Raw genomic sequence first — 57,671 nt, 5'->3', positions numbered from 1 at the left:
TAGGCTGCCTTGCCGATCATATGCCCTGATATGGGAGCTGTAAGCAGGATAAAAATGCATACAGTAAAAGCCTTTACTCCCATAGGTGTATAACCTTCCTGGATGATAATGCTCAGCAGGACTCCGAGAGCACCCAGAGTTGCAACCTTGGTTGTTGCGTGCAACCTGTTATATACATCAGGCAAACGCAGCAGGCCGAGCATTCCCAGACAGAGGAATATGAGCCCTACCACAAGGAGAATTATACTTATAATGTCCAGTACAGTGGAAATCATTGCCATTACAGCACCTCTCCCGTATCAAGATACTTTGCTACTATTACCGTTCCCACGAAGGAGATAATTGAAAGCAGCATGGCTACATCCATGAGGTAGATAGAACTCCCCTGGAAAGCGTAGAGTGCAAATATCATTGCAAGAACGTTCCCCACGGCATCTGATGCCGCAATCCTGTCAGGAAGGGTCGGACCATACAGAACTCTGTACGTGCTCGGCACCAGGGCGACTACCATAACGACCAGTGCCAGGAAATTTGCCTGTTCCAGTGTAATCATTCGAATGCCTCCAGTACATAGTGCTCAAGGTCGTCCCTTATGGAGTCACGAACGCCCTGTGGATCGGTTGCATCGATAGAGTGCACATAGAGGACAGACTTATCGTCCGAAATGTCAACGGTCAGGGTTCCGGGTGTAAGGGTAATGGTGTTGGCAATACCCGTAATTCCGATGTTGGTTTTCGTTCGGATAGGAACCGCAATGATTCCGGGTTTGATATCTATCTTGGGTTTGATGACGATCTTTGCGACTACTATGTTGGCCTTTATGATCTCCTTGATCAGAACGTAAAAATACATAAGTTTCTTCGGAATCTTTGAAATCCAGTCTCCAGTGGGGTGTACCACCTCATCCAGCCTGTACAGCTCGCTGAAGGGAGCTACTACTACGACTCCGAAGATGAGACCAAGAAGCACACTTCCAAGGGTTATTTGCCCACTAACAAGGCACCAAATTACCGGAAGTGCCATATAAGTGATTGTGCGACGCTTCATCTGATCACCCTCACTATTACCGCATCAATATAAGGCTGCGGATCAATTATCTGGTTTGCAATGGTCTGTGAGAACTCTACAACAGGTTGGGGGTACAGTCCGACAATCAGCACAATCGCTGCCAGTATCATGATTGGAACTACAATCAGAGGGGACAGTTTGTGGTGAGAATATTCGCCATGCTGTGGGTCCCTTTCTCCCCAGAATATGAGCATCCAGCCTCTGAACATGTAGAAGAGAGTAAAGATTGCAAAGACCAGAGCTATCCCTATGGGCAGGTAGAACTGCGCCCTAAGACCTGCATCAAAGAGCATGAACTTGGCGATGAATCCTCCCATTGGGGGCACTCCGCCAATGGACATGGCTCCCACAAGGAAAGCAACACCCATCATAGGAGCTGTGTTGATCATGCCTCCCATCTGGCGCATATCCCTTGTATCGGCAGTGTGGATGATTCCACCCGAGGTAAGGAATAACATGCTCTTGGCAAGTGCATGGTTTATCATGTAGACCACGGATGCGCCAAGGAGTAGAGTTGCAGCCGCAGTCTCCCCGGCCACGTTTGCCATTGCTGCCATCCCAAAGCCCAGGAAGATGTATCCTATCTGGGACACACTGGAATAAGCCAGCATGCGTTTTACATCCGACTGCCCTACTGCCGAGGTTGCTCCAAGGGCCAGGGTGACCAGAGCCGTGAAGAGAATGACTGGCCCGTACACTGCCTGGAAAGGAGCAAAAACCATAAAGAGAACCCTGAGTATACCGTAAGCTCCGATTTTTATGATCACACCACTTAGCATTGCACTGATCGGGGACGGAGCTGTGGGGTGTACATCCGGAAGCCAGTAGTGCAGAGGAAACATTGCTGCCTTACCACCAAATACAATGATAAAGAGCAGACCCACCGCATACAGGTGCCATGGCACAGCCCCTGTCTCAGCAAGCAACCTGATCTTAAGGGTAATGTCTGCCATGTTCAGGGAACCGATGGATGCATACAGCGACGTGACTGCTATCAGCATCACATTACCACCGAGAATGTTCAGAACCAGGTACTTCATTGTGGCTTCCATCTTGTCCGAAATCTTCGTAACCTTTGAGGTTTCGTTTGCAACTATCAGAGCTGCCGAGGAAAGCAGCATTATTTCGAAGAAGACGAACATATTGAAGATGTCACCTGTCAGGAAGATCCCGTTGATACCTGCAAGCATCAGGTTGTAAAGGGTGTGGTAGGTCTGGTTCAGGGAGTGGTCTTCTATGTAATCATAGGAGTAAATTAAGCCCAAAAAGCCAATTAAGCCGTTCAGGAGAACCAGCCCTGCACTCAACAGATCGGCTACAAGTACAATCCCGTACTTTCCGAATTCTCCTACATCATATGCAATAATTCCGTTGTTCCAGACTGTTATGATCAGGAGCACGCTTAAGCACAATATGACAAAGCCGACTACGATGTCTATTGCCTTTTGCAGCCCGGGATTACCCTTGGTCAGGATTGTGACCGGAGCCATCAGCAGGGGGATAGCAATCAGGAGCATCGGCAGATTATCCATTAAAAAGCTCATTCTCGAAGCCTCCTGAGTTCCTGGACATCAATAGTACCATACTCCTCATTGACGCGGTAGCAAAGAGTCAATACGAATGCGGTGGTTGCAAGCCCGATCACAATTGCCGTGAGCACGAGAGCCTGCACAAGAGGGTCCACGAATTCTGTATACGGATTGGTTGTTATCGGCCCGAGAATTCCAGCTGTCAGGTTATCATTATAGATAAGCCCCTGGCCAAGACCTTCTAAAGCCTGTTCGTGTTCCAGAATCGGCACAAGGGTACCTTCGGTGAAAACTCCGCCTCCAACGATATACAGGTTAATGGCATGGGAAATTATACCGAAACCGATGATAACTTTCATCATGTCCCTGCGAAGGACCAGGAAAGTTCCGATCCCGAAGAGCAGAGCGATTGTAAGCTCAAGGAAAAAATTATTCATGTTCTCCCTCCGGGGCTTTGTCGGTTCCTAACTTAGTTGCAATAAACAGCAGGCCTCCGACCACTACGAAGTACACACCAAGGTCAAAGAACATCGACGAGACCAGTTCAAGCTCAAACAGGTGCATACCTCCTATTTCTACGGGAATGAAATCAAAGGCGCTTCTGAAGTATTTGTGGCCTGCAAATAATGGAGACCAGGCAGTTATACTTGCGAACAGGAGCCCGTATCCAAACCACATATGCCAGTCCGGGTTCCAGATTTTCTTGATTGCATCATACCCGTATGCGACGTAGATAAGTCCAATTCCGGCTGCACACAGCACACCGCCGATGAAACCTCCACCCGGCCTGTTACCTCCTATAAGCAGAAGATCGATCGAATAAAGCATATCGATCATCAAACAGACCTTCGCGATTGTTTTGGTAATTACTGTGGTATCGGCCATTATTCCTTACCTCCCTTCGCCTTTTTTGCTCTGCTCAGGATAAGGCTGTACACCCCAAGGGCTGCCAGGGAAAGGACTGAAATTTCTCCGATGGTATCATACCCTCTGAAGTCCACGACTATCACGTTAACTACGTTAAGTCCGCCGGTCATTGCCAGAGCCTTCTCCATGAAGTAGTAATTGAAGGTCTCGAACGGGGCAAGTACCCCCAGATTTGCATTTAACATTACGGCAAGGACTCCAAATGAAACAACGCCTGAGATTAGCAGGTTCACCAGAACCTTACCTGCAGGCATGGGTTCATTGAATTTCTGTGGAATCTTCATGACTACCAGGATGAAGATAATGGTGGACAATGTTTCTACGCAGACCTGGGTCATTGCAAGGTCAGGAGCTTTGAGGTATATGTAAAGCAGGGATACCAGGAAACCAAGCTCGGAGAGGGATATAACCGCAGGCAGGTATTTCGGGAGAAGCGCAGCACCAAGCGCTGCCAGAATCATCAGAGAGTAAAGTACGATTTCATAAGGCTGAGCATCGTAGATTATCCCTGCAGGCAGAAGGTCGCCAATACCTATACCCAGGTTTATACCAAACATATAAACCGGCCAGAATATCAGGAAAATCATGAAGAGCAGTGTCATCTTGACATACACTCCAATGGGTCCTGGCTGGGTTATAGCCGCGAACTTGTGGGTGATCCCCCTTGCGTTGTTTACTATTGCATCATACCAGTAGTTCACACTGATCCAGGGAAGCTTGTCGTTGAAGCTGTTCTGCCAGGCAGCAATTGCGTCATAGAACTTGTAGAGTACAAGACCGATGGCAAAGGTTGCTATCGTCATCAAAAGCGGTGTAGTAACCCCATGCCATAGTGCTACATGCAGGTGGTCCGCATCCGGGACAAGGCCACTGTAGGCAGGCTGAATCAGGGTGCTGATCGGGAAAGTGGGGTAAAGTCCGAAGAAGATGATCAGACATGCCAGGAAAACCGCCGGAGCCAGCATGACCCAGGGAGCATCATGAATGTGGTGAGGGACATCATGGTCGTGAGTCCTCGGTCCGAGGAAAATCCCGTCTACCAGCTTGATGGAGTACATAAGGGTGAACACGCCACCGGCCACTGCAACAGCGGGGAAGACAATAGCCCAGGGGCCTCCATAGGTTTCTGAGACCAGTTCTCCGATTTCAAGAGATGTCTCGTAGAACATTTCCTTGCTGAGGAAACCATTGAGAGGAGGAACACCAGCCATCGAAGCTGCTGCAATTACTGCAACGATAAAGGTCTTTGGCATCTCCTTACGCAAACCACCCAGTTTTCTTATATCTCGAGTCGTCGCCTCGTGAGCCACAATACCTGCAACAAGGAAGAGGGTAGCCTTGAAGGTGGAGTGGTTCAGCAGGTGGAAGGTTGCTGCAGCAAAGCCCAGTCCCGGATGTTCGGCAGTACTGTATCCGTACATGGTCATCAGGTACGCCAGCTGGCTGATCGTAGAATAAGCCAGGATAGCTTTGATGTCTGTCTGCCGGAACGCCATGAAACCTGCCATCACCATGGTGATCATTCCTGTCCCTGAAACAAGGATTAACCATTCGGGAGTTCCCGAAAGGATGGGGTGCATCCTTGCAACCAGGTAGACACCGGCCTTGACCATTGTAGCCGAGTGCAGGAAGGCGCTTACAGGGGTCGGAGCTTCCATTGCGTTGGGCAGCCATATGTAGAACGGACCCTGAGCGGATTTGGAAGCAGCTCCCAGGAAGATCAACACAAGGACTGCAACATAAAGCGAGCTTCCGTGGAGTGTTGCAAGGAGTTCGGAGCTCTGAGCGACTTCAGAGATTCCATAGGTACCTGTGACAACTCTGAGCATCAGGAAGCCTGCGAACATGAAAAGTCCGCCACCGGCAGTTATCAGAAAAGCTTTGGTTGCGCCGTATACGGATTCCGGTCTTTCTCTCCAGTATCCGATAAGCATAAAAGATGTTATACTGGTCAGTTCCCAGAAAATAAACATCTGGATCGTATTATCTGTATAGGCAATGCCCAGCATTGCACCCATGAAGAGCAGAAGCCACTGGTAGTACCTTGGCAGGTCTTCCTTTGTGGACATGTAACCGTTTGAATAGGACATGATGATAACACCAACGCCTGAAACGATCAGTGCCAGGAGTACGGCCATACCGTCTCCGTAAAAGTCCAGGGATAGACCAGCTGCCGGCAACCATGTAAACGAACCCTTCACAGGAGTGCCTGCCATAGTGTACGGGATTATCTGGGCATTCAACACAAAGCACGTAAATGCGATAAGTGCCGAAATCCAGCCAATCCTCTGTTTGAATACACTATATAATACAGGTAATGTCCATGCGAGTATAAATGGTAAAAAGACAGCTATTACTATTGCATTAAATGGATCCATGAATCATCAACCCAACCTCTTTTTGGTTATTAATAGTGAATAATAGTCAGGTTCAAAAGTTTCAATCCAGAATTCAATCCACATGGGAAATAAAGATATAATGTAATCTTATAATTTCCTCGCGTATACTCTTTTGTCATATAGTAAAAATGTTTCGGTTTTTACTGGACGCATCTTCAGTATCAAGCAAACCCTTTTGCGTCTAAAATTGCATGCGAAATCTTCCCAGATTAGTCTCTGATTACAGTAAATACCTCCCTTTCAAAACTGCAGATTTTTACTTGATTTAAATCACATCCCACCTTTCTCATTGGAATTTTAGCTTTTCTCTATTCTTAACGCTACCGATTTTGTCCTTACAGGGGTTTAATGAAACGTATGGCAGTATTTTAATCATAGCTAATAAATACAAAGATCAAAAACCGATAGCATCAGGTTTACTAGTTTCCATGTGGATTCCCAAATATTTGAAGATTTCCAAAAAACACTATCAAGAAAAATAGCAATTTCGAGAAAAAAAATATGAAAATAAAGGTCAGAGAAAAGTTTTTTACCGTAATGAGTAGCAATTTAATCGAAATAGTTGATTAAATTAATTAAGAAGTTATCCCCCCTATCAGTACAATTTATTTGTACCATTAAAACTGTGGATCAAGAAGTTTAGTTTGGGAAAGCAACAGAGAATGATTCATTAGTGAGTTTATTTGAATTAATTCTATTTTAAAATATATATGATTGCATATCAAAAAATTAAAACTTTGGTATAAAATGAATTAAATAGATAAAAAAGAGAAATATGCTCCTTGAAAGTAAAAAAAATCAAAGTAGAAATAAACCCGAAAGAAAGTTTTTCGTCAAAAAAAAGAAATTCTGGACAAAAAAAGTTCACAAAAAGGAAAAGAGTATATTTAACATAATTCTTCGAAACCTTCCGTTTTTAAACTGTGAGAGAAAAATATTCAAGAAATATTTTCAGGAATTGAGTTCTCGATAAAAGAATGAAAATTGAAAAGCTATCGGAGCACATTAAAACACCAGACCCCCCGTAAAAGGAAGACTAACCCAAAATTGCTTTTGTTGAGTTAAAAAGGTACAGGGTTGAACACAAAAACCCGTAAAAATGTCAGTAATCTGCAAAATGTCAGTAACCTGCAATGTCAGTAACCTGCAAAATGTCAGTAAATACAAGTTTGTTGATAAAAAAGTTCGGAATTATTTTCTCTTCTGTAATAGAGAAGAAAAACAATATAATTCTTCCATATAGCTGGTTCTGCACCCAGCATATTTGTCAGGGTTCAGGCTTTTGCTTCCTGTCCCTCCCCCTGAAACACGGTCCTCTATCTGTTCGGTTAAGTTAATTGATCTCTATTTCTACAGGGCTCTCTTCAGGACAGCGCCTGAAGGTAACCTCAAGCACTCCATTTTTGTAATTTGCTTTTGCGCTTTTCGGGTCCACCCGGACAGGGAGATCCACGTCTTCCGTATATTCGGAAAACCCGAGGACTTTTATTTCAAGGTGCTGACCTGTAGCATGCAGCAGGAGATCTTCCTTTTCAATCTCCGGGAACTCTGCAAGTACGTGCACCATATCCTCATTTTCAAAGATGTCAATTAAGGGTTCTTTTGTTTCTGAGGGAAAGAAGTTCTCTTCTTTTTGAGGGTATTCCGGAATGTTTCCGAATTCCCGGAGTTCTGGGTCCTCCCCCGGGCGGTGAATGATAGAAAATCCGTAAACAAAGGGAACGGACTCTCCCATCTCTTCCAGGAGGGCTTCGATCATTTCTTCCAGGTTGTCAAAAAGTTCAGATCCGAAATCTTCAAAGAAATCCTTTCTTTTTCTTATGCCCACCATTATTACCTCTTATTTTCCTCACGCTCCCGAAGATCAGTCGATATCGATTGAAGTTCGAGAACTTGACTCCAGCCTCTGAAAGGTGACTTCCAGAACACCGTTTTTATATGTGGCTTTCGCGCTCTGAGGGTCTACCTTTACTGGCAGTTCAACACGTTCGGAATATTTTGGATTCCCATCTAATGTTTCGATGTCAAGTATTAAATCAGTTGCGTTCAGTTGAATATTTTCTTTCTCGATGCCCGGCATCTCGGCAATCACATGGATCTTTTCCTCGGTTTCCAGTACATCAATAAGGGGTTTTCTTATGTCAAGATAACGTTTTTCTCCGGTTTCCGTCTGCTCAAACATCGGGATATTCCCGAATTCCCGGATTTCAGGATCTTCTCCGGGACGCTGGGTTACGGAAAAACCGTACACAAAGGGATGTTGCCCGAAGTTATCCATGCTCATGCCCATATCACTGCTAAGGCGCTCGAACATTTCTTCCATATCCTTCAGGGGATCAATTCCGAATATTTCATCGAAAAAACTTTTTTTTCTCCTGTCTCTGTCCATCTCATCACATCATTATTAAGTTATGCGTCTTGAGTTTCTTAAGTGAGTGCTACTCAGGTGAGTACTGCTCAGATCAGTAAGGCTATTAATTTAAGTGGGAATTTTTTCACAAAAATTAAAAAGGCCGGAATTTACCGGCATTTCAGGCAAAGCCTCATTCAGCTTTCGGAAAAACCGGGATTTCTTTTCCTGGAACTTCTTTTCCCTCTTTTTCCTTTTCCTCCTCTTTTGCTTCGGCAGATTCTTCCTCAAACTCGGTTGCATACCTGGCAAAGAGTTCGGCACTCTTTTCATAGGCTCTAAGAGTTTCTCTGGACGTCGTGGGCTTTACACGGCGAATTGCCCTTTCGAAGTGCTTTTTTGAAAGGCGAACATCTCCGGCCCTTTCCTGAACGCTCTTCCGGTCAGTGCCCGGAGTAACTATTTCCCTGAGGGCTAGCATTGCCGCTTCCCTGCAGATGCCTTCGATATCCGCACCCACATACCCTTCGGTCATTTCAGCAAGTTCGGAGAGTTTTACATCTTCTGAAAGGGGTTTTCCTTTTGTGTGGATCTCAAAGATCTTCTCCCTGCCTTCTTTTCCGGGAGGCTTGATGTAAATGAGCCTGTCAAAGCGCCCGGGTCTGAGGAGGGCAGGGTCTACCATATCCGGCCGGTTTGTAGCAGCAACTATGATCACGTCCTTGAGTTCCTCTACCCCGTCAAGTTCTGTCAGGATCTGGCTTACCACCCTTTCGGAGACGTGGGTGTCGGAAACAGAGCTTCTTTCAGGAGCAATGGAGTCGATTTCATCAAAGAAAACTACAGTCGGTGCAGCTTGCTTTGCTTTCCTGAATGTCTCCCTGATTGCACGCTCGGATTCACCCACATATTTACTGAGAAGTTCGGGTCCCTTTATACTTATAAAGTTGGCTTCACTCTCACTTGCAACAGCTTTTGCAAGCAGAGTCTTCCCCGTACCCGGGGGTCCGAAGAGCAGTACACCTCTCGGAGGCTTTATACTGACTACTTTGAACATTTCGGGATATTTGAGAGGCCATTCCACGGACTCGATAAGCTCCTGTTTTGCTTTTTCAAGTCCGCCGATATCGTCCCAGCCCACATGCGGAACTTCGACATAGACTTCTCTCATGGCTGAAGGCTCAATATTCTTCAGGGCTTCTCTGAAGTCTTCCTTCGTAACCACCAGATTGTCAATGATTTCCTGTGGGATCTCCTCTTCGATATCGATTTCAGGGGTGATCCTTCTGAGGGCATGCATCGCAGCTTCCTTACAGAGAGAGGACAGGTCAGCTCCCACAAAACCATGGGTCACATCCGCGATCTCGCCAAGGCTCACTTCATCTTCAAGAGGCATGCCTCTGGTGTGGATCAGGAGGATCTGTCTCCTGCCGTTCCGGTCAGGAATTCCGATTTCAATTTCCCTGTCAAACCTTCCGCCGCGGCGAAGAGCCTCGTCAATGGAATTCGGGCGGTTTGTGGCAGCTATGACAACGACTTCACCCCTGGACTTGAGCCCGTCCATCAGGGAGAGGAGCTGGGCTACCACCCTTCTTTCCATTTCTCCGGTGACTTCACCGCGTTTGGGAGCAATGGAGTCAATTTCGTCTATGAAGATGATGGAAGGTGCATCTTTCTCAGCTTCTTCGAAGATCTCCCGGAGCTTCTGTTCACTTTCTCCGTAATATTTGGAAACGATTTCAGGGCCGCTGATTGTGATGAAATTGGCATCGGTCTCGCTTGCGACCGCCTTTGCAATCATGGTCTTACCCGTTCCCGGCGGCCCGTGAAGCAGAACCCCTTTAGGAGGCTCGATTCCCAACTTCTGGAAGAGTTCAGGGTGTCTCATTGGCAACTCGATCATTTCCCTGACGAGCTGGAGTTCACGCCTGAGCCCCCCGATGTCCTCATACGAGATCCCTTCCGGAGTCTTGATTTCTTCGATTGATTTTTCCTTGATAACAATTTCAGTGTCTTTGGTGACAACGACCGGCCCTGCAGGCCTTGTGGATGCCACAACGAAAGTCAGGGGATTATTTACGGTTTCAACCCTGATCTGCTGACCTTTGTTCAGAGGTCTGCCCTCAATTATCCTCAGGATGTAATGGGCTCCGCCCACAAGTCTGACAGGCTGGGATGGAGCAAGTGTGACCCTTTGCGCATGTTTTGCCTGGACCTTCTGGATAGTAACTCTGTCATCAATTCCGACCTTTGCATTGCTGCGCAGATTTCCGTCTATTCTGATCCTGTTCTCCTGCCCGCGCTCGACGTTAGGCCAGACAATTGCATAAGTCTTGGATCTGCCTGAGATTTCGATAATATCTCCGCTCACAAGACCCATTTCCTGCATCAGACGGGTATCAATTCTTGCAATTCCTCTGCCCACATCTTTATGATAAGCCTCAGCTACTCTCAGATTCATTTCTTCAGTCATTTATTTTCAACCCCGGTCTCACATATTCTCCAGTACTGCTGGTTATTTTTAATTGTGTATTCAACAAAACCCCTTTCTGCAAGGTCCATAAGGTTAGAGGTTATAATGCTCGGGTGAAGGCGCAGGTTATAACAGAGGACAGCTGCTGTAGCTTCGTTTTTCAGAAGTTCGAACAGGAGCTCGCATTCTACAGGGTTTCTGGCAACCTCTTCGATCGAGTCCAGACATCTGTCCATCAGTTCCGTATATTCAACCTGTAGTTGTTTCTGCATCTGCACAAGTTCTTCCTGCCTCGCTTTAAGTTCCTGGAGCCTGTTGCTCAGTTTCAGGAAGAAGCAGGAGGATTCATCTCTGGCAGCAGTTTCTTTTTTTTCGACAGCAGATCTTTCCCCTTTTTTCTCCCTGTCAAAATTAATGTCCTGAAGGGACATCGTATAGGAATAAGGCGATACTGCCACCTCAAGTCTCATGTTATTTGCAATATTGAAGTACTTGCGCCTCTGCTCATCCACACTGCACTCAATCAGCCCTGCCTGTTCTAACAGGCTCAGATGACTGATAATCGCCTTTGGTCCTACCCCCAGCCTGCCTGAAATTTCACTGACATAGCAGGGGCGATTTGCAAGAAGCTGAATTATCTTCCTGCGGTTTTCATTCCCCAGGATGTCAAGTAGTTTTGCTGGGTCCATGTTTTTCCCCTCTGGTAATTATTGAAATTTTATGGTGTATATTGGCGATAAGTTTTGAATTTCGTATTTTATATATTTTTGCAAGAGTTATTATAATATATACATTAATATATTTGACATGGGTTTAATAGCGGCTCAGGTTCTTTCTACGGTTTGTTTGAAGTGTTTCTCCCCTAAGATCCGAATCTCAAGTAAGAGATTTCAAGAACCTGTATAGCAGGAGTTACAGGAAGTCCCTGCCCGAAATCCCCTGACCAGATGCTAACTATTGCGCGTATGTAATAGTTAGTAACCATTAGTTAGCAATAATAATATATAAAGTTTGCTGATGATATCAGTTTGCGTGAAAAATGCTGAAAAAGAAAAAGGAAAAGATGAGGGCAAAAAGATGAAGACAAAAGACGAGGACAAAAAGATGAAAACAAAAGACGAAGACAAAAAGACCACAATAAGCAAATAACGTAAGAAACTGATTTAAACTGTAACGGATACTGGACGGAGGATTCGGTTGGATCTAAACCTATACATGAAAGTCAAAATGTATCTATTCATTGGATTCTTTTTTCTGGCACTTGCGGGTCCAGCATCGGCAGATACCATTACAGTGAACAATGGCGGGGAAGGAGATTACGAATCAATACGGAAAGCAATAAATAATGCAAATCCCGGAGACACGATTCTAGTTTATCCCGGCACTTATAAAGAGAATCTTGTCGTCGATAGGGAGTTAAGAATCATATCAAACTCCGGAAGTCCGGAAGATACCATCGTCCTGGCTGCCACTCAAAAAGAGCATGTTTTCAAAGTTGCTTCGGATAACGTAACAATTAGAGGATTTGAAATAAAAGATGCCTCGGGAACTCCGGGGAACTATAAATATGGGATTTATCTTGAGGAGACAAAGAACTGCATAATTGATAATAACTACATCTCAAACAACAGGGAAGGCATTCTCTTAATCGATTCCAGCAATAACACCCTTATCAATAACAAGCTTCCGAAGAACAATGATGCCGGGATTATACTCAGATCTTCGGACCACAACACGATAATGAGCAATAATTTATCAGGCAATATCGCAGGAATCGTCATAATTTATTCTTCCTACGATAACAGGGTAGATGGAAACACAGTCTTCGAAAACACAATAGGCATTGAAGTCCAGGGAAATAACAATACGATAAGGAACAATACCATATTGAATAACGATAAATACGGAATAGGTATCGAATCCTCCGATGACAATGCAATAAGCAGTAACATAGTAAATTCGAATAAAAGAAACGGAATCGAAATTGGATTTTCGAAGAACAATACCCTGAGAAACAATACTATAAACTTTAATGGAATGGATGGAGTCTTTTTACTTTACTCAAACAACAACACATTAAACGACAATAATGCTTCGAATAACGCAAACCACGGGATCAGCCTGATGGACTGTGACTATAATCTTCTCCATAACAACGTTGTAAACCTGAATAATGCAAACGGGATTCAGCTCCGGAACAAAGGAACCGAAATAGACGATGACGCTATTTTTGAATGGGGAGGCTCAGGTGATAATATCCTGAGCAACAACACCGTCTCAAGTAACACTGCTTACGGCATCTATATCGGTATTTCAGGCGACAACAACACACTGAAAAATAATTCTGTGTGTTCAAACGGAAAATACGGGATTTTTCTTGCGGAAGCCAGCCGCAATAATGAGCTTGAAGGTAATAGAATGGATTCAAATCTGCTGGGGGAAGTTCTGGTCAGTTCCGACGAGACTCTCATAGGCTCCAGCGAACTCAGCACACCTGAAATCAGTTCACAGGAAATGGGAAAGGGTCCGGGGACGCGGTCAAGAAGGATGCCGTTCATCGGCTGTTTTATGACAGTAGCTATTGCTGGGATAGCAACAATAATCGTGCAAAGAAAACAGGAATAAGATCCCCCTGATCCGAAAAACAAGATATAATGGATATAAAGTACTAGATATGCTTACTATAAGGTCATTAAAATGCTCTGATCAGCAAAACCTCATCCCCGTAATTTGAGGTTTCAACCTTGATTTCCCAGGCAGGGTAATATGTGGTCTGACCTTCATATCTGTAAGGATAAGTATCAAAACCGTTGAAATAAACAAATTTGACGTCAGTGATCCTGGTCCTCCCCAGGGAAAACATCGGCAGATTGCCTTTCTGAGTGACGAAGTTCCTGTTTCTTACCTGCTGGATTATGTATTTGCCGGGGTCATTGAAATCCACTGTTTGGAAACTTATTATTTGCAGGGGTTCCGGGTCTGCAGCACTTGAGGTTAAGTTAAATCCGCTTTCTGTAATCTCATTATCCGAGACAAGGAAATATATTTCCCCGGGGAGTCCGGTATTATTAGACCCTTCATTATAAGACTTGCTGGAGTTAATGAAACTGACATTAAAGGCGTTTGAGGAAGATTTCCCCTGATATAACGGAAGCTGATTTACGGGTATTGAGGGAATATCAGCGTTAAGAGTTACTCTTTGATTCGTAAGAGTGCTCCATACCTGTACGGTCCTCCCGTGGGGCATATCCTCTTTCATGGGAGGATAATAATTAAAAGTCTCATAGAATAGAGGAAGGGCATAATATAATACTGCCAGAGCAATAACGACTCCAATTACACTTTTTGATTTTTCCTGCATATGTATTAACCTCCCTCAGGTAGATTCAATCCCGGCCGCCAGCGGATACTCCGGGTGGTCGATGAGGTAGATATGCAGTTTTTCAGAGGAGTCGGACTCGGAAACATGGTCAGCCCTTACTTCCTGTTCGAAGGCAAAATTGCTGTCCAGAGTAATCTCATATCTGTAAATTCCAGGCTCCACACCAAGCTCAGGAGAAGAGATTTCCGTACCCGGACTCAAAGAATAGGTCTCGTGGAATATTGACTCATTATAGAAGTCAAGGATTTCAATACCGATTTCATGCGTTTCATTATCGTCATTTATAAAGAAGAACTGCAAAGGACCTGAAGAAAATTCCTGATCTAATTTCTCTTCAGTACCTTTGCTATATTTACACACAAGATGAACGACTTTTCCATCGTACTTCTCGTCCATAGCCATAATTCCATAGGAAAGTGTGCAAAAGTCTACGTTAATCCAGCCGTTAATTGTGTCGTTACCTACCGCAAAAACTGCGCTGCTTTGCGGCTCTCCGATAATGTATCCAGCATAAATCGTCTGGGAGTTGAGAGTTCTGGTCTCTTTCAGCTTCAGCTCGAAATGCTGCCCCATCAGGCTTAGATCCGAAGTTCCGTTTGAAGCAGCTTCCCTGAACTTTTGAGTGTTTGCAGTTACGGTTTCAAACTCCTTGCAGGTCTCTGGAATCTCTAAAGAACATCTTTCGGACTCTATTTCTTCAAATATACAGTACTCATCGACCTCACCATCCTCAATTTCTAAAAAACTTCCTGCTGAACCGGAGATGAAAATGAGCCTCAGAGGATTCAATGAACGCACCAACCTCTCCCGATCTTTTTTCCAGTCCATTACAAATACGGTATGAACAGTTTTTCCATTATATTTCTCAGAGGTTACCGCAATATTGTACATCAGGTCTTCAAATTCCACGGAGCCGCTAAATAGTTCTCCGCATACATAGAAAGTTGCCCTACTGTCAGGTATTCCTTTAACGTACCCCGAATAACGATAAGATTTCCCTCCATTAAGTCTGGAAATATCCTCGATTTCTATTTCAAAATCTTTCTCTAGTAACCTGAGATGCACATTCCCATTTGTAGCGGCATTCTCGAATTCCTGAACATCTATTGTAACTGTTTCAAACCCGTCCCAGTACCCCTGGGACTCAAATGAACTATCCTGAACCTCAACCTTCTGAATGATATTATTTCCAGGGATTCCTGAAATTGCCCTGAAGGAACTGTCATCATAAGCAATTTCATTAAGCTGTGTTCCAGAATCTTCGGAAGTTTCAGCTTTGCTATTGCCGTCAGCTAAAACAAGAAATGCTGGAAAAGCAGCCAGAGCCAGGAAGGCTGCAAGTACTATTATTGTACTATTTACTTTCATTCGAATCCCCCAACCCGGAGAAGACAAATAACGAACTCTCCAACCAAATATAAATCTGCACTCTTCCTAGAAGAACTTTGTTCTTTTATTTCAATCTTTTGTACATTGACACTATAACGTAAATAAAAAAAATAAGAACTTCACAAGAAAAGAAAAACAATTATAGAAAGTTATACTGAAAAATGGGAAGTTGTACTGAAAAAGTATATAATGAAGGACAGTTAAAGAGCCCCGAAGCCGGATTTAAAATAGGAAACCTGACAAAAAAAGTAAAAATATGAATTATTTCTGTTTTTTTGGCTTAGATTTTTCTTTTTGTCTTTCCTTCTGCTGGTTAAAAACAGAGGGCAAATGGAGTGCATATGAACCTTCCTCTCTGATTGCCATAACAAGTTCTTTTCGCTCTAAAAGGGAATCCAGATTAAGTTCATAAGAGCCGGGACCGAGAATCCTCACAGATTCCACTCTCTCTTCATCAGTTTTGCTTTCATTTTCTGATTGCTGCTCCCCGTTTTCTTCTCCTGATGCGAGGGCCTCATCAATATTCCTGACAACCTCATCAAGAGAGGCTTCTAGATCCAGTTTTTGTTCTTCAAGAGCAGGCCGTCCCTGGTTTTCCAAACCTTCTGGCTCTTTTTTCACATAGAGGAACTTATTCCAGCCGCAGTTGGGGCAGCCGCTAAGGATTACAGAATCCCCGTCTTCAAAAATAGTTCCGCATCTGGTACATCTATGGGGCATGAGTTCACCGGTAATCAATAATAAGACTTAATTGCTGCAAGTTTTATGATCGTACAGTAATAGCTCGATCGGATATATTGGATTAAATTGATTTTCAAATGGGCAATTTAAAAGGTATCTTAATAGACGATGAGATTTTCTCTTACAGGATTGACACCTTATTGGATTGACACATTATGGGATTGAACTTATATTAGTATACGTTAAATGGTATCTTAAATAAATACCTTTAATAAATATGTATATTTGTATTTACAGTTTTTTTTATTTAGTAACTTTAACGAAAGATTCGCCTTCAACTTCAGGGCTTTTCACCCTTTCAGGGCTTTTCACCCTTACCGGCTGCAAACCTCCGCCTTCGGAAGAAAGAATGTTCTCAATTCTCTTTTTCTGGCTTTTCCGGTTCTCCAATAACCCTGATATGCAAACTGCTGATACGGACTGCTGGCAAAACCTGCTTCCGGGATTGACGGAGACGTCCTTCCATGCAGGGACGAGACCTGTAGAGACACAAACACGCAATAAATTTATAGAAGCTTCCAGCGCTTCTTCCCGTCAACAACCTGAGAACTGGTTCTACGGGTTCGATCCATCTCTTCCAGAACTTCCGGAAGCCTGCCTGGCTGGGTAATTTCAAAAACTACCGGGTCAAGGGCATGGTTTACATAAAGACTATGTTTAAGATCTTCAAGGCTCCAGAGTTTTTCAGGATCCTTTCTCATGTTCTTTGCCAGAATACTTATCATGTCTTCCATAAAATTCCAGGGGTAGACAATCCATGCCCAGTCTTCAAGCCGCTCTCCCACATAATCAGGGTCAATTTTCGAGCTTCCCAGGTATTGTAAGGAAGCGGTTCGGACTTCTCTGGGGTTCCTGTCTTCTACGTAAGCTTTAGCACTGATCATACTTCCCCCTGTATCCACAATATCATCTACGATAAGCACTTTTTTGCCTTTGATTACATCGGCTGGGAGAGGGTATCGGATATAGGGCTCACCGGTGTCGATAGCTGCAGTTCCTGTGTAATGCTCGATTTTAAGGCTTGATAGGTCATCAAGCCCCAGGAAATCGCACAGCACGCGTCCTGCAAACCAGCCTCCTCTGGCAAGCGCGATAATAACGTCCGGTTCATACTCCGAGTTTTTGATGTCTCTTGAAATGTTTCGGCACAGGTTGTAAATGTAATCCCAGTTCGTAAGCACACATCTAAACGATTTTATGTAAAACCCTCCAGGATCCGAAGCCTGTTGCATTGGTCATGAGATTTCTTGTTTCAGGAGCCCTCAGGTCAGAGCCCCACCTTCGAGAATATATAATTCAGACCATAACTTTAAGTTTTCTTATCTTGTAAAAAAATAGTTCAGAAAAAGACTAAAAAAGAAATGCTTCAAAAACAAATTTAAAAACACTACAGGCGTAATTAGACGCGGTTAAAATACTATTTCAAAAGGTCTTTAAATTAAAGGCCTTCTATCACTGTTCCCGAAAAATAAAGGGTTCAGAAGAGCTTTCAAAAAGCAGGAAGAACCTAAAATAAGTTTCCCGTAGAAAATTGAGTCTTGAAAGTGAGAACAATGGATAAAATGCTGACAGACCTGCTCTTTATGTCTCAGAAAAGAAAGGATCTTTTGATCCTTCTCAAAGACGGTGGGAAGACAATAGAAGAAATTACTGATATTCTTAATGTTACCCCTACAGGGATGCTCCCTCAAATCAAAAAATTAAAGGAGGAGTCTCTGGTTTTGCAGGATGAGAGGGAATACAGGCTTACCCCTCTGGCAGAAATTCTTGTTGAAAAAATGCAACCTTTGCTCGACATTCTTGAAGTTATCGAGGAACATAAAGATTTCTGGCAGGAGCGGGATCTGAGCGGTTTATCTCCAGCCTTTCTTGAAAGGCTTAACGAATTAAAACCGTATTCTCTTGTAAAACCCGACACCGATAAATTTTTCGAGACTCACCCAGTGTTTCTGGAAAATATGGAAAAATCAAAAAATATACTTTCTCTGTATTCGATATTCCATCCGGTATTTCCGGAGACGTTTCTGAGGACTGGGGATAAAGATGCCGAAATTACCCTTATAGTAACAAAAAGAATTCATGAAAGACTGAAAAACGACTTTGAAAAAGAACTGAAACTTTACCTGAAACAGGAGAAGAAACGGCTTTTTGTTTGCGACGACGAAGTAAAAATAGCCATGCTGACAAAAACCGAACATTTCATGATAGCTGATTTCCTTACATGGAAAGGAGCCTATGACCAGGAGAGTATCGTAAGTTTTGAACCTGCTCCTATGAAATGGGCTGAAGACCTCATTCTCTATTATAAAGAACAGGCTCAGGAAATTAAGGGATAAATCATGGCAAAGAAGTTATCAAGAGAAGGTTTCATCTCAACATGAATTATTCCGTCTCTGCAAGCTAAGAAATATCCCGATTTTTCTTTGTAGAGGTTTCCGACTTTATATCCGGAAGTACTGCATTTTTTGTAATCAAGAATCCTGACACTGAACACCAGCCTGTACAGACTGCTTTTCTTCAACAGGGTGGGATGATACTTCGGAGTCCCGTTTAAAAAGTGAAAGACCCTCTCGACACCCCAGTCTTCCCACTTTATCAGCTTATTATATTCTTCGGGTTTGATTTTTCTGGCCCTCGGCGTAGGAGCGGAAATTGGCTGCTTTTTAAGCCCAACACTCCCATTTTCAAGAGCCTTCATTGTCTCACTGAGCAGTTTAATCCCTGCGTAGGCTAATTTTTGACCGGTTGCTTCAAGTTTCTCCCCAGGGCTTATAAAGACACGTTCCTGGCAGATGATATCCCCTGTATCTTCCCCCTTATCCACGTAGTGCAGGGTAACCCCGAGATCAAGTCTATAATCATAATACTCCCAGAACAGCGGATTCGGTCCCCTGTACTCCGGAAGGTACGAATAATGAATGTTAACAGTACCGTATAAAGGAATGTTGAAGATATTTTCTTTCAACAGGTGAGACATCGAAAATACAACGATAAGATCAGGTTCCACACGCCGGACCCATTTTTCCAGATCCTTACTGTCCCCTTTTCTGAGATAATAATAAGGAATCTGCATTTTTCTGGAAAAAAGTTTTAAGCTTACAGGATTTGAGGTAAGCGAATAGTGAATACTGGTCAGAAACCTTCCTGCTGCTTTGAGAAATTTATTTGGCTCGTTTGCCGGGGCACAATCAACAATTCCCACAACTTTGTGTTTTGATTCTATAATTGCCTGCAGAACTTGCGGGATACCCTGGGTGATGACCACAACCCTCAATCAAATCCCACCCGAGATTTCAACTGACACCGGATAAAAGTAGAACCCACTACAGATACTTCTTTAAACTCTTCTTTCAACCTGCACTTTGCACCGATTTTAGCTATTTTTTGCGAGCTCAAATTGAAAGTCTCCCTGAGTGCCAGTTCCACATATTATTTAGATTCTGTTTGAACAAATAATTCATTTTAAAGCCCGGGGATGTGGTTCATACAATATTAAAATATTAAGAATTAACGCTGTTAAACCGAGTTTCGAAATTTTCCTGTTTATTCAAAAAGATTTACAGAATTGAATCCAGAACTGAAATATTTTTTTATACAAGATGGAAAATTGAATTTAATTTTTTAACTTCACCGATTGTTGTCGTTTATGAATATCTAAAGATTATTCGTTATTAGAATAGCTCCAGAGCTATTTATACTGGAAGAAGCGAGTATTTAAACATATGTATGAACGTCCAGAAATAAATGATGTAATCAGATAATTATTGAGCAAAGTTGAAAATAAATGTTGTCTAAAATTTTTGAATTGAAGAATCATTTTTAATTAAAACAGAGAAAAATCAAATTGCGTGCGGCCACCCCACCCTAAAGGATGGGTATGCTTCGGGCCGCACGCCCGGTTACTCAGAAAGATTTACAGTGTTCTTTAACAAGGTTTCCTTGATCCAAGTTATTGAAACTCTGCTATAGAGACCCTGTTCGATTTCCGATCATTTTACAAAGAAGCAACGATGAAGATATTTAAATCGAAAACAAAAAGAGGCGAGGGTTCACTTCATCCCCGACCTGAAGGGCGGGGTATTCGTGACCCTCCGCGCTCCCTTTGTAATAAACTTATTGTTAAAGCTACGGACAAAATCGAAGCTTTAGCAAAGGATAAATTCGAACAGGCTTATCCTTCCATATATAAATCCGAAGAAGCGAGATGGAGACAGATGAAAAGCAAAGCAAATAACGGTTCTTTGAGAACTCTGAAACTGGTGGCAATCCTGCTCGTGCTCTTTACAATTACTCTTTCCGGCTGTGTTGACAACGGACAGAACAATACGGATAACCAGACAGAAAGTCCAGCAAACGAGAGCCAGAATACCAACACTGAAGAATACATATATGGTGTGGCAAATGTTGAAAATATCGACATTCTGATTCTGGAATCTTTCCCCGTGCAGATACACGTGATAGCAGAAGGTTACCTGCCTGACGGGTGCACTGAGATTGATGAGATAAAGACTGAAACGGAAGGAAATACCTTCAACATCAGTATTACGACGAAGCGCCCGAAAGAAGCAATCTGTACCCAGGCTATAGAGAGCTTTACGGAAACGATCCCTCTTGAAGTCCAGGGTCTCAGCGCCGGAAATTATACCGTAAACGTCAACGGAGTAAACGGATCGTTCGAACTTGCAGTTGATAACACCTTAGATGAAATTCCCAACGCCGTGCCGCCGGAACAGCAGGTAATAACCGAAGCTAGCAATGGAACAACTATAAGCCTCAAAGAAGGAGAAACTTTTTACCTGAGACTTAAAGAAAACCCTACCACGGGCTATTCCTGGGAACTTAACCTGAGCCAGGGACTCAGTCTGGTTTCGGGCAATTACTATCCGCCGGAGTCCGAAGAAAGTGAACAACCTCTCCTTGGTGCCGGAGGAGTTCGTCTCTGGGAAATTAAAGCCGATTCCGAGGGAAACCAGCTGGTAACAGCGATATATAAAAGATCCTGGGAAAACGAAACTGGCACTGAAGATGAATTTACACTTAATGTTGAAGTGGCCTGAACCGAATTTCCGCTTTTCATGCCTCACTTCCCTTTTTTACATTCTCTCAAATAAGAGAGCAAGGGGCATGAAAATTTTAATTCCTGCCAGAGACAACCTATTTTCCAGCGGGTTCACGGAATCCCGAGAGCCTGTTTTAAATCTTTGAGACAATTATCGCAGATATGCGACGTGCCTATCTGGGTACACCCGAGTATATTTACATCTTCCTTGTGTTCTTTTTCTTCCGGGCTTCCGGGATAGCTTTCGCAGTAAATTCCACATTTCACTTCACAGTAAGTTCCGCAGAAGAGACATTTTGTCATAATATTATTTAGGGTTTCAGATATAATATATTCCCTCGCTCGAGTTGCACCAGCAGAGTTGCGGCTCTGCAGTGCGCTGTCCTTCCCGAATTTCGCTTAGGGAGAACGAGGTCTGTTTCGGCAGAGTTGCGGCTCTGCAGTACGCTGCCCTTTTCGCTTCGCTCAAGAGGGCTAATTTTGGGATATAGTAGTGAGCTGCGCTCAAGCAGACTAATTTGTAGGTAAAAATCGGGAGCTTCGCTTAAGAGGACTAACTTAAAAACGACGGAAAAATAGAGAGACGCAGGAGAGCGGTCTTTCCCACAACGAAGAAGAGAAAAGCCAGAAAGTAAAAATGGGATAAATCTGCGGGGATGCGATAAAAGCAGAATTAAATATACGTGAAAAAAACTCTTTTTAAGTCTCTTTCCCTTTAATCAGGGATCGCCGGGAGACTTGAAGAGATAGGAGAAGAAACCTGAGAAAATTATAAGGAAGTTGAGGAGTTCTTCTGGTAAGAGTTTAACTTTCTTAATGCCGGAGAAGAGAGAGCCGAGCGAAAAGTATATAAACTATCGTTAGTATGTTCTGATAGCTGTCCCTGGCAAAGTGGCCTGATCAATAAAACACTGTAGCGGGGTGGGGTAGCCAGGAGATCCCGACGGGCTCATAACCCGTAGACCGATGGTTCGAATCCATCCCCCGCTATAAAAAACTTTTTTCAGATCAGTTCCCTTTACCAGCCTATTCAATCTATTAACATTGTAGCGGGGTGGGGTAGCCAGGAGATCCCGACGGGCTCATAACCCGTAGACCGATGGTTCGAATCCATCCCCCGCTATAAAAGATCTTTTAGAGATTGGTGCCCTTTCCGCACCGGACAATTTGTATTATCTCGGGTTTTGATCGTACCTCTATTCTTTCGTACCTCTATTTTTTATATCCGGGCACCCATTAATATCCAGAAAACTCAAATCCTACCTAAACAACTTAAATCCTACTTAAACAACTCAAATCCTATCTGAACAACTCAAATCCTACCTGAATCCTGTCTAACCTCAATCCTATCCAAATTATCTTATACATTCGATCATACCTTTTTCAAGCATCAGAAGCTCAAAGGCTTATTAAGTAAAGATCGCTTTCTTATACAGGGTTAAAACAAATTCAAAAAAGATCACCTTCTTATATAAAGAAAAAATAAGAGCGAAAAAAAGCAACCTCTTGCACAGCTAATAAACGGAACTTAAACTCTTTGGAATTTAATATTCTTTTATCCATCCTCAAAATTAAGCAGGACGATTCTTATATGGTAATGGAAAAACTAGGAGACTCCTTACAGGGGGCACTCAAGAAACTGATCGGCGCGGGAAGAATTGATGAGCGTACGGTCAATGAAGTAGTAAAGGACATTCAGAGGGCTTTGCTCCAGGCCGATGTTAACGTAAAACTTGTCATGGGGATGTCCCAGAGAATCAAAGAGCGTGCACTGAAAGAAGATCCTCCTGCGGGCATGAATCCGAGGGAGCATGTAATCCGCATTGTGTATCAGGAATTAATGGATATCATCGGGAAAGGAGCCGAGATCCAGCTCAAACCTCAGACTATCATGATGGTCGGACTGCAGGGAAGCGGAAAAACCACAAGTGCTGCAAAACTTGCCCGGTATTTCCAGAGAAAAGGGCTTAAAGCAGGCGTTGTTGCCGCAGATACCTTCAGGCCCGGAGCTTACCACCAGCTCAAGACTCTCTCTGAAAAACTAAATGTGGGTTTTTACGGAGAAGAAGGAAATCCCGATGCTGTCGAGATTACCAGACACGGGCTTAAAGCGCTTGAGAAATACGATATAAAAATAGTGGATACTGCAGGCAGGCATGCCCTTGAAGCCGACCTGATAGAAGAAATGGAAAGGATCCATGCTGTTGCAAAACCCGATCACAAGTTCATGGTTCTGGATGCAGGCATAGGGCAGCAGGCAAGCCAGCAGGCACATGCTTTTAACGACTCTGTGGGGATCACAGGAGTTATCATCACAAAACTGGACGGGACAGCAAAAGGTGGTGGAGCCCTTTCAGCCGTTTCCGAAACGAAGGCTCCGATAGCTTTTATCGGAGTTGGGGAAACCCCGGAAGACTTTGAAAAGTTCGAAGCTGACAGGTTTATCTCAAGGCTGCTCGGGATGGGAGACCTCAAGAGCCTGATGGAAAAGGCAGAGGAGAGCCTGAGTGAAGAAGACGTAAATGTCGAAGCCCTGATGCAGGGACGTTTCACCCTTAAGGACATGTACAAGCAGCTCGAAGCAATGAACAAGATGGGGCCTCTGAAGCAGATCATGTCCATGCTCCCGATGGGCATGGGAGGAATGGGAGGCACGAAGTTCTCGGATGAAATGTTCCAGGCTACCAGTGACAAAATGAAAAACTACAAAGTCATCATGGACTCGATGACAGAAGAGGAAATGACAGACCCCAAGCTCATAGGTGGTTCAAGGATTAAGAGGATCTCAAGGGGTTCGGGCTGCAGCCCCGAAGAAGTAAGAGAGCTTCTGAAGTACCATAAAACCATGCAGACAGCTCTGAAAGGCTTCAGAGGCGGAAAATTCAATATTCAGAAAATGATGAAGAAGAAAATGGGGATGTAATAATCCCCAGGTTCTCTTTTCTATCGTTTTTAGAACCTGTTTTAATGATCAATGACCAGATCAATACTTGTCACAGACCTCAAAGAAGTTCGTCAACAGCTCTTCTCCCTTCTTTGTGTGGGAAACCTCAGGATGCCACTGAACGCCATAAATCGGTTTTGTAGGATGGCGCATGGCTTCGATCTCGCAGATATCTGAGCGGGCAAGATGGATAAAACCTTCAGGAAGAATAGCAACCTCATCGGCATGGGAAGCCCACACGGTTGTTTTTGGGCCAAGGCCCCTGAGTATGTCGTCTTCTTCGATGACCTCGATTTCAATCTCGGCATACCCGCCTTTTTTCCCTGCATGGACGTGTCCCCCGTAAGCAAGGGCAATTGCCTGATGTCCGAGGCAGATTCCCAGAATAGGGATATCGATTTCCCGGACATAGTCAAAACAGAGGCCTGCCCTTTCCATCTCCGGGCCTCCGCTCAGGATCAGGCCGTCAGGCTCTTCTGCCAGAATGTCCTCTATAGGGGTTACATTAGGAATAATTTTTGAATCCATGTCAAGGTCCCGGACGGCCCTGTGGATAAGGTGGCAAAATTGTCCGTAATTATTTACAACAAGGATTTTTAATTCTCTCATAGTTCCTTCCGTTCCTGTTTATAGATGTGAAATGCTTCTTAGCTGCAAACTTATTCTATTAGCTCATGTTATCCTATTTTAATTCTTGTATCTCTCCGGTTTTGCTTCACTTCTTTCTTACGCTTCAAATCCGCTATTCCCGGACTTATTGATGTGCCCATGTAGCTGCCTCAAAAAATAGGTTATGTGTCAGGGCAACAATCCCAAAATTGGGATCATGAATGCCCATCGAACCACAACTGTCAAAAAAGAGAAACCTTTAAGAACTGAACATTATAGTACATAGATGTACATATTAGTTCAACGTTTACCTGCTAGTCCGTAATTACTACCTAAATCCGTAGTAGCTCGAAAAAAGAGCCCGGATCAGGGCTTGGATAAGTTTAAATATAAGTTGCATGCTAGTATGTGACACACTAGCACACCAGAGAAGATCATAATACAATTAATAAAAATCACTGATGGAGTAAACCAATTCAGAATTTAGGGGAACCACGATGTCAGAAATTGGAAAGAAAATACGTATAGAAAGGCTGATGAATCGGGAAAGCAGAAACATGGTCATCATTCCTATGGACCATGGGATCTCCGACGGACCTATTGAAGGGCTTATCAACATTACCGACACAGTTAATAGGGTTGCCGAAGGAGGAGCAAACGCAGTTCTCATGCAGAAAGGCATGGTCAAGTACGGACACAGAGGATACGGCCATGATATAGGGCTTATTGTGCATATCAGTGCCTCTTCCGTTCTGAGCCCTGACCCCAATGCCAAGGTGCAGGTCTGTACCGTTGAAGAAGTGATAAAAATGGGAGCTGATGCAGTTTCCATGCACATCAATGTTGGTTCCAATACGGAAGCCGACCAGCTCGAAATGCTCGGAAAAATCTCCAGGGACTGTACGGAATGGGGAATGCCTCTTCTTGCCATGATGTACCCCAGAGGCAAAAAGATCACAAACCCCCACGACCCTGTTAATGTGGCACATGCTGCAAGGATTGGAGCCGAACTCGGAGCTGACGTTGTAAAAACCGTCTACACCGGAGATCCTGACAGTTTCAGAGACGTGGTAAGGGGGTGCCCCGTACCTGTAGTAATTGCAGGCGGGCCGAAAACCTCAACCGACCGGGAACTTCTTGAAATGATTGACGGGGCAATGGAAGCCGGAGCAAGAGGAGCTGCAATTGGAAGAAACGTATTCCAGCACCGGGACCCTGTAAGGCTGACCCGGGCTATCTGCGAAATCGTGCACCACAGAAGACCTGTGGAAGAAGCTCTGGAGCAGTTAAAATAACAGGAATATTGAAAGCAAAACTAAGCCCTAAGTAAAAAAACAAAAAACGAAAAATACCGGATTAAAGATCGGAGTAAAATACAGAATTTACGAACGGGGTTGAAAGCCTTTGAAAAAGAAAAGCGTCTGGATAAAAGCCGATGAAGGCGGATGGGAAGAACAGAAAGATAGGATCACGACAGGCCTGGAATCCGGAGCCGACTGTGTACTTGTAAACCCGGGAGACGTGGGAAAGGTCCGGGAACTGGGAAACATTACAGTAGCAGCCTTTGCCCGTGACAACAAGTCCGGAGCTGACATCGTGGTCGTGGGAAAGAGAGGGGAAGGTGACGGGACAAAACCCCTGCCCCAGGAAATTCCGGGTTCTTTTGATATAAACGCAGCAACCCTGCTCATGGATAAAGGTGTAACCGTAGGCGGATATGTCATCATAAAGGACAAACACTACGAACGCTTCGCAGCCGAAATGGGAAAAATCTGCGATTATCTGCTGGTTACAGGCACCGACTGGAAAGTCATCCCTCTCGAGAACCTGATAGCTGACCTCCAGCGCCAGAAAGTAAAGATTATTTTCGGAGTAAAAAGCGCAGAAGAAGCAAGACTCGCCTTCCAGACCCTTGAAACGGGAGCTGACGGAGTCCTTCTTGACAGCGGAAATCCCCAGGAAATAAAAGATACGATCAAGGCTGCAAGAGAACTGGAAAGCGAAAGTGCCGAACTTGAAGCTGCTGTTGTAACCAGGGTAGAGCCCCTCGGAATGGGAGACCGGGTCTGCGTGGACACATGCAACCTCATGCAGCGCGGAGAAGGCATGCTCATAGGTTCGCAGGCAAGCGGGATGTTCCTGGTAAACTCGGAATCCGATGACAGCCCTTACGTGGCAGCCCGCCCCTTCAGAGTAAATGCAGGTGCGGTTCACTCTTACATCAAAATAGGGGATAAAACCCGCTATCTTTCGGAACTCCGGGCCGGAGATGCTGTAACTATTGTAGACTCGAAAGGAAAACAGCGGGAAGGCATAGTTGGGAGAGTCAAGATCGAAAGCCGCCCTCTCATGCTGATAGAAGCAAAAGTCAGAGACAGGACTTTAACCGCAATCCTGCAAAACGCCGAAACCATCAAACTTGTCGGAAAAGACGGAAACCCGATCTCGGTTGCAAAACTCAAGAAAGGAGATGAGGTCCTGGTCCGCCTCGAGGAAGGAGCCAGGCATTTCGGCAAAAAAATTGAAGAAACGATTATAGAGAAGTGAACCTGAGAGAACTGAGTAACAGCCTATTCGTGACCAGATCCGTAATCAGATCCGTAATCAGATCCGTAATCAGATCCAATAAAATCCATAGACAGGTTCATAGCCAGATTCCTTGACCCCCGGAGCGACCAATGACACAAATAGGCCCCTTTGACCTTGAAAAAAAAGCTGCAGTTGTTGCAGTAATCCTTGAAAAGCCCCTTGAAACTTCAAAAAAGGCAGTTGAAAAAGGGGCTGATATCCTTGAAATCCGGCTGGATTTGCTGGGGATCAGGGACCCGGAGAGAGCTGCAGGAATAATAAGGGAAATAAAATCCGAAACCGGGATTCCAGTACTCGTTACCAACCGTTCCGGGGAAGAAGGAGGAAAATGGGAAGGCAAAGAGGAAGACAGAACAGGGCTTCTGGCAGCCCTCCTTTCCCTTGAAGATGGGCCTGATGCTGTTGATATAGAACTCTCTGCCAGCAGGGAAGAACGAGATAAAGTTATAAGAGCGGCTAAAGATCACGGAAAGACCGCAATCGTTTCTTCCCACGACTTTTCAAAAACTCCTTCTCCACAGGAAATGAAAGCAACTCTTACAGAAATGTTTCTTGCAGGGGCAGATATCGCCAAACTTGCAGTGATGCCCCGGTCAATGGAAGACGTTCTTAACCTGCTGAGAGTTACGCTGGACTTCAAAAATGCAGAAAAAGCCGTATGCACCATTGCGATGGGCAGGTCAGGAAAACACACGAGAGTTGTTGCCCCTCTTTATGGTTCTGTCCTGACATACGCATCGGTGGAAAGCGATGCAGCCGCGGCCCCGGGCCAGCTTCCGGTAGACGAAGTAAAGAAGATAATGGAAATGTTAAAATGAAGCGAGTTTTTGGCGTATTTGGAGACCCTATAGGTCATTCCCTCTCCCCTGCCATGCATAATGCAGCGTTTTCAGCCCTTGGCATGGACTGCGTTTATCATGCTTTCAGAGTCAGGCCGGAAAAACTGGGAAAAGCAATCCTCGGAGCCGAAGCCATGGGATTCGGAGGGCTTAACCTGACAGTCCCGTTAAAAGAAGAAGCTCTGAAACTGGATTTCATCAGGCCTGACTCCCTTGCCGAGAGAATCGGAGCAGTAAATACCGTAGTTTTCAAAGAAACAGGAGAAATCCGGGGATACAATACCGACGGACTCGGAGCAAGGCAAGCTCTTCTCGATGCTGCAGTGGAAATAAGGGGGTCTAAAGTGGTGGTCGCAGGGGCAGGAGGAGCAGCAAGGGCTGTTGCTTTCCAGCTTGCAGCCGACGGTGCCGAGATTACCGTAATAAACCGGACCGAAGAAAGGGCAGTTGAACTTGCAAAAGATGTCGCAGCTGCGTCCCTCCCGGGAAAAATAAGCGGGACCGGGCTTTCAGGGCTAAAAGAACTGCTGCGGGATGCAGATATCCTGATCAATACCACAACTCTCGGAATGCACCCGAACACGGGGGCAACGATTGCGACAGCAGAAGAACTTCACAGCGGCCTTGCTGTTTTTGATATCGTCTATAACCCGCTTGAGACCAAGCTGTTAAGAGAAGCAAAGGCTGCTGGGGCAAAAACCGTAAGTGGGGTTTTAATGCTAGTCTACCAGGGGGCAGAAGCTTTCAGACTCTGGACAGGAGTCGAACCTCCGGCCGAACTCATGAAAAAAACCGTCCTGGAGGCTCTGCAGGCTTGAACCCGGACCCTGAGAAAACGAGCTCCGGAAAAACGAAGGTTTTGATCCTTGGCGGAACCGGAGAGATGGGGCAGTGGTTCACTCGTTTTTTTAAAGAAAGGGGTTATAAGGTTACGGTCTGGGGAAAAGGGGGCAAGGTGGAAGTCGCCAGGAAACTGAATGTGCCCTTTGCTTCGGAACTTGACGCAGCCATCCCTGAAAACGATATAGTAATAGTATCCGTTCCGATCAACGTAACGGAAGAGACCATTGCAGAAGTCGCCCCGAAGATGAAAGCAGGGAGCCTCCTCATGGATTTTACCTCCACCAAGGTAAAGCCTGTTGAAGCCATGCAGAGGTTTGCACCTGCCGGGGTTGAGATTCTCGGAACGCACCCCATGTTCGGGCCCACGATTCCCACCATCAGGGGACAAACGGTAATCCTTGTCCCGGTAAAGGAGCGCTCGGAAAAATGGTTTCCGGTAATCAGGCAGCTTTTTGAGGAAGGCGGAGCCCACGTTGAAATCACGACCGCAGCCGAACACGACAGGCTGGTCTCGGTAGTACAGGGGCTGACGCATTTTGCTTATATCTCAATAGGGACGACCATTGACAGGCTTGATTTCGACATCAAGAAATCCAGGAAATTCGTAAGTCCGGTCTACAGTATAATGCTTGACTTTGTGGGCAGGATCCTGGGCCAGAACCCCTACCTCTACGCCCTGATCCAGATGGAAAACCCTGGCGTTCCGGAGGTTCATGAGGCATTTATAAAGGAATGTGAGGAACTCTCCGGTCTTGTGCGGGCTCATGACGAGGAGGGTTTTGTCAGGAAAATGAAAGCTGCCGCCCGAAAATACGGCGATACGGCCCATGCCCTGAGAAGGTCGGATAAGCTGATTAATTCCAGAATAGCCGAGTACGAGGCACTCCTGAACTCTGTCGGAAAAGTCCGCGGCTTTTCCCACGTTTATTCCGGAAGGATTCACGTCGGTACACTGGAAAAGGTCGGCCCGAATGAGGTAATTCTTACAAAACTCGCCTCAAAAGGCACCGCCCCTCATATAAAGAACAAATTCATAAAACTCAAGCTTGAAAACCTCCGCCTCCTTTCGGAATCCGAGTTGAGGGAGTGGAGAAAGGAAAACCTGATGCATTCGGTCAGGGATATTTCAGTCCTGATCCCTGAAGGTGCCGATCCCGAAGTAGTCCTCGGAGCAGTAAAAACAAACAAACATCTTGTAGCCTGTCAAATCAGTGACATCTACGATGGGACTGAGGGAACAGAAGCCAAAAATGAAATAAGAGAGACAGGAAGACTCGGCGTGACTTACAGAATAACTATTTTTGGGGACTACAACGCCGATTCTATCGAAACTGAGGTGACAAACCTTCTCTGCGGGCTTGGGTGCCGGGTAAGGGAGAAAAACCTGAAGCTGACGGAATGAATGAACCTTTTCCTTGGGTCGGGCATTATAAGCAGAGAAACCGATATAAACAATAACTAAATAAATACAAAGCATAATGTCCCGGGTCAAATGGAAAATTTCTCTTTTATTTGCACTTATCACTCTTTCAATATTTTTCTCACTTATTTTAAGCGGTGATAAGTTTGTGGAAAACAGTGGAAATACAACAAACTCCACTGTTGCGACCGGAGTTTCAAGCGAAAATCAGATCATAAATCTCATAAATAAGCTGGAAACCGGTGACCGTGAAACAGGATTAAATGCTGCAGCCGAACTTGGGGAACTCGGAGGGCCTGCAGCAGATGCCCTTCTTGAAAAGATTGAGGAAGGAAATTCGAGTTCGGGGGAAATAAACAATTATATGCTTCTCGCACTTCTTGAAACCGGAGATGAAAGAGCAGAAACCATTCTTTCAGAAAACCTTGAAAGAAAAGGAGCTTCTGGTAAGGCTTCAGCCGAAGGTACGGTCGATGGGCAGGAGGAAGTTCCGGAAGACGTTCTCCAGGCTATAGAAGCAAAAGACATAGCCATGAGACAGTCTCTTGCAAAGTCCCTTAATATGGAATACGACAATGAAACAGATGTTCTTGAAGAAGCCCTCAAGGCCGAAGAACAGAATTCTACTCTCTATACTTCCTTTGCACTTTCAAATTTCGAATCCGAAGAGACCGGAAACGAAACCGAAACACTTCTTCAAGCCCTTAAAAGTGAAAATGGGTACGTGAGAGTTTCAGCTGCAATGGCTCTCGGACAAAAAGGAGAAAAGGCTGCAATAGATCCCTTAATGGTGATCCTGCTTCGAGATTACCCCCTTGCAAAATACAGTGCAGTTATGGCACTCGGGGAAATCGGAGATGAAAGAGCGGCTGATACCCTGATGACAGAAATGAAAAATAATGAGAAAGATTACATCAGGAGCAGCGCTGCAGTCGCCCTCGGGAAAATAGGGACAGAAGAAGCCGTACCTTATCTTATCGAGAGGCTGAGAGATACAAAAGCTGCTGTAAGGAGTAACGCAGCCCTCACACTTGGTAGAATGGGAGACGAATCCGCGGTGGAACCCCTTATAGACGTACTGGAAAGCGGAAAGGAAGCCGAAGGCAGAAGAAAAGACAACGTTAATACAAATGCAGATGTCCGAAAAAGCGTTGTCCTTGCCCTTGGAGGAATAGGGGACGACGAGGCTACGGAAGCATTAATCGGCGTACTGAAAGATGATGAGGAAGCTCTTGAAGTCAGGATAGCTGCAACCTCAGCTCTCGGAAATACAGGAAACCCTGAAGCTGTAGATACCCTTAGAACGATACTTGACAACCAGAGCATGAATATGGGCATCAGAAACGGAGCCCTCCTTGCCCTTGGCAAAACCAAAAACCAGGAATCTGCAGAGTTTTTTGTAGAAAAACTGGGAGATGAAGACTTCGGAGCCAGTGCCAGAGAAGCCCTTACAGCCATGGGAGAAACGGCAATTGAGCCTCTTATCGAAAACCTGAAAACGGAAAACCGGGAAGCAAAGGATGAGACCGCCCTGATTCTGATTGAAATTGGGGACTCGAGAGCGGTTGAGCCCCTTATTCTGGCTTATCGGTGATTCGAAAGCCCTGAAAAAATTCGAAGAAAAGCGGCTGAAAAAGCCGCATTTCTTTTTTGTCCATATCTTTTATTCCACTCTTTTTATTTCTGCATTCTGTAGTCCAAGAATTCCTTTTTATCGCGGAACTCCTTTTTATCCTGACATCCATTTTATTTCTGCATTCTGTTATTCCTGTGTTCTGTTATTCCTGTGTTCTGTTATTCCTGTGTTCTGTTATTCCTGTGTTCTGTTATTCCAGCAAATCTTTTTTATCCCTGAATTCTTTTATCCCGATTTTATTCCATCAACAGACCTGTTTGACTGCCAGCTCAGCCTTACGTTTTTTATTTTCGGAGAATATGAAATCTGCTCCTGCCGCCGAAAGCAATGAACTGGTATAGAGATTCTGGCATTCGACTATTACCTGCTTTCGGGAACCGTATTCGACTATCTTCCCGCAATTCATCACCGCAATGTTATCGCATATATAAGCAGCAGCAGCGATGTCATGGGTAATGAAAATGAATGTAATCCCCAATTTTTCATTCATTTCAAGGATCAGGTTAAGGATATCGACACCTATGGAAGCATCAAGCATGGAAATTGGCTCGTCGGCTATTATCAGGTCGGGACTGGTAATTATCGCCCTGGCAATGGCTACACGCTGGCGCTGCCCGCCGCTGAGAGAACGCGGATACTTATGAAGGTACTCATCAACAGGGGTCAGACCTACGGACTCAAGAACGCTGCGTACTTTATCAACATTACACGGGCTTTTGTGCTTTATGAGATATGGTTCGGCTACAATTTCTTCAATAGTCATCATGTGGCTCAGGGAATCATAGGGATCCTGGAAAATCACCTGGACTTCAGGCTTCCTTAATCCGCCCTTCCCTTCTTTCAGGTCGGCAAAGGATATGATTCCTGATGTTGGTTTCAAGAGGCCGAGTATTAGTTTAGCCAGAGTAGTCTTGCCGCTTCCGCTTTCTCCTATGATTCCAAGTATCCTGTTTTTTTCCACGGAAAGAGACACGCCATCAAGAGCGGTGACAGATGAACTGCCTTTGAATAACCTTTTACTCTTGAACTCCTTTGTGACATCGGCAACCCTGACAAGTTCATTTTCGTTCATTTTCATCCCTCAACATGACATAAGTGACATGATACTCTGGCACTGCCAGTACATTCGGGAGGTTTTTTCTCTCTGCAAAGCTCGAACCCCCTTTCACATCTTTCCAGAAATTCACATCCCCCGTACACTTTCAGGGTAGACGGGGGCCTGCCAGGTATGCCCTTCACCTTTACAGGTTCGACCATAAGGGGTAACCTTGAGCTTAACAATTTTTGTGTGTACGGATGAAGCGGTCTCCTCAGGATCTCTTCTTTAGTGCCGGTTTCCACGATTCTCCCTGCATACATTATGTAAATCCGGTCACAAATTCTGGAAATAGTGTGCAGGTCATGGGAAATCACAAGCAGGGAAGTATTTTTTTCCCGGGCAGTATTCTTCAGCAGGTCTATGATTTGCAACTGTATCATTGCGTCAAGGGCGGTGGTGGGCTCATCGGCAATTATCAGCTCGGGAGAGAGGAGCATTGAAAGGGCAATCATGAGCCTCTGGCGCTGTCCCCCGCTGAATTCATAGGGGAAAGCATTCATCCTTCCGGGATCTATGGACACAAGTGAAAGCATGTCACGGCTGAGAGTAGCCATTTCTTTTTCAGGCATGTCCACGTGGGCTCTGAGCATCTCCATAAACTGTTTCTTAACACGGACAAGCGGGTTGAGCGCGTTCATAGAAGCCTGGGGTATAAATCCTATGTGCCTGCCCCTGATCCTCCGCATTCTTTCCCTGTTAAGCTTCTGAAGATCCTCACCCATGAAGCGAATCTGTCCCGACATGTGCCGATTCCGGGTATTTATGTCAAGGACGCTCATGGCAAGCGTTGATTTCCCGCAGCCCGACTCCCCTATCAGACCCACGATTTCTCCTCTTTCAACCCGGAGATTCACGTTTTTCAGCACATGGTGGGTCCCCGTTCTGGCAGTAAAATCAACTGTGAGTCCTTCAATATCAAGTACAGGCATCAATAATCACCTTCCAGGGATTGGCCCAAAAGCACAAACCCGAGTACAAGCAGTGTTATGCATGTCCCCGCAGGCAGCAGCCACCACATCCACGCATCCGTGAAAAATATCATCGGATAGGCTATTGCATATTTTATCATGGTCCCCCAGCTCGGGTATGAAGGGTCTCCAAGCCCCAGGAAAGCAAGCCCCGACTCCGACAGAATGGCACGGATGGACTGCATTACAATGGTTGTAATCATGATGGGATACAGGTCCGGCACAATATGTTTCCTGACCACATACCAGGGTCTTGCTCCGGATACCCGGGCAAAATCCACATGGCCGGATACCTTGAGGGTCCGGGTCTGGGCCCTTGTGACTCTTGCCCCTACGGGCCATCCCATAACTATCAGAATGAAAATAATATTCCAGATGCTAGGCCTCAGGTACGCTGCAAGGATGAGGATGAGGGGAAGGTCCGGGATCATGAGAAAGATATCAACTCCTCTCATCAGAACCCTGTCAAAGGTCCCTCCCACATATCCTGAAAATACCCCTCCGAGGGTGCCGATTATCAGCACTCCGAGCGAGACGACAGAAGCGACCGTAAGTGAAGTCCTTGAGCCGTACAGGAGCTCTGTGAAGATATCTCTTCCAACATCATCGGTACCAAGCGGATGAGCGGAATCCGGAGAAAGCAAAGGCTGACTTGAGATATCAGAGGGCTTGTAAGGAGCCAGGAGAGGTGCGGTTACAGCCATTACAATGAACAAAGCCAGAATCATAAGACCTGCGACTCCTTTTGGAGTTTTTAACCTCTGTGAGACAGTCCTTTCGTGCATGTTCACTCCTGCCCGGCCCTGCCATCAATATATGAACATACGATATCAGCCGCATAATTACATGCCAGCACAAAGAGGGAGATAAAAACAAAAGCCCCCTGAAGGACAGGATAATCCCTTTCGATAAAGGCATTGTAGACCAGAAGCCCCATTCCGGGATATGAGAAAACCGTCTCCACGAATAAGGTTCCTCCCACCATGAATCCGAGCATTGCAGCGACCTGGTTTACCACGGGCCCGATGGAGTTGAGAAGTATGTGTCTCTTGACATGGTGATCTTTCAGGCCCCTTGCAATATCCATCAGGACATAGGGACGTTCAAGCTGCTGAGAACAGACATTTCTGACGAGCAGGTATGTGCCCGGCATCTCAAAAGCCGAAAGACATGCCAGTGGAAGTACCAGGTGGGAAGCAATGTCTTTTACCATTGAGGAAAAGCCCTGATAATCCATATAGGGAGTCAGAGCTCCCGAAACCGGGAACAGGCCCAGCCTGTATCCAAAAAAGAAGATGAGGATCGACCCTAAAAAGAATACCGGAACGGACCGGAACAAAGGTATCACGATAAGCAACAGGTTGTCCAGCCTTTTTTCCCGGTTCCAGGAGGATTCGAGCCCGAGCAAAATCCCCAGCACTGTGGACAGCAAGAGTGCGGTCCCCATCAAAAGCAGGGTCCAGGGCAACCTGCCAGAAATTACGTCAACCACAGGCACATTGTAGAATATAGAATAACCAAAATCCAGATGTGCTGCATCTATCAGATAGTGAACGAACTGCAGGTGCAGGGGGTCGTTTAAGTGGTAGTAGTCCATCAGCCTGGATTTTGTCTCCTCATCGATGACCACCGGTAAGTCGGCACTCTGGCTCCCTAGCACGCTTAACAGTGGGCCCCCGGGCATAAAGCGGGGCAGAAAAAAATTGACAGTAAGGATCAAAAAAAATGTGAGGGCATACTCCAGCCCTCTTGATAAAACATGTCCCCACTGAACTCTGTCCGACAATTACAACACCTGTTCATTACCTTTTTGGTCTGTACAGCATGAAAACAACTGCAAATGCCATCACTGCCGCCAGGATTCCAGAAGCGTTCATTGAAGGAGTGTTTGTACCGACGGTATCGTTCCCGGCAGAAGCAGTACTCTGACCGTTCCACTCTCCGTAGATGAAAACCAGTTTGTTGTATTCCGTGGGGACCCCCCCTCCCACACCTCCGGGAGTGTAGAAAAAACCGTCGAACTTATCCTGGTTACAGACACTGTAAACGTTCCTGTACAGGAGAGGAATTGTCGGAACATTCTCAGCAATCAAAACCTGCATCCGGTCTACGAGCGCCCCGCGTTCCTCTTCATCTATGGTGCTCATCTGCTGGTTTGCCAGGGCTAAAAATTCGGTGTTATTCCAGCCCGTGGATGTCGGGAAAGAATTCAACATTCTCGCAGGGTCTGTTGAGGTACCGTGGGAATAGATAGCCAGGTCAAAGTTGCCCGCATTTACCAGGCCATCCACGGTTTTCGTGTCCCCAGGCTTAAGGACCACTCCAATGCCCACGTCCTTCAGATAACTCTGGACAAGTTCTGCTATCCTCTGGTTCTGCTGATCCGAGGTATAAAGTAACTGGAACTCAAGCTTTTCGCCGTCCGGGGTGAGCCTGATCCCGTCCGAACCAACTTCATCATACCCTGCCTCATCAAGGATCTTACCGGCAGCTACAGGGTCATATGCGTACTGTGTTACATTAGGGTTATACCAGCTTGAGTAGGGAGGCACGTATCCCGGATTGCCTGCAATGCCTCCTCCGTGAAGTACTTTATTCTGGATTTCCTCGCAGTCAAGGGAATGGTAAATTGCTTTTCTGATCTCGGTATTTTCAAGAATGGTATTTGCAGGGATGTTGAACCTCAGCCTGTAAACCCAGTATCCGGGACCCTCGATAACTTTCATGTTCTCCGAATCATCCAGGGCCTGAACCTGATCCAGGGTAAGGCTGGCTTCGTCTACGTCCCCTACTTTAAGGGAAATCACGGGATCAGTGGATTTCACAAAAATAAGAGTGTCAATAACCGGTTTTCCAAGGAAATAGTTCTCGTTTACGGAGTATTTGTAGGACTGCTGATCTTTGTTGTAATCTTCAAGGATGAAAGGCCCTGTGCCGACGGCAGCTTTATCTTCCATATACTTTGCCGGGTCAGAGACATCTTTCCAGATGTGTTCCGGCATAATAGGGATTACAGCAGCTACCTGCTGCATGAAAGGTGCATATGGCTGGTTGAGCGTTATCCGGACTGTATGGTCGTCCAGGGCTTCCACATTTTCAATGACCGCCGTATTATACCAGCCTGCCCCGATAGGGCTTATTACTGCTTTACCCTGAATGTAATCGTATGTGAAGGTGACATCATCTGCCGTAAATGGTTCTCCGTCATGCCAGGTCACATTTTCCCGCAGGTGAAAAGTCCAGGTAAGCCCGTCAGGGGAGTTCTCCCAGGAACTGGCAAGCAGCCCCGTAAAGTTCCCTGTTTCATCAGGCCAGACAAGCGAGTCAAAACAGAAACTTGTCATTACATAACCCGGACCCCTCGGGTAAAAAGTCAGGGGAGAAGGAAATCCCCAATCACCGCCACTTGCTCCCCAGGTTGCTTTGAGAACCCTGGCACTTTCCTCCCCGGAATTTTCTGCAGCTGCAGCCGGAAAAAGGAAAAGCGGACCGAATACGGAACTGATAATAAAGAAGGATAAGAGAACCGGAAATGCCCTTCCAATCTTCATTTTACCATCCTCTGGTATATTCCTCATAACAGGCTATGCAGACTATTTCACCATTCTCCATTCTGGCTCGGGACTCTGCAAACATTTCCCCGCATTTTGAGCACTTTACCGAATTAAAGATCCTGGCTTTTCGGGGAATTTCCGCGTTTACATGTTTTATATCGAACATTTCTTCAGCCGGCATTTCTCTCATGTATTCCGAGATACAATTCATCCGTGTTCTGAAGTCCAGTATTTCGGATTCGTTAGCCGTACCCGACATCACTCTGGGACGAAGCTCGCTTAACTCAGGGTCGAAGTTCTCAATGTTAAAATCGGATTTCAGTACAACCCTGACGGCTTTGCCGCTGTCTCTGCATATGAAAGTGAAAGCCTGCTTCCCATAATTCCTGTAGATGAGGTTGCCTTTTCCAATAGTGCAACCCGTTACAACCTGAACCGCATCAACTCCACAGCCATCGTTTTCCACAATAGTCACAAGCTCTTCGTCGATATCCCTGTCAACACAAAGCTCCTGTATGCCGGCTCTGGCAGCCATATAACCTATAGTCAGCCCCGGACACACGTGCCCATGGAACTTTGAAACCTCGGAAAAGGGAGCTATCTGATTTACCCCTGTATTTTCGTGTGAACATTCTCCAGCCATTTTGATCAAGAATGTTTACTTTTGTAATACGTATTATATTTTTCTAAATAATTATTATCAGCAATTAATAAAAGAATCAACCACATTAAAATTCCAGCTATATAATAATCTCTTAACCGGCATAATTTACCGGAAAAAGTCCTTGAAAGATAAATTTGAGGTTTCAAGGGGGAAAGGATCCCGGATCAGAAGGAAGATTGCAAGAAAAAAAGAAGTATTTTCGGAGTTTAGCGACTTCATATAAATGTATTTATTTTAGTTGACCTCAACAAACTTAAATACTCATATTTATCACATTAAGTTAAAAAAATAACATTAAATTGCCTTATTTTTTTATTTTTTATAAACTAATATTAAATGACTAATTGGATATGTAAGTCTCAATTGTGAAAGCAATGAAAACCGCGATTATGGGCAGTGAAACTGTTTTACGTAGATCCCGGAGTTTGAAGAAGATGAATACCAAAACTAAAGTTCTCTTCATGGCAGTCATACTGCTGATCTCAGTTGTTTTAAGCGGCTGCGTGGGCAATTCGGCAGGAGAAGAAAAAACAGAGGAAAGTTTAAGCTCGGATGAAAGTTCCGGCTCGGATGAGCCCGGAAAAATAACCGTTACCGACGATCTCGGACGGGAAATAACAGTTCCCTATCCCTGTGAAAGAACCGTATTTCTGGTCGAAAACGCCATGAATTCCATGTATGCCGTAGGAGGTGCTGATGAAATAAGCGGTATAGGCGCTGTCTGGTACGAAGACACAAAAGCACCTTTCTTCAGGGCTATCGACCCGAATTATGATGAGAAAAGACTTTCAAAAGGAAGTGAACAACCGAGCACCGAAACCATAGCAACGGCAGACCCTCAGGTCGTGTTCCTCTGGGCATCGGACTGGGGAAGCGAAGACATAAAAGCAATTGAAGAGACCCTCAATATCCCTGTCTACGGAGTTTACATCGACAGCCTTGATGATCTGCAAAAGCAGATGAAAACGCTCAGCAAACTTATCGGAAAGGAAGAGCATGGTGCAGAAGTTATTGAGCTTATGAATGAAAGTATGGAAAAGGTCACGGAGGTAACCGGAGCCTTATCCCCCGAAGAAAAACCGACGGTTTACTGGATGTGGGGAGATGTATACGGCACTGCAGGCCTGAACAGTACAGCCAATGCCCTCATAGAGAGAGCAGGGGGAGTAAACGTCCTCAATAGCTGGACGAACGAAACAAAGAATGTGGAACACCCTGTCCTGAACCTGGAAGCCCTGCTTGCACTGGACCCGGAGGTCATATACATGTGGAATAACGAAAACCTTGACCCCGTAAACATTACTTCCGGAGATATTGTAGACGGGATAGATTTCAGCACATGGAGCGAAATTTCCGCCGTGAAAAACGGAAGGGTGTATGAGATCTCAGATCCTTTTGTCTATGACTTCCACTCCCCGAGACTGCCCCTTGCAATGATGTATGTTGCAAAAGACCTGCACCCCGACAAATTTGCAGCCCTGAACCTTACAGCAGAAACGGATCAGTATTACGTTGAGGTGTATGGGGTCCACTATCCGGGATTTGAACCTGCATAAGGGACAGGATCTGGCATGAAGTTCCCGGAAAAGGAAAAAACAGGGTATCCGGCTTGCAGACCGGAAATCCCTTTTTATCTGGAATGGAAAAAACTGGCATTCATAGCCTTTTTACTTTTGCCCGTACCTGTATTCTTCTTCTCAATTTTCCTGGGGACCTACCCTTTATCTCCTCCGGAACTGCTCAGGGTTCTTCTCTCCCATTTTACTGCATATGAATACAGCTATCCTTCGGTTTATGACACTGTCATTTTCAACATCCGATTCCCAAGAGTTCTGCTTGCCATGATGGCAGGGGCGGCTCTTTCAATTTCAGGAGCTACTTTTCAGGGGATATTCAGAAACCCTCTCGTAAGCCCTTACATCCTCGGACTTTCTTCGGGAGCGGCTTTCGGAGCTGCGCTGTCTATCGCAGTAATTCCTGAACTACCCGTCCAGGCTGGGGCTTTTATCTTCAGCCTGGCAGCGCTCGGGTTTTCTTATGTAATGGCAAGGACTGGAGGGCAGACTTCAACTGTTGCCCTTGTGCTTTCAGGAGTAATAACTTCATCTGTCTTTGCAGCTCTGCTTTCGATAATTCAATTTACTACTGACGAAAAAGCCGTCCAGAGCATCGTTTACTGGACTCTGGGATGCCTGCACACCTCACACTGGACCAAGTTTCTGGATTCTTTTCCCCTTGTGTTAGCCGGATGCCTGATCATATATCTCCTGCGCTGGAAACTTAACGTCCTTGCCCTGGGAGAAGAAGAGGCAAAAGCGGTGGGCATGAACGTCGAGCTGTATAAGGCAATATTCATAATCGCGGCTTCCCTTGCAGCCTCTGCGGCTGTAGCCGTAGCGGGAATTATCGGGCTTCTGGGGCTGATCGTACCCCACATCCTCAGAATGATCTTCGGCCCGGACCACAGGAAGATCATACCTCTTTCAATCACCTTCGGAGCTGCTTTCCTGGCCCTTGTGGACGACGTTGCAAGGTCTGCCTTTGGGTTTGAAATCCCTGTAGGGATAATTACCACGCTTCTCGGAGCTCCCTTTTTCCTCTACCTCCTGAGGACTACAAAAATCGGAGGATGGGAATGAACGAAAAACAGACTCAAAAAAACAAAGGCATATCCGTAGAGAACCTGAAACTGAGCTATGAAAAAAACCTGGTTTTAAACAATATCAACTTTTCAATTAAAAAAGGGTCGGTAGTAACCCTTGTAGGCCCTAACGGCTGTGGGAAAACGACCCTTCTAAAAATCATAAACGGGTTTCTCAGACAGAATGAAGGAACCGTGTACATCGACAGCAGGAACATAGAGGAAATTGCAAACCTGGAGCTCGCAAGGATTCTGGGGCACGTATCCCAGATGCACAAATCCTCCTTTCCTTTTTCCGTACTGGACGTTGTGCTTACAGGCCGAATGCCTTATATTTCCATGTTTTCAACTCCCGGGAAAGAGGATATTGAAAAAGCTTATCAGGCTCTGGAATTTATGGGAATAGCACATTTTGCCCGGAGGCCCTACACCCGGATCAGCGGAGGGGAACGGCAAATGGTGATGATTGCAAAAGCTCTTGCCCAGGAGCCTGATTTTCTCCTGCTTGATGAGCCGACTTCTTTTCTTGACCTGAAAAACCAGATCCATGTCCTGAAAACCATAATCAACCTCGCGAAGACCCGGAATATCACCGTGCTGATGACCCTGCACGAACCAAATCATGCCCTGCTGTTTTCTGACGAGATCATTCTCCTGAGAAAATTGCATGGCCCGGAAAACTGCAATTTTTCCAGCCGGCATGAACACTGCCCGGACCCTTCTCCTGAAAAAGAGGACTTTCTGGCTTTCCCTGAGGAAAATATAGTCTGCTCAGGAGCTCCGGAAAAGGTGATGACCCCCGAGAAAATAAAAGAAGCTTACGGCATAGATGTCGAGGTCCTGGAACACAAAGGAAAAAGGATGATTATCCCTGAAATTTAAATTCTGAAGAAATCTTCCCTTTTTGTCTACAGAAAAACGAAGAGGTATTTCTTATTGAAAAAGGAAAGTAAAAAACAGAAAAAATTCGAAAAAAAGTTCTTACTTTTTCATAGCCAGGAGAAAATTCGTTAGCCGGAAAAGTAACAATTCTTACCCAAATACTACCATATTTTTTACTTTTTATCGTTACCTAGTTAAAAAGATTATTTCCGACAAATTCCAAAGCTTTTGAAAAATGAGTTTTTCAATTTCAAGCAATAAAACCGTTAGTTTACGACAAAAACAGTTTCTTTTAAACGATAGTCTCGAGAAGAACCGTAATTGCCGATATTTTCCAAAGAAATGATAATCTGAAGCTTTTAGAGAATTTCTACAAGATAGAGAATTTCTACAAGAGCCGAAATTTGAATTTCTAATCTCAAACTCAAGCTGAGATCCTGTTCATAAAAATGGTGTGACACATGAATCTGCCAGTGCCTAAAATCTTACTGTTACTTTTACTGTTCATCCTGACAATGGCTGGAGTTGCTTCCGGGCTCAGCGAAAACAACAAAGGAAACCCCAATGAAAATGTATTAGATATGAATGAATCGGAAAATCAACAGGCTATAGAACCTCTGATACAAGCATTGGGAGCCGACGATATAAACTCCAGAAAGGAAGCAAGATTTGCTCTGGAAGAAATGGGAGAAGAAGCTGTAAATCCTCTTATAAAAGTTATTAACTCAGAAGAAACTCCGGAAATAAGGTGTGAGGCCTCTCTGGCTCTCGGAAATATTGGCGGACAAGAAGCAGAAAAAATCTTAATACAACTTTTAAGGGACGAGGACCCGGAAGTTAGAAGCAGTGCAGCTCTAGCTCTTGGAAATGCAAAAAGTGAAAGAGCAGAGAAGGAACTCATCCAGACGCTTTCAGACGAAGATAGAAGAGTGCGCTCAAATTCAGCCTGGGCTCTTGGGGAAATTGTAAAGGCAGGTTCTTCTCCTTCAAAGGAAGAAGACTGGGAACAGACCTTATTTTCAGGAGCCGTAGAAAATGAAATAATTGTTGAAGCTCTCTGCCAGATTCTCGAAGATAATAGTAGTGATGTGAGGTCCAGTGCTACAGAAGCGCTAGGGAAATTGGGAGGAGGAAAAGCCGAAGAGTTCCTGATAAAGGCTCTTTCCGACGAGGACAGAGAAGTCAGAAGGAACGCTGTGGAAGCCCTTGGAAGGACAGGGAGCAAAAAAGCTGCTGAACCTCTGATGCAGGAGGCATTGAATGACCCAGACAGAGAAGTCAGAAAAAAAGCTGTTCTAGCTCTGGGAGAACTTAGAGAAGAGAAGGCGACAGAAGCCCTGATACAGGCATTGAATGATGAAGATCGGGATACCCGCTGTATTGCGGCTATGGAATTGGGAGAGATTGGGGATGAGAGGGCAGAAAAAGCTCTGATAAACGCCCTTTCAGATGGAGACCCCGAAGTAAGAAGTTTTGTTGTGGAAGCTCTTGGAAAAGTAGGAAAAGAAGAAACAATAGGAGCTCTCATCCAGCAGTTAAAAGATCCGGATGAAAAAGTTAGGAGTATTACTGCAAATACTCTCATAGAAACGGGAGACAGATATACTGAATTGATTGTCCAGGCATTAAAAGATGAAGATAAAGATGTTAAGTGGCAAGCGGGGAATATTCTTGTTGGAATTGGAAAACCGGCTGTGAAACCTCTTATAGAGGCTCTTTCGGATAATGATGTATATGCCCGTTGTACAGCAGCCTGGGCCCTTGGACAGATAAAAGACGAAAGGGCAATAGAACCCTTGATTCAAACCCTTTCGACAGAAGACGAAGATGTAAAGCTGAGCTGCACCTGGGCTCTGGTAGAAATAGGAGAACCTGCAGTGCCTGCTTTAACAAAAGCTCTTGAAAATCAGAACAAAACCGTTAGAAAATATATTGTTTTTTCACTTATTGAAATGGGAGATGAAAGAGCTATTCCAGGACTTATGGAATTATTAAAGGATAAAACAGAAAAAACAGAAACTTCTGCTGAATTTACTGAAAAAGAAAGAGATGAAAAAGCAGATCAAATCCTCCTGAAAGCTATGGAAGAAAAAGACCTGAATTTCCGAAAAGAAGTGGCAAATACCTTTGAAGAAATAGGAAATTCAGAAGCAAAACTCCTTATCAATGCATTGGAAACAGAGCCACAAAACACTAAAAAATATGAAGAAATGTGTAGAGTTGATCCTGAAGATGAAAAAGCACAGGAGAAACTCTTAGACGCATTAAAGAATGAGAAGAGTTACATGAGGGTCAGTTCCATATTTGCACTGGCGGAAATAGGAGATGAAAGTTCTGTCGAGTCTCTTGCTGAAGTACTTATCAAAGACTTGAATCAGACTAAAGCCTGTGCCGCCTTTTCTCTTGGAGAAATCGGAAGCGAAAAGGCAGTTGAACCCTTATCGTTTGCCCTGAAAATGGATAAATACGACAGCGTAAAAGAATGTTGCGCAATCTCCCTTGGAAAAATAGGAGATCAAAGGGCAGTAGAACCCCTTATAATGGCTTTGAACGAAGATTATTCAGTAAAAAGTTGCGCAGCCCTTGCTCTTGGAAAAATAGGAAATCAGAGGGCTGTTAAACCTCTGATTCAGCTACTAGACAGTGAAAACCCCGAGGTAAGGAGAAATGCAGGTCTGGCCCTGGGAGCAATAGGGGATGAGAAAGCAGTTAAATCTTTAACTGCGATACTGCAGGATGAAGATGAAACTGTGAGAACTGCTGCAGTATGGGCTCTTGGAAATATAGGTGATACCACAGCTGTGGATGTGCTCAATAGTGCTGCAGCAGATGGAAATGAAACATTCAGGTGCACCGCTTTAGAAGCTTTGGGGAAAATAAAAGACGAAAAAGCAATTGGGACTTTGGAAAAAGCTCTTGAAGATGATAATATCAGAATTCAAATTTCAGCTATTACTGCTTTGGGAAAGATAAAAGACGAAAAAGCAACTGAAGTTCTTGTCAGAGCTTTAGGAGACAACAATAAAGAAGTAAAAAGTTGCGCCTCAAATGCTCTTATTGACAGAAAAGAGGAAGCTGTAGAGCCTCTTATCAGAGGTCTGAGCGATGAAAACGAGAATATCAGGGAAAACTCTGTGCTCCTGCTAATTGAAATTGGAGATGAGAGAGCAGTAGACCCGCTCATTAAGTATTTGGAGACAAATACCAGAGTTCAACCTGAAATTCAAGAAAATCAAACTGTGAGCGGCCACCCCACCCAAAAGGATGGGGTATGCTTCGGGCCGCCCACCCGGTTTCCGGGATCAGAAATCATCAATTATTCTTTGACCAGGTTTTACTGATTTAGAGGACTTGACTTCTGCTTTCGGCTTCTTCTGTGACTCCTTGATGTAATGCTTGATTGTATCATCTGTTACATTTCCAGCTGATCGATAGAATTTGCCGCTTGACCATAGCCATGGCTAAAACTGTTCAATTCCAACGCATATAACATCCAAGCCATAGGCGGCTGGCACCACTTATGACCGTGACGTAAAAAAATCTCATTTTACAAAAGAAGTAATGATTTAGATAGTTAAAGAGAAAAAACGAAGAGGCGAGGGTTCACTTCATTCTCAACCTAAAGGGCGGGGTGTTCGTGAGACCCTCCGCACTCCCATTGTAATAGAACTTAAACCAGGCGAATAAGGTCCTCAAGTGCAGCCCTGGGGTCTGCAGCTTTCACGATTCCGGATGCGAGGAGTACGCCCTGCGAGCCAAGGTCAAGAGCTGCCCTCAGGTCTTCACCTTTTGAAATTCCGGCACCGCAAAGCACTTTTACATCGGGACTGACCTTTGCAACGGCTTCAACCGAGCCGCTAACAACTTCGGGATCGGCTTTTGAGACAGGAATTCCACTGCCTATAAGCTCCGGCGGTTCGATTGCTACATAATCGGGCTCGAGGGCTGCGGCTGCTGCAGTTGTGGGGACGTTGTTAGTGCAGATAACCGCCCTGAGTTCGAACTCTTTTGCCGCCTTTAAAGAGGCCTCAATTTCTGCAAGGGTCAGACGCCTTTCAGAGTGGTTGATAAGAGTCCCGACGGCTCCTGCTTCTTTTATACATTTTCCGAAAACATGGCCCGTAAAGCTTCCTGCCCCTACTCCGTCCATATGCTGGGAAAAAACCGGAAGTTCAACCTCCGAGGCTACCCTGTAAATGTCCGGAAGCTGGGGAGCTACTGCAATCTCGATACCTGATTCTTCGGATACGGCTCTGCAGGCCCTGGCAATTTCCACTGCTCCCTGGCCTGTACCCTGATTATAAGTCTTATAATTCAATAAAATGAATGGTGAACCCAAAAAAATCCCCTCCTGAAAAATGAAAAGAAAATGAAAAAGAAAAAGCGTGGAAACCCACGCTTTCAGAAGTCAGTCATGACTCTGAACTGGTCAATCTCCGGCTTGTTAAGGGCGTTGATGAACTGCTCGGCAACTTCCCTGACGTCCTTTGCGTTGGTGATGGCACGTCCGACCACGAGGATGTCAGCACCCTGGCCAAGAGCCACAGGCACCTTGTCGAGCCGGACCCCGCCTGCAACGGCAATCAGAGCTTTGGGAGCGATCTTTTTGATCTCTCCAATATTGCCCCAGGCATGTTCGGTACCTTCAATGTCGATTCCGCGGTGGAGTTCGATGACATCAGGCATGGCTTTGAGCTGCTTTAAGACAGAAATCGGGTCTTGCTGGTTAAGAGTGTCCATGACCGCATAGATGCCTGTCTTGTGAGCTTCTTCAATGAGCTTGTCAATGGTGCTGATCGGAGCAAGGGCTGAAACCACAATGGCATCGCCTGCAGCGTCTGCAACCATCCTTGCTTCAAGGTTTCCGGTGTCCAGGGTCTTTAAGTCAGCAACAATGAAGGCGTCGGGCCTGACCTGCCTGATTTTGGAAATAACATCCACGCCGTAGCGCTTGATGAGAGGTGTGCCTGCTTCGATAATGACGTGGTCGCTGTTCGGGATCTGGGAGATAGCCGAAAGCACGAACTCGAGGTTCGGGTTGTCAAAAGCAACCTGCAGGTACGGCGGGTCCCAGAGCCTGGTGACCTTGAAGCCCATGATTGCGTGAGTGGACTTGTTGCTTTCCTCAAGAACCGTGTCGATGTCAGGGAAACCTTCAAGAGCACGCTTGATTGCAAGTTTTGTTGCACCGTAGTTGTATCTGTAAATCTTATTGTAGTCCTGGGCTTCGGGGTGGATAAAAACGCTTGCCACAACGACAAGGTCCTCAACCTGGTCCTTCGGAATTACACCTTCTTCTACGGAGTCTGCTACTGCCTTTGCAACTGCTGACTGAGCAGGGCCGAAAATTTTTGCTGCCTGGTCCATATTCTTTACGGTAACCTTCGGGATGATGAGGGTTGAAGGTTTAGGCGGCAGATTTGGCCTTATAACAGAAAGGAGCGGGGTGTGTCCTGCAGAAAGCTGGGTCAGGCCGTTTGCAAAAGCCTGCCCCACAGGGCCTCCCTTGTCTCCTATCATCAAATCAACATGGGCGAGCTCTGAGCCCTGCCCCATTAATGCTTCTCCTATCTGAAACATATTTGACCTCGTAAATGCGATGAAAGTAATATTAAGTGTTATTTTAAGTGTTATTGAGTGTTTGATAGTTGGTTGCTTGAGAGCGAATTTGTCTTTAAACTGAGGGTAGTATAACCCTTTTGCCTGCTAAACGCCAGCCTGATATAAATAATCTTGGATATCCCAAACAGTTTTTCGACAGCTCACAGGTTCTCCGCAATTTGATTCCATATTACGGAATTTCCGGAAACTCCTGCTTAAAGGAGAATTTTCGGACACATATCGTTCAGGATACAGACTTCACACTTTGGGGAGATCGGCCGGCAGATGTTCTGCCCTAATTTTACAAGCAAGAGATTTATATGTTTCCAGTACTTCTGCAGAAAAATTTTTTTTAACTCAAGCTCCGTCTCTTCAGGAGCTTTAGTCTCAACCAGCCCGAGCCTGTTAGAAATCCTGTGAACGTGCGTGTCCACTGCAAGGGCATCTTTAAGGAAGGCATGGGCAAGTACGCAGTTAGCGGTCTTTCGGCCAACTCCCGGCAGCTTGAGGAGAGTTTCCATATCATCCGGAACTTTGCCATTGTATTCCTCGAGCAGAATCCCGGAAATTTCCTTTATCCTCCCGGCTTTGACCCTGTAAAAGCCCACATCTTTTATGAGCACTTCAATTTCCTCAACATCCGCCACGACCATTTCCTCAGGAGTTGAGAACCTCTCAAAAAGCTTCCTTGCTGCAGGATAGGTGACATCGTCCCGGGTCCTGTGAGACATGACAGTGGAGATCAACACAAAAAAGGGGTCTCTTGAGCCATCAGTATAGCCCTCAGGGTAAAGTTCGAAAAGCCTCCGCATGAGTTCGTCAAGATCCATGTCCAGAGTTAGTATTCTCTTGATATAAAATACCAAATTAAAGCCGTAATTCGAGAGTCAAGCAAAAAATACCAGATAAGAAAATTTTAAAAGAAAAACAGAAAATGTTTTAAGAAAAATGAAGTGTTTGAGAAACAAAAAACGTCTGAAAAAAAGAACTGTTTGAGAAAAAGAAATATTAAAAAGCCAAGATCCGGATTCGAACCGGAATGGAATCGCTCTGCAGGCGATTGCGTAGCCGCTCCGCCATCTTGGCAAAGGTGGATTTTCTTAAAGCACTTTATTGAATATATAGTTTTAGGTCAAATCGAATATTAAAAGAGAAAAAGCCAAGATCCGGATTCGAACCGGAATGGAATCGCTCTGCAGGCGATTGCGTAGCCGCTCCGCCATCTTGGCATTTTTGAGCACGTATCTGTCGTGTAGATGCAATTAAAGTAATTTCTAATATATAAATATTTAGCTTGAAGCAGCAGTTCAGAAAGAATTTGACAATCACATTAAAAAATAATATGTAATCTCCAGAGGAGAAAATCAAATTAGGACGGAAAAATCATAGTATATGCGATTGATCCTACCAGAACTGCCATAATCATTACAAGTAAGATGATCAGGAACGTGGGCAGAAGTACAGCTATCACCGATTTGGCCATGCTTACATCGTGTACAACCATGCCGCCCACAATGTAGAGATATATCCCGTAAAGCCCGAAAACCCAGCCTATAAGAGGAATCCAGGACACTGCCATTACAGCGGTTGCATAGGATATGAACCTGACAGTGCCTTCATAAGTTCCGGACCCTCCAAGAACTTTATAAATAACATAGAGTACTGCAGCTCCGATAAAGACAGAGATTATCCCTACAATAGGTGCCATAATCGCAGTCCCAATTGCAGTGGCAAAACCAAATTCTCTGAAACCACTATACCCATACATGCCGCCCATCATTCCGCGGCCAAAAAGTCCACTTAGAAGCCCGTATATGAGATAGCTGAGTGCTGCAAAAGTAAGCGGATCATTATATCCTCCGGTCGTTGGCATCCTTCTGTAAAAATCAGACGGCCTTTGTATAACTTCTTTCCAGGTTTCGATATAATCCATTATTATCCCTATTAAAAATATGTATGAACCGTATTTAAAAAGATTTGTAAGGAATAAATTGAAGGTCCAAAAGTTAAAGTCTGACGTTCTGTTAAGATGGCAACCCTATCTTCAACCCTGTCTTACAGCAAGCGTCAAGCTTCAATTATTAAGTATGAGCACGCCCTTCGGAACTTATCCCGGCTGCCGAATAAAAAAACAGTTCTTTAAACAAGTTGAGCATGATTTCTGATTTTATGGAAAAACATAGCTAAAACGGCCGGAACATAAAAATCAGGTAACAAAAAAGCTGGATGAAACAGAAAAAACATAAATAGAAACTTGGAAAACAGGCTCAAAAGAATAAACGTATCAAAAATATGGAAAATCACGTATCAGAAATTCACAAAAACAACAGTAACACAACAAAAACCATCAGAAAAAGTAATTCAAAATCAGTTTTAAAATTGAAAGTAATATAGGGTGAATTTGGCAGCGATCCAGAGTTCCCGAAGGCTCGCACACTTCAGTACAGTAAGGAACGCGGGCAGGCTTATCTGCTGTGTTCGGGATGGGTACAGGAGTTGCCCTGCCGCTATGGCCGCCAAACTCGACCTATAAATGGGATATGGGAAAAGTCATGTATAGATGTGCTGCATACCGGATTTCGCCTGGACCTGAATTAAGTGAAAGGAACGAATGGTTAGTTAACGCGGACTGAACACCTCGTTGCCTTGGTGCTTACATCCCGTTTCTATCAAACCGGTCTTTTACCGGAATCCTTAAAGAGGTCTCTTTTTAGGTCAGATTTCGAGCTTAGATGCATTCAGCTCTTATTCCTTAGCGCGTAGCTGCCCGGCGATGCCCTGTCGGACAACCGGTACACCAGTGGCGCCGCTGCTTGGTTCCTCTCGTACTAAAAGCAGCTTACCCGCAGACCTCTGGCACCTCTAGTAGATAGTAACCGACCTGTCTCACGACGGTCTAAACCCAGCTCACGATCTCCTTTAATAGGCGAACAACCTCACCCTTGGCCGCTGCTGCACGGCCAGGATGGAAAGAACCGACATCGAGGTAGCAAGCTGCCGGGTCGATATGTACTCTTGCCGGCAACGACTCAATTATCCCCGGGGTAACTTTTCTGTCATTTTTGGCCCCCACCAAGGAGGCTCAAAAGTTCGCTAGAGCCGACTTTCGTCTCGTCATCCACTGCTGTGCTGAATAACGTCAGGCTGACTTATGCTCTTGCACTCTTCAGCGAGTTTCCGACCCGCTTGAGTCAACCATTGCGCGCCCTTGATATCTTTTCAAGGGCGTCCCGCCCCAGGCAAACTGCCCACCTATCGGGGTCCTCTTCTCAGAGTTAGGGTCGTAGTCCCGGAAGGGTAGTGTCCCAATTGCGACTCCACGAATGCTGGCGCACCCGCTTCGACGTCTCCTACCTACACTGTACATCCAGAACCACAACCCAACGACAGGCTGCAGTAAAGCTCCACGGGGTCTTCACTTCCCCCTAGAGGTCTCTAGACTGTGCACTAGAATGTAAGCTTCACCGGACTCCAGTTAGGGACAGTAGGGCTCTCATTGATCCATTCATGCAAGTCGCCAATTAAGCGACAAGGTACTACGCTACCTTAAGAGGGTCATAGTTACCCCCGCTGTTTACAGGCCCTTCTTCCCGTTGAACCGGGGTTTCAGGTACCTGCACTGAGCAGGATTCAGAGATTGTACTAGCCCTTACGGGTTTGCAATCTCCTATGTTGGTATTAGACAGTTAGAGCCCCCTGGTCACTGCGACCTGCTGTCTACACAGCAGGCACTCCTTATCCCGAAGTTACGGAGCTAATTTGCCGAATTCCCTTAACTGAATTACTCCGACACGCCTTAGCCTTTTCAGCTAGGGGCACCTGTGTCAGTTCTCGGTACGGACATTTAGCTGTCCTTTTCACGGGTCCCTGGGTGCAGCCGACTTTAGCCATAACAGATTCGCCCGATTCTCGCCATTACGGCTCTCCACGGGATTCGCTGCTTAGACGGCGCGACGACGCCGCTCGGCCTGCCCTGAGACGTCAGACTAAACGCTAAATGGTACAGGAATATTAACCTGTTTCCCTTTCGGCGTACTCGAATTACGGTACGTCTTAGGACCGACTAACCCTCGGCTGACGATCATTGCCGAGGAAACCTGGCCCCTTCGGCGGCAGGGATTCTCACCCTGCTTTGCTGCTACTATTACCAGGATTTTCGTTTGTGAACGGTCCACAGGACTTTACAGCCCTGCTTCTGCCCGAACACAACGCCTTCCTACGAGATTACCTTGCGGTACTCCGTGGTATCGGTGGTCGACTTGAGCCCCGTCAATTTTCGGGGCCCCAAACCTCGACTGGTGAGCTGTTACGCACTCTTTGAAGGGTAGCTGCTTCTAAGCTAACCTTCCAGCTGTCTTGGGCTTGGGACGCCCTTTAGCGTTTACACTTAGTCGACACTTGGGGACCTTAACCACGGGCTGGGTTGTCTCCCTTACGGACTACAAGCTTACCCCAGCAGTCCGGACTCCGACTTTCTCAGATGACGGTGGGTTTGGAGTTTGACAAGCGGGCGAGGGGTTTCCCCCCCGGAACCGCCAATCAGTGCTCTACTCCACCGACGGTCTCCAGTCAGGTCATGCTGCGACATGTTTCGGAAGGAACCAGCGGATGCCGGGTTAGATTAGCATTTCACTACGAGACGCAGGTCACACGAATGATTTGCAGATCAACACCGCTTGCGGTCCTCCACGTAGCTTTCGCCACGCTTCAACCTGCCCACGCCTAGATCACCCGGCTTCGGGTCGTACCCCGGTGACTCCACGCACTTGTATACGTCGTGCCTCGCCCAAAGGCTGCGCACATGTTGCTTTCGCTTCGGCTGCCCAAGTAAAAGGTTAGCCATTGCCACCAAGATACACTCCCTGGCCCGTTCTTCAAAACGTAAGATACGACACTGGCAGTGACATTCGTACAACATCCTCGCGAATGATTCCTTCATGTCAAAGATCCTTTCATGCCGTATCGTTCCATCACTATCAGGTTTCAGGCACTTTGCACCTCCCTTCTCGGGGTACTTTTCAGCGTTCGGTCACCCTACTATTTCGCTATCGGTCTCAAGGAGTATTTAGTTTTGGAGGTTGGTGCCCCCCAGATTCCCGCACGATATCCGACGCACGGTACTCAGGGACATGTTCCGGTCTTTTGGCGTACATCTAAGTGACTGTCACACTCTATGGTCTGCCGTTCCAGGCAAGTTCGATTTTGCCGCCAGACGTTTGAACAGCCCTACAACACCACATGTCCCCGAAGGGATTCGGTTTGAACTGTGCCGGTTTCACTCGCCGTTACTTACGGCATCTCAATTGATTTCTTTTCCCGCTCCTACTGAGATGTTTCAATTCGGAGCGTTCCCGATCATGACTGATCACTAGGGAGAGGTCCCATTCGGAAATCCCGGGTTCATTGGCTCCATGCACCTACCCCGGGCTTATCGCAGCTTGGCACGTCCTTCATCAGCTCTTGAGCCGAGCCATCCACCTGATAGCATAATTCCTAATTACCTAACCAGGTCCAGTAAGCGTCCAGTATACAGCACCTATACACGACTTCATATGCCTGCGGTTCCGCGCAGGCTATCCATCCTTCCCCGAAAAACTACTTTCCGGGTGCACTTGATGATTATAAGATTAATGGAGAAATCCTGAGATTTCTGATTTGAGGATTTGTTCGGTTTATCGGCATCTGGGTGATAGTGTTTTTCGGCTTAGGAGGTGATCCAGCCGCAGATTCCCCTACGGCTACCTTGTTACGACTTAACCCCCCTTGCAAAATTCAGGTTCGAACACGGCACTGAGTCCGTGCCCTCACCCATACCTCACTCGGGTGGTTTGACGGGCGGTGTGTGCAAGGAGCAGGGACGTATTCACCGCGCTATATTGAAACGCGATTACTACGGATTCCAGCTTCACGAGGGCGAGTTACAGCCCTCGATCCGAACTACGGATGGGTTTGTGAGATTACCAACCCCTTTCGGGGTAGGGACCCATTGTCCCATTCATTGTAGCCCGCGTGTAGCCCGGGAAATTCGGGGCATACTGACCTACCGTGGCCCGCACCTTCCTCCGATTTAACACCGGCGGTCCCCACAGAGTACCCATCATCCCGGAGGACATGCTGGTAACAGTGGGCACGGGTCTCGCTCGTTGCCTGACTTAACAGGATGCTTCACAGTACGAACTGGCGACGGCCATGCACCTCCTCTCAGCGATTCAGGCAAGGTCTTCAGCCTGGCCTACATATTGCTGTCGTCCCCGGTGAGTTGTCCGGCGTTGAGTCCAATTAAACCGCAGGCTCCACCCGTTGTTGTGCTCCCCCGCCAATTCCTTTAAGTTTCAGCCTTGCGGCCGTACTTCCCAGGTGGCTCGCTTCACGGCTTCCCTGCGGCACCAGACACGGTCGCGCCATGCCTGACACCTAGCGAGCATCGTTTACGGCTGGGACTACCCGGGTATCTAATCCGGTTCGTGCCCCCAGCTTTCGTCCCTCACCGTCGAACCCGTTCTGGTAAGACGCCTTCGCCACAGGTGGTCCCACAGGGATTACAAGATTTCACTCCTACCCCTGTAGTACCTCTTACCTCTCCCGGTTCCAAGCCTGGCAGTATCCCCCGAAAGCCTAATAGTTGAGCTATCAGATTTCCCGGAGGACTGACCAAACCGGCTACGGACCCTTTAGACCCAATAATCACGATCACCACTCGGGCCGCCGGTGTTACCGCGGCGGCTGGCACCGGTCTTGCCCGGCCCTTGCTAACAGGTGTATTTTACACACCCGGACAGCCAGCATATGATGCTGGCACTCGGTGTCCCCTTATCACGGTTTCCCGCATTGTAAAGTTTTCGCGCCTGCTGCGCCCCGTAGGGCCTGGATTCATGTCTCAGAATCCATCTCCGGGCTCTTGCTCTCACAACCCGTACCCGTTGTCGGCTAGTAGGTACATTACACCCACTACTACCTGATAGGCCGCAGACCCATCCTTGGGCAGACGAATCCGTTTTACGCATAAAGCATTCCAGCACATATGCGTTATCCGGTATTATCCCCAGTTTCCCGGGGTTATCCCGAACCCAAGGGCAGGTTATCCACGTGTTACTGAGCAGTACGCCATGTTCACGAAGAACATATGACTCGCATGGCTTAGGCGAACACCGATAGCAGTAACCTCTGGCAGGATCAACCAGAATTGTTAATGTATCGCACACTTCAAAATTAAAGGTCTTGGTCGCAGAAACTTGCACTAACAACTATCAATTCAGTTAGTTCATTTCGCGATAGATATTGTAGAAAACATCAATCACCCAGAATTAACCGAACCGACAAATCCTCGTCAGACAGGAAATAACTCCTGGCTCCATTAAAAGATGAAAGAGAGTTTGTAATTCAACCCACACAATTACTTTGTGTGAGGGACAGATAGAAGGCATTTCTTGTATATAAACCTTCTTATTGTTCACCCACGCATTTGCGCCTTGTGAGGGGATACATACAAGGAATTCCTCGTATATAAGCGTTATCCTTCAAGGAAGGTTGAACAAATTTGAAAGATGGAAAGTGAATAGTTGAAAGATTTCAAAAGAGTTGACCTTTTGAATCCTTACCTTTGTCCGTTTTTATTGGCGACTGTTGTAAAAAACAAACCGCTCAGGCACTTTTTATTCCGTTTTTCAAGTTTCGTTTTTAAGTACCTGTTCCGTTTTTCGAACTCTGTTTTTCAATTTCCGTTTTTCACCTTCGGGATGTCTTGTAACGCCCGAGAAGCAATCCTAAAATGGCACATCTACTATAAATAATTTTCTGTTGGAAACTTGAAAAAACAAAATTTCAGCTGAACATTTAAAAATATGCATGATGTTTATATACCAGAAGTGTACATCCATGTAGGTGATTACTATGGATGTACACACTGAAAGAAGGGATCGATTTTTACATCGAACCCATGCAGAATAAAAAAGTAACTGTTTTTGACACAACACTGCGTGACGGAGAACAGACCCCCGGAGTATCCCTGACTTCTTCCCAGAAGCTGGAGATTGCTCGTCAACTCGACAAACTCGGGGTAGACATAATAGAAGCCGGATTTCCCATATCTTCAGAAGGAGATAAAGAATCCGTAAAATCGATTTCTAATGCCGGGCTTGACACCACAGTCTGTGGGCTTGCTCGTGTGCTGAAAAAAGATATCGATGCCTGTTTTGAAAGCGATGTTGGCCTCGTGCACACTTTCGTTCCGACCTCGGATGTACAGCGGATCTATACAATCAAAAAAAGCCAGGAAGAAGTCATTCAACTGGCTGTGGAAGCGGTCCAGTACATCAAAGATCACGGGCTGAAGTGTATGTTTTCTGCAATGGATGCCACCAGAACCGACCCTGCATACCTCATAGAGGTTTTCAAGGCGGTCCAGGAGGCAGGATGCGATATCATTAACGTGCCGGACACTGTCGGCGTCATGGTTCCATCTGCAATGTACAGACAGATAAAAGACGTTGCAGCTGAAATAACGATTCCGATAGACGTACACTGCCACAATGATTTCGGACTTGCAGTAGCAAACAGCCTTATGGCTGTTGAAGCCGGAGCGTCTCAGGTACAGGTCACTATTAACGGCATAGGAGAAAGAGCAGGAAATGCTGACCTTGCCCAGACAGTGATGAGCCTGACATCGATCTACGGTGCAAAAACCAATATCCGGACAGAATACCTTGTAGAAACCTCAAAAATGATCGAAAACTACACTGGAATCAGGCTTCCACCAAACACGCCTGTGGTCGGGCAAAACGCCTTTTCCCACGAGTCGGGAATCCACAGTCAGGGGGTGCTTGAAAAATCCGATACTTTCGAACCAGGTATTATGACCCCGGAAATGGTCGGGCACAGACGGCGCATTGTCCTTGGAAAGCACACAGGCAAACATGCAGTCAAACAGTCCCTTGAGTCTGCTGGCGTAAAAACCAGTGAAAAGCAACTCGATGAGATTGTGCTCAGGATCAAAGAAATCGCAAACAAAGGTAAACAGATAACGGACGCCGATCTCTATGCAGTCGCCTCTGCAGTGCTCGGAAAAGCAAGTTCTGAAGAAGAACTGATTAAACTCAAAGAAGTATCCGTCATGACAGGAAACATCCTCACACCTACGGCTGTGGTCAAGGCAGATATTGACGGCAAAGAAATAATTGCAGCAAAAACCGGAGTAGGTCCTGTGGATGCTGCCCTTAAAGCTGTAAGGGATATCCTGGGCGAGAGCAACCATTTCAGGCTCCAGGAATTCAGGATCGATGCTATCACGGGAGGAGCTGATGCTCTTGCCGATGTGTACATAGGTCTCGAAAACGAAAAGGGCAGAATTGTAACAGCACGTTCCGCAAACCCGGACATAGTCATGGCTTCCGTAGAAGCCCTTGTAAATGCTATGAACCTGCTGTATAAGAAAGAAAAAATCTAAAAGGCAAGAAAAGGGCTGAAGCTCCGGAAAATAATACCGGGACCAGCAATTGAAGCCTGAAATCGGATAAGGCAGATACCTGTTAATTTTCGGGTTTGTATTCCTCAAGCACGTATAAAGTAAAATAAAATGAAATGGAATACAAACCCATGCCTTATCCGATAATTGATTCTCATTGTCACCTTGATTTTCCCAAATTCAACCCCGATCGGGAAGAGGCTATCCTCCGCGCCCGGAAAGCAGGGGTTGTCGGAATGGTCAACTCCGGAATTTCCCTGAAAGGCAACCGCATAAGCCTTGAACTTGCGGAAAAGCATGAGGACATCCACGCCGCTCTGGGCCTGAGCCCCGACATCGGGAGAGAGGGAACTGATGACGCCATCAACTCAATCCTTGCCCAGATAGAAGCCAATGCCGGAAAAGCGGTGGCGATCGGAGAAGCCGGTCTTGACTTTCAGGACTGCAAAACAAATGAAGAACGAGAACGTCAGATAGCTTCGTTCAAAAAAGTGATCGAACTTGCAAAAAACATGGACAAACCTCTTGTGGTGCATGCCCGGATGGCCGAAGCTGAGGTCCTGAAACTTGTCAGAAGCGTTGACACCGTAATCTATCATTGCTAT

The 57,671-nt window shown here is 45.7% G+C and carries 45 protein-coding genes, 4 tRNA genes, 3 rRNA genes and 1 pseudogene (2 of these 53 cut by a window edge); 18 read left to right on the top strand and 35 right to left on the bottom strand.

The window, feature by feature from the left end; genetic code table 11:
- From mnhG to ACSAZL_RS20995, 11 genes are all read right to left on the bottom strand, one after another.
- On the bottom strand, positions 1-281 hold the 5' portion of the coding sequence (gene mnhG / locus ACSAZL_RS21045; RefSeq protein WP_440946493.1) for a monovalent cation/H(+) antiporter subunit G. Its footprint begins 91 nt before the window's first position; 281 of the gene's 372 nt are visible here — the first part of the coding sequence; it begins with the start codon at positions 279-281; its stop codon lies beyond the left edge, outside the window.
- Positions 281-553, bottom strand: a complete 273-nt coding sequence (locus tag ACSAZL_RS21040) for a cation:proton antiporter (RefSeq protein ID WP_440946492.1) — start codon at positions 551-553, stop codon at positions 281-283. The genes mnhG and ACSAZL_RS21040 overlap by 1 nt, the downstream gene beginning before the upstream one ends.
- Positions 550-1,047, bottom strand: coding sequence for a Na+/H+ antiporter subunit E (locus ACSAZL_RS21035; protein ID WP_440946491.1), 498 nt, complete (start codon positions 1,045-1,047; stop codon positions 550-552). Before ACSAZL_RS21035 ends, ACSAZL_RS21040 begins: the two co-directional genes overlap by 4 nt.
- A complete protein-coding gene (locus ACSAZL_RS21030; protein ID WP_440946490.1) occupies positions 1,044-2,612 on the bottom strand; it encodes a proton-conducting transporter transmembrane domain-containing protein in 1,569 nt (522 codons plus the stop codon). Before ACSAZL_RS21030 ends, ACSAZL_RS21035 begins: the two co-directional genes overlap by 4 nt.
- Positions 2,609-3,034, bottom strand: coding sequence for an NADH-quinone oxidoreductase subunit K (locus ACSAZL_RS21025; protein WP_440946489.1), 426 nt, complete (start codon positions 3,032-3,034; stop codon positions 2,609-2,611). Before ACSAZL_RS21025 ends, ACSAZL_RS21030 begins: the two co-directional genes overlap by 4 nt.
- Positions 3,027-3,482, bottom strand: coding sequence for a monovalent cation/H+ antiporter subunit B (locus ACSAZL_RS21020; protein ID WP_440946488.1), 456 nt, complete (start codon positions 3,480-3,482; stop codon positions 3,027-3,029). The genes ACSAZL_RS21025 and ACSAZL_RS21020 overlap by 8 nt, the downstream gene beginning before the upstream one ends.
- Entirely contained in the window at positions 3,482-5,902 is a 2,421-nt protein-coding gene (mbhE, locus tag ACSAZL_RS21015; protein ID WP_440946487.1) for a hydrogen gas-evolving membrane-bound hydrogenase subunit E, read from the bottom strand. The genes ACSAZL_RS21020 and mbhE overlap by 1 nt, the downstream gene beginning before the upstream one ends.
- 1,354 nt (positions 5,903-7,256) lie before the next feature.
- The gene (locus tag ACSAZL_RS21010; protein WP_440946486.1) at positions 7,257-7,754 is read right to left on the bottom strand and encodes an Hsp20/alpha crystallin family protein; all 498 of its coding nucleotides are present in this window, start codon (positions 7,752-7,754) and stop codon (positions 7,257-7,259) included.
- A 33-nt stretch (positions 7,755-7,787) separates the two neighbouring features.
- Positions 7,788-8,312, bottom strand: coding sequence for an archaeal heat shock protein Hsp20 (gene hsp20 / locus ACSAZL_RS21005; protein ID WP_440946485.1), 525 nt, complete (start codon positions 8,310-8,312; stop codon positions 7,788-7,790).
- A 154-nt stretch (positions 8,313-8,466) separates the two neighbouring features.
- Positions 8,467-10,746, bottom strand: coding sequence for a CDC48 family AAA ATPase (locus ACSAZL_RS21000; protein ID WP_440946484.1), 2,280 nt, complete (start codon positions 10,744-10,746; stop codon positions 8,467-8,469).
- Positions 10,743-11,435, bottom strand: coding sequence for an ArsR/SmtB family transcription factor (locus ACSAZL_RS20995; protein ID WP_440946483.1), 693 nt, complete (start codon positions 11,433-11,435; stop codon positions 10,743-10,745). Before ACSAZL_RS20995 ends, ACSAZL_RS21000 begins: the two co-directional genes overlap by 4 nt.
- A 508-nt stretch (positions 11,436-11,943) precedes the next feature.
- Here ACSAZL_RS20995 and ACSAZL_RS20990 point away from each other — a divergent pair.
- The gene (locus tag ACSAZL_RS20990) at positions 11,944-13,371 is read left to right on the top strand and encodes a right-handed parallel beta-helix repeat-containing protein (RefSeq protein ID WP_440946482.1); all 1,428 of its coding nucleotides are present in this window, start codon (positions 11,944-11,946) and stop codon (positions 13,369-13,371) included.
- A gap of 67 nt (positions 13,372-13,438) precedes the next feature.
- Here ACSAZL_RS20990 and ACSAZL_RS20985 read toward each other — a convergent pair whose 3' ends face one another.
- The 5 genes from ACSAZL_RS20985 to ACSAZL_RS20965 form a co-directional block, all read right to left on the bottom strand.
- Positions 13,439-14,107, bottom strand: coding sequence for a hypothetical protein (locus tag ACSAZL_RS20985; protein WP_440946481.1), 669 nt, complete (start codon positions 14,105-14,107; stop codon positions 13,439-13,441).
- Positions 14,108-14,122: 15 nt separating this feature from the next.
- Positions 14,123-15,496, bottom strand: coding sequence for a hypothetical protein (locus ACSAZL_RS20980; RefSeq protein ID WP_440946480.1), 1,374 nt, complete (start codon positions 15,494-15,496; stop codon positions 14,123-14,125).
- A gap of 282 nt (positions 15,497-15,778) precedes the next feature.
- Positions 15,779-16,237, bottom strand: a complete 459-nt coding sequence (locus tag ACSAZL_RS20975; RefSeq protein ID WP_440946479.1) for a Zn-ribbon domain-containing protein — start codon at positions 16,235-16,237, stop codon at positions 15,779-15,781.
- Positions 16,238-16,501: 264 nt separating this feature from the next.
- Positions 16,502-16,759 (bottom strand): hypothetical protein, encoded by a 258-nt coding sequence (locus ACSAZL_RS20970; RefSeq protein WP_440946478.1) that lies wholly within the window; start codon positions 16,757-16,759, stop codon positions 16,502-16,504.
- A gap of 5 nt (positions 16,760-16,764) precedes the next feature.
- Positions 16,765-17,490, bottom strand: coding sequence for a phosphoribosyltransferase (locus ACSAZL_RS20965; RefSeq protein WP_440946477.1), 726 nt, complete (start codon positions 17,488-17,490; stop codon positions 16,765-16,767).
- 312 nt (positions 17,491-17,802) lie between these two features.
- Between ACSAZL_RS20965 and ACSAZL_RS20960 the strand changes: the two genes are divergently transcribed.
- Positions 17,803-18,594, top strand: a complete 792-nt coding sequence (locus ACSAZL_RS20960) for a helix-turn-helix transcriptional regulator (RefSeq protein WP_440948929.1) — start codon at positions 17,803-17,805, stop codon at positions 18,592-18,594.
- Here ACSAZL_RS20960 and ACSAZL_RS20955 read toward each other — a convergent pair.
- Positions 18,576-19,523: a methionyl-tRNA formyltransferase gene (locus ACSAZL_RS20955; protein WP_440948928.1), complete on the bottom strand. Its 948-nt coding sequence runs from the start codon at positions 19,521-19,523 to the stop codon at positions 18,576-18,578. The two genes, ACSAZL_RS20960 and ACSAZL_RS20955, sit on opposite strands and share 19 nt — an antisense overlap.
- 745 nt (positions 19,524-20,268) lie before the next feature.
- On the opposite strand from ACSAZL_RS20955, the gene ACSAZL_RS20950 reads away from it, so the two are divergent.
- Positions 20,269-21,315, top strand: coding sequence for a protease inhibitor I42 family protein (locus ACSAZL_RS20950; RefSeq protein WP_440946476.1), 1,047 nt, complete (start codon positions 20,269-20,271; stop codon positions 21,313-21,315).
- A 113-nt stretch (positions 21,316-21,428) separates the two neighbouring features.
- On the opposite strand, the gene ACSAZL_RS20945 is transcribed toward ACSAZL_RS20950, so the two are convergent.
- Positions 21,429-21,620 carry a hypothetical protein gene (locus ACSAZL_RS20945; protein WP_440946475.1) on the bottom strand — a complete coding sequence of 64 codons (192 nt, stop codon included), beginning with the start codon at positions 21,618-21,620 and terminating at the stop codon, positions 21,429-21,431.
- Between the two features lie 612 nt (positions 21,621-22,232).
- On the opposite strand from ACSAZL_RS20945, the gene ACSAZL_RS20940 reads away from it, so the two are divergent.
- The 3 genes from ACSAZL_RS20940 to ACSAZL_RS20930 all read left to right on the top strand — a co-directional run bounded on the left by ACSAZL_RS20940 (position 22,233) and on the right by ACSAZL_RS20930 (position 24,240).
- Positions 22,233-22,307 (top strand) — tRNA-Met (locus ACSAZL_RS20940).
- 58 nt (positions 22,308-22,365) lie between these two features.
- A tRNA-Met gene (locus tag ACSAZL_RS20935) sits at positions 22,366-22,440 on the top strand.
- A 468-nt stretch (positions 22,441-22,908) separates the two neighbouring features.
- Positions 22,909-24,240, top strand: coding sequence for a signal recognition particle protein Srp54 (locus ACSAZL_RS20930; protein WP_440946474.1), 1,332 nt, complete (start codon positions 22,909-22,911; stop codon positions 24,238-24,240).
- A gap of 60 nt (positions 24,241-24,300) precedes the next feature.
- On the opposite strand, the gene ACSAZL_RS20925 is transcribed toward ACSAZL_RS20930, so the two are convergent.
- Positions 24,301-24,870: a GMP synthase subunit A gene (locus tag ACSAZL_RS20925; RefSeq protein ID WP_440946473.1), complete on the bottom strand. Its 570-nt coding sequence runs from the start codon at positions 24,868-24,870 to the stop codon at positions 24,301-24,303.
- 497 nt (positions 24,871-25,367) lie between these two features.
- Between ACSAZL_RS20925 and ACSAZL_RS20920 the strand changes: the two genes are divergently transcribed.
- The 6 genes from ACSAZL_RS20920 (at position 25,368) to ACSAZL_RS20895 (ending at position 32,155) form a co-directional block, all read left to right on the top strand.
- On the top strand, positions 25,368-26,165 hold the full coding sequence (locus ACSAZL_RS20920; RefSeq protein WP_440946472.1) for a 2-amino-3,7-dideoxy-D-threo-hept-6-ulosonate synthase: 798 nt from the start codon (positions 25,368-25,370) through the stop codon (positions 26,163-26,165).
- 109 nt (positions 26,166-26,274) lie between these two features.
- Positions 26,275-27,417: a 3-dehydroquinate synthase II gene (locus tag ACSAZL_RS20915; protein WP_440946471.1), complete on the top strand. Its 1,143-nt coding sequence runs from the start codon at positions 26,275-26,277 to the stop codon at positions 27,415-27,417.
- A gap of 131 nt (positions 27,418-27,548) precedes the next feature.
- On the top strand, positions 27,549-28,277 hold the full coding sequence (gene aroD, locus ACSAZL_RS20910; protein WP_440946470.1) for a type I 3-dehydroquinate dehydratase: 729 nt from the start codon (positions 27,549-27,551) through the stop codon (positions 28,275-28,277).
- The gene (locus ACSAZL_RS20905) at positions 28,274-29,116 is read left to right on the top strand and encodes a shikimate dehydrogenase (RefSeq protein ID WP_440946469.1); all 843 of its coding nucleotides are present in this window, start codon (positions 28,274-28,276) and stop codon (positions 29,114-29,116) included. Before aroD ends, ACSAZL_RS20905 begins: the two co-directional genes overlap by 4 nt.
- Positions 29,117-29,181: 65 nt before the next feature.
- A complete protein-coding gene (locus ACSAZL_RS20900; RefSeq protein ID WP_440948927.1) occupies positions 29,182-30,543 on the top strand; it encodes a prephenate dehydrogenase in 1,362 nt (453 codons plus the stop codon).
- 166 nt (positions 30,544-30,709) lie between these two features.
- Positions 30,710-32,155: a HEAT repeat domain-containing protein gene (locus ACSAZL_RS20895; protein WP_440946468.1), complete on the top strand. Its 1,446-nt coding sequence runs from the start codon at positions 30,710-30,712 to the stop codon at positions 32,153-32,155.
- A gap of 286 nt (positions 32,156-32,441) precedes the next feature.
- On the opposite strand, the gene ACSAZL_RS20890 is transcribed toward ACSAZL_RS20895, so the two are convergent.
- The 6 genes from ACSAZL_RS20890 to ACSAZL_RS20865 all read right to left on the bottom strand — a co-directional run bounded on the left by ACSAZL_RS20890 (position 32,442) and on the right by ACSAZL_RS20865 (position 38,461).
- Positions 32,442-33,269, bottom strand: coding sequence for an ABC transporter ATP-binding protein (locus ACSAZL_RS20890; protein WP_440946467.1), 828 nt, complete (start codon positions 33,267-33,269; stop codon positions 32,442-32,444).
- 2 nt (positions 33,270-33,271) lie between these two features.
- Complete coding sequence (locus tag ACSAZL_RS20885; protein WP_440946466.1) at positions 33,272-34,225, bottom strand: ABC transporter ATP-binding protein; 954 nt, start codon at positions 34,223-34,225, stop codon at positions 33,272-33,274.
- Positions 34,225-35,049 carry an ABC transporter permease gene (locus tag ACSAZL_RS20880; protein ID WP_440946465.1) on the bottom strand — a complete coding sequence of 275 codons (825 nt, stop codon included), beginning with the start codon at positions 35,047-35,049 and terminating at the stop codon, positions 34,225-34,227. Before ACSAZL_RS20880 ends, ACSAZL_RS20885 begins: the two co-directional genes overlap by 1 nt.
- Before the next feature lie 2 nt (positions 35,050-35,051).
- Positions 35,052-35,924 carry an ABC transporter permease gene (locus ACSAZL_RS20875; protein WP_440946464.1) on the bottom strand — a complete coding sequence of 291 codons (873 nt, stop codon included), beginning with the start codon at positions 35,922-35,924 and terminating at the stop codon, positions 35,052-35,054.
- A 142-nt stretch (positions 35,925-36,066) separates the two neighbouring features.
- A complete protein-coding gene (locus ACSAZL_RS20870; RefSeq protein ID WP_440946463.1) occupies positions 36,067-37,815 on the bottom strand; it encodes an ABC transporter substrate-binding protein in 1,749 nt (582 codons plus the stop codon).
- Position 37,816: 1 nt separating this feature from the next.
- Positions 37,817-38,461, bottom strand: coding sequence for an FmdE family protein (locus tag ACSAZL_RS20865; protein ID WP_440948926.1), 645 nt, complete (start codon positions 38,459-38,461; stop codon positions 37,817-37,819).
- A gap of 455 nt (positions 38,462-38,916) precedes the next feature.
- Between ACSAZL_RS20865 and ACSAZL_RS20860 the strand changes: the two genes are divergently transcribed.
- The 4 genes from ACSAZL_RS20860 to ACSAZL_RS20845 all read left to right on the top strand — a co-directional run bounded on the left by ACSAZL_RS20860 (position 38,917) and on the right by ACSAZL_RS20845 (position 45,346).
- Positions 38,917-40,038 carry an iron ABC transporter substrate-binding protein gene (locus ACSAZL_RS20860; RefSeq protein ID WP_440946462.1) on the top strand — a complete coding sequence of 374 codons (1,122 nt, stop codon included), beginning with the start codon at positions 38,917-38,919 and terminating at the stop codon, positions 40,036-40,038.
- A 15-nt stretch (positions 40,039-40,053) separates the two neighbouring features.
- Positions 40,054-41,121, top strand: coding sequence for a FecCD family ABC transporter permease (locus tag ACSAZL_RS20855; protein WP_440946461.1), 1,068 nt, complete (start codon positions 40,054-40,056; stop codon positions 41,119-41,121).
- On the top strand, positions 41,118-42,005 hold the full coding sequence (locus ACSAZL_RS20850; protein ID WP_440946460.1) for an ABC transporter ATP-binding protein: 888 nt from the start codon (positions 41,118-41,120) through the stop codon (positions 42,003-42,005). The genes ACSAZL_RS20855 and ACSAZL_RS20850 overlap by 4 nt, the downstream gene beginning before the upstream one ends.
- Before the next feature lie 515 nt (positions 42,006-42,520).
- Complete coding sequence (locus ACSAZL_RS20845; protein ID WP_440946459.1) at positions 42,521-45,346, top strand: HEAT repeat domain-containing protein; 2,826 nt, start codon at positions 42,521-42,523, stop codon at positions 45,344-45,346.
- On the opposite strand, the pseudogene ACSAZL_RS20840 reads toward ACSAZL_RS20845, so the two are convergent.
- The 10 genes and pseudogenes from ACSAZL_RS20840 to ACSAZL_RS20795 form a co-directional block, all read right to left on the bottom strand.
- Positions 45,308-45,460, bottom strand: a pseudogene (locus ACSAZL_RS20840) (IS200/IS605 family transposase); the annotation flags it as partial. The gene ACSAZL_RS20845 and the pseudogene ACSAZL_RS20840 sit on opposite strands and share 39 nt — an antisense overlap.
- Positions 45,461-45,675: 215 nt before the next feature.
- Positions 45,676-46,344 carry a triose-phosphate isomerase gene (tpiA, locus tag ACSAZL_RS20835; protein ID WP_440946458.1) on the bottom strand — a complete coding sequence of 223 codons (669 nt, stop codon included), beginning with the start codon at positions 46,342-46,344 and terminating at the stop codon, positions 45,676-45,678.
- Positions 46,345-46,406: 62 nt separating this feature from the next.
- Positions 46,407-47,585 (bottom strand): bifunctional 5,6,7,8-tetrahydromethanopterin hydro-lyase/3-hexulose-6-phosphate synthase, encoded by a 1,179-nt coding sequence (locus tag ACSAZL_RS20830; protein WP_440946457.1) that lies wholly within the window; start codon positions 47,583-47,585, stop codon positions 46,407-46,409.
- 236 nt (positions 47,586-47,821) lie between these two features.
- Complete coding sequence (locus ACSAZL_RS20825; RefSeq protein WP_440948925.1) at positions 47,822-48,436, bottom strand: endonuclease III domain-containing protein; 615 nt, start codon at positions 48,434-48,436, stop codon at positions 47,822-47,824.
- Positions 48,437-48,620: 184 nt separating this feature from the next.
- Positions 48,621-48,692 (bottom strand) — tRNA-Cys (locus ACSAZL_RS20820).
- Positions 48,693-48,763: 71 nt separating this feature from the next.
- Positions 48,764-48,835, bottom strand: a tRNA-Cys gene (locus tag ACSAZL_RS20815).
- Positions 48,836-48,975: 140 nt separating this feature from the next.
- On the bottom strand, positions 48,976-49,539 hold the full coding sequence (locus tag ACSAZL_RS20810; RefSeq protein ID WP_440946456.1) for a YIP1 family protein: 564 nt from the start codon (positions 49,537-49,539) through the stop codon (positions 48,976-48,978).
- A gap of 466 nt (positions 49,540-50,005) precedes the next feature.
- A 5S ribosomal RNA gene (rrf, locus tag ACSAZL_RS20805) occupies positions 50,006-50,127 on the bottom strand.
- 74 nt (positions 50,128-50,201) lie between these two features.
- A 23S ribosomal RNA gene (locus ACSAZL_RS20800) occupies positions 50,202-53,105 on the bottom strand.
- Positions 53,106-53,312: 207 nt separating this feature from the next.
- A 16S ribosomal RNA gene (locus ACSAZL_RS20795) occupies positions 53,313-54,790 on the bottom strand.
- The 16S, 23S and 5S rRNA genes sit together here, the layout of an rRNA operon.
- Positions 54,791-55,500: 710 nt before the next feature.
- On the opposite strand from ACSAZL_RS20795, the gene ACSAZL_RS20790 reads away from it, so the two are divergent.
- On the top strand, positions 55,501-57,048 hold the full coding sequence (locus tag ACSAZL_RS20790; protein ID WP_440946455.1) for a 2-isopropylmalate synthase: 1,548 nt from the start codon (positions 55,501-55,503) through the stop codon (positions 57,046-57,048).
- Positions 57,049-57,182: 134 nt separating this feature from the next.
- Positions 57,183-57,671, top strand: the 5' portion of a protein-coding gene (locus tag ACSAZL_RS20785; protein WP_440946454.1) for a TatD family hydrolase. It continues 285 nt past the right edge of the window; only the first 489 of its 774 coding nucleotides appear in the window; its start codon is at positions 57,183-57,185; its stop codon lies off the right edge, out of view.

The organism is Methanosarcina mangrovi (assembly GCF_052057765.1).
Lineage (GTDB): Archaea > Halobacteriota > Methanosarcinia > Methanosarcinales > Methanosarcinaceae > Methanosarcina.
Note: the sequence above shows the minus strand (reverse complement) of the source record. Positions and strands in the feature narration are given on the sequence as shown.

Coding starts and splice junctions, on each gene's coding strand:
- ACSAZL_RS20870 (WP_440946463.1), bottom strand. CDS start 37,815: ATGAAGATTGGAAGGGCATTTCCGGTTCTCTTATCCTTCTTTATTATC.
- ACSAZL_RS20890 (WP_440946467.1), bottom strand. CDS start 33,269: ATGAACGAAAATGAACTTGTCAGGGTTGCCGATGTCACAAAGGAGTTC.
- ACSAZL_RS21030 (WP_440946490.1), bottom strand. CDS start 2,612: ATGAGCTTTTTAATGGATAATCTGCCGATGCTCCTGATTGCTATCCCC.
- ACSAZL_RS20905 (WP_440946469.1), top strand. CDS start 28,274: ATGAAGCGAGTTTTTGGCGTATTTGGAGACCCTATAGGTCATTCCCTC.
- hsp20 (WP_440946485.1), bottom strand. CDS start 8,312: ATGGACAGAGACAGGAGAAAAAAAAGTTTTTTCGATGAAATATTCGGA.
- ACSAZL_RS20885 (WP_440946466.1), bottom strand. CDS start 34,225: ATGCCTGTACTTGATATTGAAGGACTCACAGTTGATTTTACTGCCAGA.
- ACSAZL_RS20985 (WP_440946481.1), bottom strand. CDS start 14,107: ATGCAGGAAAAATCAAAAAGTGTAATTGGAGTCGTTATTGCTCTGGCA.
- ACSAZL_RS20980 (WP_440946480.1), bottom strand. CDS start 15,496: ATGAAAGTAAATAGTACAATAATAGTACTTGCAGCCTTCCTGGCTCTG.
- ACSAZL_RS21020 (WP_440946488.1), bottom strand. CDS start 3,482: ATGGCCGATACCACAGTAATTACCAAAACAATCGCGAAGGTCTGTTTG.
- ACSAZL_RS20825 (WP_440948925.1), bottom strand. CDS start 48,436: ATGGATCTTGACGAACTCATGCGGAGGCTTTTCGAACTTTACCCTGAG.
- ACSAZL_RS20975 (WP_440946479.1), bottom strand. CDS start 16,237: ATGCCCCATAGATGTACCAGATGCGGAACTATTTTTGAAGACGGGGAT.
- ACSAZL_RS20920 (WP_440946472.1), top strand. CDS start 25,368: ATGTCAGAAATTGGAAAGAAAATACGTATAGAAAGGCTGATGAATCGG.
- mbhE (WP_440946487.1), bottom strand. CDS start 5,902: ATGGATCCATTTAATGCAATAGTAATAGCTGTCTTTTTACCATTTATA.
- ACSAZL_RS20845 (WP_440946459.1), top strand. CDS start 42,521: ATGGCTGGAGTTGCTTCCGGGCTCAGCGAAAACAACAAAGGAAACCCC.
- ACSAZL_RS20790 (WP_440946455.1), top strand. CDS start 55,501: ATGTACACACTGAAAGAAGGGATCGATTTTTACATCGAACCCATGCAG.
- ACSAZL_RS20900 (WP_440948927.1), top strand. CDS start 29,182: ATGGGGCAGTGGTTCACTCGTTTTTTTAAAGAAAGGGGTTATAAGGTT.
- ACSAZL_RS20855 (WP_440946461.1), top strand. CDS start 40,054: ATGAAGTTCCCGGAAAAGGAAAAAACAGGGTATCCGGCTTGCAGACCG.
- ACSAZL_RS21000 (WP_440946484.1), bottom strand. CDS start 10,746: ATGACTGAAGAAATGAATCTGAGAGTAGCTGAGGCTTATCATAAAGAT.
- ACSAZL_RS20850 (WP_440946460.1), top strand. CDS start 41,118: ATGAACGAAAAACAGACTCAAAAAAACAAAGGCATATCCGTAGAGAAC.
- ACSAZL_RS20930 (WP_440946474.1), top strand. CDS start 22,909: ATGGTAATGGAAAAACTAGGAGACTCCTTACAGGGGGCACTCAAGAAA.
- ACSAZL_RS21010 (WP_440946486.1), bottom strand. CDS start 7,754: ATGGTGGGCATAAGAAAAAGAAAGGATTTCTTTGAAGATTTCGGATCT.
- ACSAZL_RS20925 (WP_440946473.1), bottom strand. CDS start 24,870: ATGAGAGAATTAAAAATCCTTGTTGTAAATAATTACGGACAATTTTGC.
- ACSAZL_RS20965 (WP_440946477.1), bottom strand. CDS start 17,490: ATGCAACAGGCTTCGGATCCTGGAGGGTTTTACATAAAATCGTTTAGA.
- ACSAZL_RS21035 (WP_440946491.1), bottom strand. CDS start 1,047: ATGAAGCGTCGCACAATCACTTATATGGCACTTCCGGTAATTTGGTGC.
- ACSAZL_RS20945 (WP_440946475.1), bottom strand. CDS start 21,620: ATGACAAAATGTCTCTTCTGCGGAACTTACTGTGAAGTGAAATGTGGA.
- ACSAZL_RS20810 (WP_440946456.1), bottom strand. CDS start 49,539: ATGGATTATATCGAAACCTGGAAAGAAGTTATACAAAGGCCGTCTGAT.
- ACSAZL_RS20830 (WP_440946457.1), bottom strand. CDS start 47,585: ATGTTTCAGATAGGAGAAGCATTAATGGGGCAGGGCTCAGAGCTCGCC.
- ACSAZL_RS20995 (WP_440946483.1), bottom strand. CDS start 11,435: ATGGACCCAGCAAAACTACTTGACATCCTGGGGAATGAAAACCGCAGG.
- ACSAZL_RS20865 (WP_440948926.1), bottom strand. CDS start 38,461: ATGGCTGGAGAATGTTCACACGAAAATACAGGGGTAAATCAGATAGCT.
- ACSAZL_RS20860 (WP_440946462.1), top strand. CDS start 38,917: ATGAATACCAAAACTAAAGTTCTCTTCATGGCAGTCATACTGCTGATC.
- ACSAZL_RS20880 (WP_440946465.1), bottom strand. CDS start 35,049: ATGCACGAAAGGACTGTCTCACAGAGGTTAAAAACTCCAAAAGGAGTC.
- ACSAZL_RS21025 (WP_440946489.1), bottom strand. CDS start 3,034: ATGAATAATTTTTTCCTTGAGCTTACAATCGCTCTGCTCTTCGGGATC.
- ACSAZL_RS20950 (WP_440946476.1), top strand. CDS start 20,269: ATGAAGATATTTAAATCGAAAACAAAAAGAGGCGAGGGTTCACTTCAT.
- ACSAZL_RS21040 (WP_440946492.1), bottom strand. CDS start 553: ATGATTACACTGGAACAGGCAAATTTCCTGGCACTGGTCGTTATGGTA.
- aroD (WP_440946470.1), top strand. CDS start 27,549: ATGACACAAATAGGCCCCTTTGACCTTGAAAAAAAAGCTGCAGTTGTT.